Below are 53345 nucleotides of genomic sequence, written 5' to 3' on the forward strand. Positions count from 1 at the left end.
GACGTGTCCTTCTTCCACCCCTTCGAGGACGGCAACGGACGTTCCGCCCTCCTCGCACTCGGGTATGTCCTCGCGCGCGAGGACATCGTCCTGGACGAGGTGACCCCCCTGCGGATCCCCCGCTACGCGGACGACGAGCCAGGCGCCCACTCCCTGGTCCGCCTCGTCCAGACCCTGGCACTCGCGGCGCAACTTCGTCAGCGCGTCCCCGGCTCGCAGCCCTTGGTCGAAACGCAGGCCGGGTGAGTCCGGCGAGCGCCGAGCAGGAAGCAACGCCCGGGAACCCATGGCCGAGTTCGCCTTCTCTACCGGTGTGGACCCGATGCTACGCTTCGCGCGCCGATCGTCCGGTGCGTGTCGCGGGACGCGGAAACGGGTGGATACAGCCGGTGCAGGCCGGTTTCATGAAGGGGGAGTTCAGCCATGGCTGAACCTGACCTGGGCGCGGATTCGGACACGTTGAAGAAGGGCGCCAGGGACGTCGTGGAGGCGCTGCGGCCGACCGAGGGTTTCAGCCTCGAAGGCGTGGCGGGCCGGAGCGGGGTGTTCGGGGAGTCGGCGGCGGCCGCGGCCTTCGCCGCGTTCTGCGGTACGTGGCAGGTGGGCGCGCAGATCCTCAGCGGTCGTACGGCGAACATCGCGGCGGGCATCACCTCGTCGTCGAGCACGTTCAAGAACACGGACGGAGACGTCCACAACACCGTGAACTCCGTCAAGACCGACTAAGGCGAGCGGTGACAGCTTCACTCGGATCGACAAAGGATCCCAAGGCGCTCATTCCCGGTGACGTCCAGGCGTTGACGGAACTCGCCGAGACCATGACGAAATGGTCGGGGAAGTTCGACGACGTCGGCTCCAACCTGAAGGACGTACGGGTCCCCGGCTGGAACGGCGAGGCCAGCGACGCGTTCTGGAAGAGCCTCTCCGGCGAGAAGGGCAACTGGTACATCGCCTCCGACCACATGGCGGGCGCGGCGAAGTCCATCAACGCCTATGTCGGCGTCCTGCGTTGGGCGCAGGGTCAGGCCGCCGACGCGATCGAGAAGTGGGACGCCGGCGACCACGCGGCGGCGGAGCAGGTGCTCGGCACTGCGCGCGCCCAGACGCAGCAGGCGGCCGGCACCCTGTCGACCGAACTCGGCCAACTGGCCGGCGGCGCTCCCGACAGCCCGAACTGGCTGCATGAAGCGGCGGCCCTCGCCAAGGATCTCGGCATCGGCCAGAGCACCACCTCGCCCGCCGAGGAGCTGTGGCAGTACGGCAACAACCCCGCCGACCAGCACAAGCGGAACTGGGGCCACCAGGACCCGAACGCCGTCCCCGACGACCCCGCGGCCAAAAAGGTCAGCTGGTCGGTGAAGATCGCCGAGGTCACCGGTGGCGCCGAGGTCTGGTCCAAGGACGCCAAGGGCGAGGTCACGGTGGGCGGGGTCAAGCTGTCCGGGGAGGCCGGCGTCAAGCTGCTGGGCCTGGACGGTTCCGCCGTAGCCGGCATCACGGACGGCAACCTGGAGCTGAAGGCGACGGGCAGCGCGTACCTCGCCAAGGCCGAGGCCAAGGGCGGCGTCGAGTACGGCATCCTCGGCGCCCAGGCGTCGGGCGCCGCGTTCGTCGGCGCGAACGCCGAGGCCAGGCTCAGGGCCGGCAAGGACGGGCTGCACGGCGGCGCGGAGGCGTTCGCGGGTGCCAAGGCCGAGGGGTCGGTGTCCGCGTCCGTGGGCGGTGTCGGTGCCGGTGTGACCGGCGAAGCCTGGGCGGGGGCGGGTGCCGCGGCCGGCATCGACGTCGGCAAGGGGGAGGACGGCAAGTACCACATCGGCGGTGAGCTGGGCGTCGGTCTGGGCGTCGGCGCCAAGGTGGGGTACCAGATCACCGTCGACCCGGCCGAGGTGCTCGACACGGTCGGCGACGCGGCGGACGCGGTCGGCGACGCCGCGGACTACACGTGGGACCACACGGTCGGCAGCTGGTTCTAGGCTGGCTTCGAGTCCAGCCGGCCCTTGTTCGCGTTCATGAAGGAATCGGATTCACCATGGCTACCACGTTGCCGGTCAAGATCTCGTTCTCGCTGCCGGACGGCTGGCAGCCGGCGCCGCCGGACGAGGTGGGGGCACCCTCGGTCGCCTTCGTGGCGCTCCACCCCGCGTCCGTCGACGGCGGCTTCACGGCGAACATCACCATCGCCGGCCGGATGCGCAACGACGGCGCGACCATCCGCCAGATCGCGGACGAGTCGGTACGGCGGCTCGGGCAGGCGGGAGAGGTCCGGGTCCTCAAGAAGCAGGACGTGGGTACGCCGGACCTGCCGGGCCTGACGGACGCTCCCGGAGTGGTGCAGAACCTGCGCCTGTCCACCACCCTCCGCGGCGCCCCGCTGGAGCTGGCGCAGAGCCAGGTCTATCTGGGCCTGGAGGACACGAAGAACCCCGCCGAGCGGGCCGTGATCGAGCTGGTGCTCACCGCGAAGCCGGGACAACTCCCCGAAGTTCTGGAGGACTTCAAGGAGTTCGTCCGCTCGGTACGGGCCGATGAGAACTAGGCGGACCAGACCCGCGCGGGGATCCGGTCGAGCACGTCGCACAGATAGGTCAGGTGCTCGTCCATCCCCTGCGGGCTGAGCCGGCCCTTGTACCAGGTGATCAGCTCGTCGCCGTGCAGCCGGACCGGTGCGGCCTGCGGGTTCGCGGCCAGGAAGGGGACGACCCCGTCGGTCAGCGCGGCGCGGGCGAACGGCTCGTCGTCCGTGAGCACGGTGAACGCGTCGTCGAACTCCGCCGCCCCGAGCCGCACCGTACGCCCGCGCCGCGCGACCGCGTCCAGCGCCTCGGGCCGCCGCACGACCAGGTCGGGTCCGGTGCCCGGCGTGGTGACCGCGAACACGGTCCAGTAGACGGGCTTGTTGGCTCCCGGACCGATGTCGTTGACCCCGATGGTCCCGGTCGTGTACTCGAAGCAGCAGAAGCTCCGCCCCCGCTGCTCACCGGTGATGTAGTGCCGCGCGAGCAGCCTGCTCCCGCTGACCGGCAGCGGAGCCATCCCGCAGAGCCGGTCGATCACTCCGTACGTGGCCTCCTGGTACCCCCACCCCCTGCCCTGGGCCACCCGGACCGCCTGGGCCCTTCCCTCGGCGCCCTCCACCTGGCTCCTGCGACTGCGCACGAACGCGGTGGTCACGACAGCGAAGATCCCGCCCACGAGCAGGATCACGAGCACGGGCATCAGTACGTCCATGGGACGCGATTGTGTCGGATGTCCGGTGCGGGGCGCAGCGGGGGTGCGGGAAGGGTTGGGCGGGGATTGCCATATCGCGCTATGGTGAATGTATGGCTAGCAAGAAGGTGACGATCACCCTCGATGAATCCCTGGTCGAAGCCCTGGCCGGCGCCGCGGAGGAGGAGGGCATCCCTCTCTCCCGGCTTGTCGCCAGTGCCGCGGAGCGAGAGCTGAGGCTGAGGGCCGGTCGCGCGGTGATCCAGGAGTGGCAGGCGGAGAACGGCGCCTTCACCCCGGAGGAACTCGCCGCCGCGCGTGCCGAGATGGCCGCGGCGGATGCCGAGCACCTCGGCGGCGCGGGAGCCTCGGCCGCGTGAACATCCCCTACCTGTACGACGCCGGTGCTCTGATCGCCATCGACAACGGCGACCGGCGCATGTGGGCCCGCCACAGCCTGGCCCTCGAAGACGGCCGGGACATTCACGTCCCCTCCATCGTCGTCAGCCAGGCGTGGCGTGACTCCCGGCGTCTGGTGCGCCTCGGCAAGTTCCTCGCGGGATGCCAGGTCGTCCCCGTGGGCCTCGAAACCGCCAAGGCCGCGGGCATCCTCTGCGGCAAGGCCGGCACGGCGGACGTCGTCGACGCCACGGTCGTCGTCATGGCAGCCGGTCTCGGCGCCGTCGTCTGGACCTCCGACCCGGACGACATCCGCGCGCTCGCCGACGCCCAGGACACCAAGCCCGCCCTCGTCGTCCGTACGGTCTGAAACGCCGAGGGAGCCCACCGCAACCCACCCGGTGAGCCCCCTCGTACATGACCTACTTCAGGTTCGCGAACCCGTAGTTGAGCAGCTTCGTCGCGTCCTGGGCGCGGACCGTCGCGTTGGTGGACGCGAGGACCGTACCGACCATGGTCTTGCCCCCGCGGGTCGCCGCGAAGACGAGGCAGTACTTGGCCTCGGGACCGGAGCCGGTCTTGACGCCGATCGTGCCGCTGTAGCTGGACAGGAGGGTGTTGGTGTTGGTCCAGGCGGCCATCTTCCGGCTGGTGCCGGTCTTGGTGATGGTCGTGGCCGTGTAGGACTTCGTCTTCACGATCGCCCGGAAGTTCGCGTCCTTGAGCGCGTTCTTCGCGAGGGTCGTGAGGTCCTGGGCGGTCGACGCGTTCTTGCCGTTGCCGATGCCGTCGAACGAGTCGAAGGTCGTGTTCTTCATGCCGAACGACTTCGCCTTGGCGTTCATCTTCGAGATGAAGTTCTTGACGCGCGCGTCACGGGTGGATCCCGTGCCGTACTTGTCGGCGAGCGCGTACGCGGCGTCGCAGCCGGACGGCAGCATCAGCCCGTACAGCAGCTGACGGACCGTGACCTTGTCGCCGACGATCAGCCGCGCCGAGGACGCGTTGTTCTTGACGATGTAGTCGCTGTACGCCATCTGGATCGTGACCTTGTCGTTCAGGTTCAGCTTCGGCTGAGACAGAACGACCGCGGCGGTCATGATCTTCGTGGTGGAACCGGTGGAGAGCTTCGTGGTGGCGGCCTTGCCGTACGCCTTCCCGCTCGCGTTGTTCATCACGTAGCCGGCCTTGGCCGCGATCGACGGCGCGACGGCGGCCTGCGCGGGAGCCGCGGCGAGGGCGCCCGTCGCGAGCATCGCGACGGCCGTCGCGGTGACGGCGGCGGCTCTGCGGACAGGCTTGCCCTTGAGTGCGGTTATCAACTGAAATACCCCGATTGCGTTGAAATGCCCCTGAGTGCGGCCTGGTTGAGAGGAGGGGAAAGTAAGGGGCCGCACGTCTGTGACACGTACCTAGCACAGAAAGTTGTGCGTCTGGTTCCGGGAATTTTGAATCTCTTGAGGAAACTGGGGCCGACGGGGCGGGTCGCCGTCCGCATGGTGAAACGTTCCCCCCTTGCGTACGTGTTGTATCTATCCTGTCGGCATGCCGTCAGCCCCGCCCGTCCCCGTCACCAAACAACCCGCCGCCGACCGCGTCTACGCCCACGTCAAGCAGGGCGTCCTGGACCGCCGCTTCGAAGGCGGCACCCTCCTCACCGAAGGCGAACTCGCCGACGCCGTAGGGGTTTCGCGGACCCCGGTCAGGGAAGCGCTGCTGCGCCTGGAGGTCGAGGGCCTGATCAGGCTGTATCCCAAGAAGGGCGCGCTGGTCCTGCCGGTGTCGGCACAGGAGATCGCCGACGTCGTCGAGACACGGCTGCTGATCGAGGAGCACGCCGTCCGCAAGGCCGTCCCCGCGCGCGCGGGCCTGGTCGAGCGGCTCGCGGAGCTGCTGGAGCGGCAGAAGGAGGAGGCGGGGCGCGGCGACCTGGCCGCGGCGGCCGTCACCGACCGCTGCTTCCACGCCGAGATCGTCCGCAGCGGCGGCAACGAGATTCTTACCCGGCTCTACGACCAACTCCGCGACCGGCAGCTGCGGATGGGCGTCGCGATCATGCATTCGCACCCCGACCGGATCGCCAAGTCGCTCGTCGAGCACGAGCAGATCCTCGACGCGCTGCGGTCCGGCGACGCCGAGGCGGCCGTATCGATCGTCCGCCGGCACGTCGACTGGTTCGCGCATCTCGCCCGGGGCGATGTCCGGTGAAGAACTCCACTCTCCCGGGTGACCCGCCCGGCGGGCGCCGCGCTGTCGTCATGTGGTCCATCGGAGTGTCGGTCTACTTCGTCGCCGTCATCTTCCGTACGTCGCTGGGGGTCGCGGGACTCGACGCCGCCGACCGCTTCCACGTCGGCGCCTCCGCGCTGTCGACGTTCTCGATCCTCCAGCTCCTCGTGTACGCCGGGATGCAGATACCCGTCGGCCTGCTCGTCGACCGGCTCGGCACCAAGCGGGTCCTGACCATCGGCGTCGTGCTGTTCACGGCTGGACAGCTCGGGTTCGCGCTCTCCCCGTCGTACGGCACCGCCCTCGCGTCGCGCGCGCTGCTCGGCTGCGGGGACGCCATGACGTTCATCTCCGTCCTGCGGCTCGGCAGCCGCTGGTTCCCCGCGCGGCGCGGGCCCATGGTCGCGCAGCTCGCGGGGCTCGCCGGGGTCGCCGGGAACCTGGTCTCCACGCTGGTCATCGCCCGGCTCCTGCACGGCGTCGGCTGGACCGCCGCGTTCGCGGGCAGCGCCGGGCTCGGGATCGTCGTACTCGTCCTGCTGGTGCTGTTCCTGAGGGACCATCCGGACGGGTACGAGCCCGATCCGATGCCGCATCAGGGCGCCGCGTACGTCCGCCGCCAGATCGCCACCGCCTGGCGCGAGCCGGGGACGCGTATGGGGCTGTGGGTGCACTTCACGACCCAGTTCCCGGCGATGGTGTTCCTGCTGCTGTGGGGGATGCCGTTCCTGGTCCAGGGACAGGGGCTGACGCGCGGTGAGGCGGGCGGTCTGCTGACGGTCGTCGTGCTGTCCAACATGGTCTTCGGGGTGGTGTACGGCCAGCTCATCGCCCGGCACCACGAGGCGCGGCTTCCGCTCGCGCTGGGCACGGTCCTCGCCACGGCCGTGGCGTGGGCGCTCGCGATCGGCTACCCCGGCGACCACGCGCCGACCTGGGTGCTCGTGACGCTCTGCGTCGTCCTCGGCGCCTGCGGACCCGCCTCGATGATCGGCTTCGACTTCGCGCGCCCGGCGAACCCGCCCGAGCGTCAGGGCACCGCCTCCGGGATCACCAACATCGGCGGCTTCACGGCGTCGATGTTCACTTTGTTCGCGATCGGCGTCCTGCTGGACGCGACCGACGACAGCTACGGGATCGCGTTCTCGGTCGTTTTCGTACTTCAGGCGATCGGGATCAGTCAGATCCTGCGGCTGCGGAAGAAGGCGGCGCGCAGGGAGCGGGAGCGGCTGGTGGCGTCCCGGGTGGAGACGGTGCACGTGCCCGCGTAGAGGGACGGGTACGAGGGGCCGCCGCGAGCGGCGGTGTACGAGGCCGGCGCGGGCGTTCATATGACCGCCCGCCTTGGCCTCCGTACCCGCTACGGCGTGACTGTGAAGTTCCTGAGGATCGCCGCCGTCAGCTCCGGGTCGCCCTCCGCCTTGACCCGGTCGGCGACGGCGTCCAGGGCGACGCGGCCGCAGGCCAGGCGGACGTACGTCTCCCAGTCGAGGACGAAGGAGGCGGCGGGGCCCAGCGCGGGGACCGTCTCCAGGGTGCCGCGGCCCTGCATGTCGACGCGGATCGTGCGCAGGAACTCGACCGGGCCGGTCACGTCGAAGACGATCGCCGAGCTGCGGGGGGCGTTCGACTTCTCCGCGACGATCGCGGGCAGCGCGTCCAGCAGGACGTCCCGGGCGATGTGCGCGCCGGGGGAGTCGAGGTTGCCGGGGCGGCCGAGGGCGGTGCGGAGGTCCTGTTCGTGGGCCCAGACGTTGAACGCGTGGGAGCGCATCGACTCTTCGAGGGTCAGCTCCGTGCCCAGGGGGCCGCGGACCTTCGCCGAGGGGGCGCGGTTCTCGTTCCGCAGCTGCCGGTTGCGGCGGATGATCGTGTACTCCAGCTCCGCCGTCATCTCCGGGGAGGTGTGGTGGCGGCGGACGTCGACCTGGACCTCCATGTACCGCTGGAGGTCGGTCGTCAGGTGGAAGAGGTCGCGGGGCAGGGAGTGGATCGGGCGCGGGTCGCCGTACATCTCGCAGTCCAGGCCGATGACGTGTGAGACGACGTCCCTCACCGACCAGCCGGGGCACGGCGTACGGAGGTTCCAGTCCGCCTCCACCAGGGGCTGCACCAGCTCGGTTATCGCTTCTATGGAGTGCGTCCAGGCGTCGGCGTAGGGCTGGAGGGTGGGATGCAGACTCACGGAACGGGACCCCTCGGCGGTCGGTACACGGGCGGCGGTCGGTGGCGGCGTTGCCAACGGGAGGTTGTCGGCTGCTGTCGGTGGCGTCTTAGCACGCTAAGTTACGCTGCTGTGGACGGCCCCGGCAGTGCTTTCGTGTGACGATCGTAGGCCGATGTGGACTACTCGAATGCCAGGACGGTGTACTGTGCGCGCTTCGTTGATCCAAGTTGCCGTGGACGAGGGCGAATCGGTCGAAGACCGGCGGGGACGGGTCGCCTCTCTCGTACGTGCGTGCAGTGACTCCGATCTCGTCGTCCTGCCCGAGCTGTGGACCACCGGGGCGTTCGCGTACGAGCTGTTCGGCGCCGAGTCCGAGGAGCTGCGGGGCGTGACGTACGACGTGATGGCGAAGGCCGCCGCCGACGCGGGGGTCTGGCTGCACGCCGGGTCGATTCCCGAGCGGGGTTCTGATGGAGCCCTCTACAACACCTCCCTCTTTTTCTCACCGAGCGGTGACCTTGCCGCGACCTACCGGAAGATCCATCGGTTCGGCTTCGACAAGGGCGAGGCCGTGTTGATGGGGGCCGGGCGGGACCTGGTCACTGTCTCCCTGCCCGACACCGTCGTCGGTGTCGCCACCTGTTACGACCTCCGTTTCCCCGAGCTGTTCCGCGGTCTCGTCGATCTGGGCGCCGAGACCCTCGTGCTGTCGGCGGGCTGGCCGGAGCGCCGCCGGTCCCACTGGACGCTGCTGGCTCAGGCGCGGGCTGTCGAGAACCAGGCGTTCGTCCTTGCGTGTGGAACGGCCGGGACGCATGCCGGAGTTCCCCAGGCGGGTCACTCGATCGTGGTGGATCCATGGGGAGCTGTGCTGGGGGAGGCCGGGCACGGCGAGGAGGTCCTCACCGTGGAGTTCGAGCCGGGGCAGGTGGGGGAGACGCGGGAGGTGTTTCCGGCGCTGAAGGACCGGGTGCTGGGGGTGGCTACGCCGGAGCGGTGAGGGTGCGGCGGGGTGCTGCCGGGGTGCCGCTGGTTTCGCGTGCGGGGCGGTCGTTTTCGGGGGTCAGTCGTCCTCGCGCTCCTTCTCCGCCAGGTGGATCACGCACACCGTCACCGCGATCAGCAGCGCCGGGTCCGCGTCCTCGCGGACGACGTCCACGCCGTACGTCTCGCGCACGCGCAGCCAGCGGCGAGAGATGACGGCGAGCAGCTCGCCGTCGTACTCCACGGCGAACTCGCGGTCCATGATCTTGCCGCTGACGTCGAGGTCGGTGCCGTCGACGAGGGACACGCGGTAGTGGTTGCGCAGCAGGGAGAGGCGCTTGCGGCGGATCGTCGCCAGGGTCTCGCCCTCGCGCTCGATCACCATCGTGTCGCGCAGGGCGAACATCTTCTGGTGGATGTCGATCAGGACGCGCCCGCGCGTGTCCTTCAGCTCGAAGGTGTCGCGCAGGCGCATCGCCTTGCCGTCGACCAGGAACACCTTCTGGCCTCGGTCGTCCTCGATCCAGTAGTCCTCGCCGAAGCCGAGGAGCCGGTCGCGTACCAGGAATCTCATGCCGGTACGGCTTCCCCGCCACCGGGCCCGAAACGCCGCCTGTACGCCGACGGGCTGAGTCCGGTCGCGTGCCGTACGCGTGCGCGGAGGTTCGCCGCCGTACCGAGGCCCGCGCGCGCGGCGACGACGTCCAGCCGCTCCTCGCCGCGCTCGATCAGCCGGCACGCGAGCGCGACCCGTTCGCCGGTCAGCCAGGCGAGCGGCGTCGTGCCGAGCTGGGCGCGGAAACGGCGGTGGAGGGTCGCGGGGGAGACGCAGGCGCGGGCGGCGAGGCCGGCGACCGTCAGGGGGGTGTCCAGGCGCTCCTGGGCCCATTCCAGGAGCGGGGCGAGGGACTCGTCGGGGACGCGGGGGAGGGGGCGTTCGACGAACTGGCGCTGTCCGCCGTCGCGGTTCGCGGCGAAGACGAGACGCCGGGACACCGCGTTGGCGATCTCGACGCCGTGGTCCCTGCGGACGACGTGCAGGCCGAGGTCGAGTGCGGAGGCGCTGCCGGAGGCGGTGAGGATGTCGCCGTCGTCGACGAACAGGACGTCCGGTTCGAGCAGTACGCGCGGGTGACGTGCGCGGAACGACTCCTGCCACATCCAGTGGCACGCGGCGCGGCGGCCGTCCAGGAGGCCCGCCTCGGCGATCGTGAACGCGCCCGAGCAGAAGCCCATCAGCCGGGCCCCTCGCGCGTGCGCGTGCCGGATCACGTCGAGCACCGTACGCGTGCGCGGGACGAGGACGTCGGGGCGGTTCGGGACGATCAGGGTGTCGGCGTCCTCGGCGGCCTCCAGGCCGGCGACTCCGGTGAGCGTGAAGAAGCCGTCGCGCATACGCGTGCGCGGGTCGGCGGCGCAGAGGGCGAAGTCGTACAGCTCGCGGCCGAGTTCGGGGCGGCGCAGGCCGAAGATCTCGATCGCGCAGCTCATCTCGAAGGGGTTGGAGTTGTCGTCGACGATCAGGACGACGCGGTGTGGCCGGCCGACCGGCTGCTTCGGCTGCTTCGGCTGCGAGGATCCTTGCGGCATGTGCGATTCCTAGCACTCGTGCGGGGCGGCCGGCCACGGCGAGCATGATCGGCATGAGCACTCAGCCGATCTCCCTCGCCGCCGCCCTCGCCTCCTTCGACGAGCGGTGGAGCCCGCGCATCGTCACGTCGGTCAACGACTACGACGTCCGCGTGACCCACGTCGAGGGCGAGCACCTCTGGCACGCGCACGACCGCACCGACGAGTTCTTCCTGGTGATCGAGGGGGAGTTGCACATCGCTCTGCGGGAGCCCTCCGGCGAGCGGACGGTCGTCCTGGAGAAGGGTTCCGTCTTCACCGTCCCGCGCGGGGTGGAGCACAAGCCGTACGCGCCCGTCCCGACCGACATCCTGCTCCTCGAACCGACGGGCACCTCGACCGTCGGCGACCGGCACGACGAGGTCCCGGACCACGTGGACGCGACCACGGGACACGCGCTGTCGTGACTGTCAGTGCCCGGTGGCACCCTTGAGGGCATGAGCGACACCACTCCGCGCCGCGTGCGCGTCCGGGCCCCCGAGCTGGTCGGCAAGGGCGGCTGGCTGAACACGGGCGACCGTCAGTACACCCTCGCCGACCTGCGCGGACGCATCGTCGTCCTGGACTTCTGGACGTTCTGCTGCATCAACTGCCTGCACGTCCTGGACGAGCTGCGCGAGCTGGAGGAGAAGCACGCGGACACGGTCGTGGTGATCGGCGTGCACTCCCCGAAGTTCGTCCACGAGGCGGAGCACCAGGCGGTCGTGGACGCGGTGGAGCGCTACGGCGTGGAGCACCCGGTCCTGGACGACCCGGAGCTGGCGACGTGGAAGCAGTACGCGGTGCGCGCGTGGCCGACGCTGGTGGTGATCGACCCGGAGGGGTACGTCGTCGCGCAGCACGCGGGCGAGGGGCATGTGCACGCGATCGAGCGCCTGGTGACCGAGCTGGAGGCCGAGCACGGCGCGAAGGGCACGCTGCGGCGCGGGGACGGCCCGTACGTCGCGCCCGAGTCCGAGCCGACGGCCCTACGCTTCCCCGGCAAGGCGCTCGTCCTGCCGTCCGGCACGTTCCTGGTCAGCGACACGACCCGGCACCAGCTCGTGGAGCTGGCGGAGGACGGCGAGAGCGTCGTACGCCGGATCGGCACCGGCGCGCGCGGGTTCGCGGACGGGACCGCCGAGGCGGCGTTCAACGAGCCGCAGGGGCTCGCGCTGCTGGACGACGGGGCGGTGGTCGTCGCCGACACCGTCAACCACGCGCTGCGGCGCGTCGACCTCGCGAGCGGCGAGGTCACGACCCTGGCCGGGACCGGGCGGCAGTGGTGGCAGGGGGCGCCGGCCTCGGGGCCCGCGCGCGAGATCGACCTCTCCTCGCCGTGGGACGTCGCGCTGTTCGAAGGCCGGGTGTGGATCGCCATGGCGGGCGTGCACCAGCTGTGGGCGTACGACCCTGCCGAGGGGACCGTCGCCGTCGCGGCAGGGACGACCAACGAGGGGCTCGTGGACGGGCCGGGCGCTCAGGCGTGGTTCGCGCAGCCGTCGGGGCTCGCGGCGACGGCTGACCGGCTGTGGCTGGCCGATTCCGAGACCTCGGCCCTGAGGTGGGTCGATACGGACGGAAACGTGTCCACGGCGGTCGGGACCGGTCTCTTCGACTTCGGGCACCGGGACGGGGCCGCCGGACAGGCGCTGCTCCAGCACCCGCTGGGGGTGACCGCGCTGCCCGACGGGTCGGTGGCGGTCAGCGACACGTACAACCACGCGCTGCGCCGCTACGACCCGGCGACCGGTGAGGTGACGACCCTCGCGACGGACCTGCGCGAGCCGTCCGACGCCGTGCTCGTCGGGGACGACCTGGTCGTCGTCGAGTCGGCCCGGCACCGGCTGACCCGGCTGCGGCTGCCGGAGGAGGCGGTGCGCGTCGAGGCGGTCGCCCACCGCACGCGGCGCGCGGCCACGGAGGTGGCGCCCGGGAAGCTCCAGCTCGACGTCGTGTTCCAGGCGCCGTCGGGGCAGAAGCTGGACACGCGGTACGGGCCCTCGACGCGGCTGCTGGTGTCGTCGACCCCGCCGGAGCTGCTGCTCGCGGGGGAGGGGGCGGAGACGGAGCTGTCGCGGGTGCTGGAGTTGAATCCGGCGGTGGTGGAGGGGGTGTTGCACGTCTCGGCGATGGCCGCGTCGTGTGATGACGATCCGTCGATCGAGTACCCGGCGTGTCATGTGCACCAGCAGGACTGGGGGGTGCCGGTCCGCCTCGTCGAGGGCGGGGCGGACCGGCTGCCGCTGGTGCTCGCGGGGATGGATCAGGAGTAGCTCTGCGGAGGTAGCTCTCAGGTACCCCCTACCTCCCCTACTCCACGGTGAGGTGCGGGAACGGCACCACGAACATCCCGCCGGACTCGACGTACTGCGTCAGCCCGGCGGTGATGTCGTCCCGGAAGTTCCACGCGAACAGCACGCAGTAGTCGGTGCTCTCCCGGGTGAGGGCGTCCGGCGGCAGGACCGGGATGCCCGAGCCGGGGATGTGGAAGCCCTGCTTGCGGGGGTTGTCGTCGACGATCCGCTCGATCGCGTCGTCGATCCCCGCCTGCGTCATCAGCGTCACCGCCCGCGCCGACGCCCCGTACCCCGACAGCCGCTTCCCGCGCGCCCGCAGGCCCTCGACGACGTCGTACAGCGCGGTGTTGACGCGCTGGGTGCGTGCCGCGAACGACCGGGTGAGGGTGCCGTCGAGCAGGCCCGCCTCCCGTTCGCGGGCGAGGAGTTCACCGACGGCGGGGGCGACGTCGATGGCGCGGACGGCGGACGCGGGCCGCAGCCAGCAGCGGATCGAGCCGCCCTGGGTGGCGATCTCCTCGACGTCGACGACCGCCAAGTCGTGCAGTTCCGCGGCCTGTTGGAGCGCGTGGAGCGAGAAGTACGACATGTGCTCGTGGTAGATGAACTCGTACGTCCCCGTCACCGCCATCGGCAGCAGGTGCGCGGCCTCCACGACCGCGTGCGAGGCGGGCGCGAGCAGGCGCCGGATGCCGCGCAGGACGCTGCTCAGGTCGCCGACGTGCGCCAGGACGTTGTTCGCCAACACCAGTTCGGCGGGGCCCTGTTCGGCGAGGATCTTCTCCGCGACCGACTCGTCGAAGTGCGTCGCGTGGGTCGGGACTCCGGACTCCTCCGCGGTCCGGGCCAGGTCGACGGCCGGGTCGACGCCGAGCACCCGGACGCCGGGGGCGGCGAACTGTCGTAACAGGGTGCCGTCGTTGGAGCCGATCTCCACAACCGACGTGGGGCGGTGGCGCGTTGTGAGCATGCCGGCGAGGGCCGCGTAGTGGCGGACCAGGCCGGGGGCCGCGCCGGTCGCGTACTTGTAGTCGCGGAAGAGCAGGTCGCGGTCGACGAGGTCCGCCAACTGGACGTGAGTGCAGGCGGTGCAGCGGACCAGGCGCAGCGGGAAGCGGTGCGCGCGGCGGGCGTCGGCGGCGGTGTCCGCGAGGGCGTTCGCGGGGGGTGTGGGGCGCAGGTCGAGGACGTCCTCCAGGGCGCCCGACGTACACAGCAGGCAGCGGTTCATCCCTGCCTCCGGCGCTGCTGGGGCTCGCCCGTGACGAGGGGGCCGATGTCCTTCAAGTACGGGGCGACTTCCGGGCGTTCCTCCAGCGGGTCGACGCGGACGACCGCGTCCTCGTACTTGTGGCCGGCGCGGTCGACGTCGGAGAGGGTGACGAAGACGGTGTGTTCGGGGAAGACGGTGGTGTGCGGGACGCCCTTGGGGCTGACGACGGACTGCCCGGGGCCCACCTCGGCGACACAGATGCCGAGTTGGGGATCGTCCTCGATGTAGATCATGCGGCCGGAGACCACGTACATGAGGTGGCTCTCGTCGTGGTGGTAGTGGTTGCCGCGCACGGCGCCGCGCTCGGACTCGATGACCATCGTGCCGGCGGTCGCGAAGGGCGGCAGCGCGGTGATCGAGCCGCGCGGGTCGGTGTGGACGGCGTCCGGGGGCAGGAGTGGCGGCTCGTTCGGGGAAGCCATGGGGGGTCCTTTCTGACGGCTCGTCAGAGTGTGGCGGTGGTGGGGGAGTTCCAGTGGAAGTCGGCGTCCAGGTCGCCCGCCGAGCGCTTGGCGAGCAGCCACTCGCGGCGGTCGGTGCCGGCCCAGCCGTCGCCGGTCTCGCTGAGCGGGGCGCGCAGCCGCAGCCGGTAGGCGTCGAGGACCTCGCGCAGGCCGTCCGCCGCGGTGCAGGTCGACTTGAACTCCCCGTACGCCGCCTGGAACTTGTCGAAGCAGACGGCGTAACTGCGGCTGTCCGGCGCGGGTTCCTTGGTGACCGTCACATCGGGCAGGAGTTCGCGGGTCATCTCGACGACGTCGACGATGCGGTGGTTCTGGTCGGCGAAGCCCACGTTGAAGACCTCGCCGCCCGACTCCCTTGATTCCAGGACGAGTCGGATCGCCTGCGCGGCGTCCGCGACGTGCAGGAGGGGCCGCCACAGCAGGCCCTCCCCGTTCATCCGGATACGGCCCCAGCGCACGGCCGTCAGCGCGATGCGGTTGACCATGAGGTCGCTCCGAAAGGACGGCGAGTCGCCGAACAGGGTCGCGAAGCGCAGCGCGACCGGGGCGAACGACTCGTCGGCCAGCCGCAGCACCTCATGCTCGGCCGTCACCTTGCTGGTGGCGTACGCGGTCTCCGGCGCGACCGCGTCCCGCTCGGTCAACTCGCCCTCGCGGGCCGCCCCGTACACGCTGCACGAGGAGGCCAGGACGTACGACCTGATGCCGAGCGACTTCGCCAGCTCGGCGAGTCTGACCGGGGCGTGGGCGTTGATCTGATGGGTGGCGGAGGCGGACAGGTCGCCGCACGCGTCGTTGCACATCGCGGCGAGGTTGACCACCGCGTCGCAGCCGCGCAGGTCGTCGCGGGTGACGCGGCGGACGTCCTTGCGGGGCTGGCGTGGAGCCGGATCGAAGTAGCCCGTGTCGAGACCGACGACCTCGTGCCCGTCGTGCAGCAGCGATCGCTCCAGGACGGAACCGAGATATCCGCGGTTGCCCGCCAGAAGAATTCTCACAGTTCACACCTCGTGTGGATGCGGGGATGGTTCGCTGAACGGTGGTGCGGGTCGGCCGGCCGCCCGGTCGAGCGCGGCCAGCAGGGCGGTGACGGACCGGTCCCGTTGCCAGGCAAGGGAGTTGTCGCCGGGTTCCGTCACCTCGTCGAGAAACGTGCGGAGTTGGCGCAGGAGGGGTTCCTCGTGGGCCTCGAAGAGCAGGCGGCGCCGGGGGTCGAACAGGCGCCGGTCCCGCCAGACGGCGACCAGGTCGGGGCCGTCGTACAGGCGGATGTCCTTGCGGCGCAGGCCGGTTGCGGCGACGAGGGCGTGGGCTCGGCCGGTGCGCAGGGGGAGGGGGGTCTCGATGCGGGTGGGGGTGCTGAGGGGGGTCGGGGGTGGTGTGTCGGGTTCGGGGGTGGCGTCGGGGTGGGGGCCGGTTCGAGGTTCGGGTCTGGGGCCGGTTTCGGGTTCCGGGAGTCCGCCCAGCAGGTCCGCGATGCTGAAGACGTGCGGGTAGTACTCCCAGACCAGGTCCGCCCGGGTCGTGCCGGGGGCGGGTCTCGTCCAGGTGAGGTGCCAGTTCGGGTCCTTCAACGCACTGGCCATCAGGGCGAGTTGGTGCAGGGCCTGGTCGTGGCAGTGGGTGTAGCCGGTGTGCAGGGTGAGTCCCCGGCGGCGGGCCTCGGCCTGGGTGCGGGCCAGGTCCGCCGGGTCGGTGACCGCGGGTTTCTCCACCAGGACGGGCAGCCCCCGGCGCAGGCACTCCAGGGTGATCCCGGCGTGCGAGGCGCGCGGGGTGACGACGGCCACCGCGTCCAACTCCCCCTCCAGCGCCTCCTGGAGGGACGTCGTGTGCCGGACCTCGGGATGGTCGACGGCCAGCCGGCGGGCGTCGTCGCCGCGGTGCCGGGTGTGGCACACGACGACGTCCGCCCCCAGCAGCGCGGCGGCCCGCAGATACCGCCGGCCCCACGCACCGGCCCCGATGAGAGCCAGCCTCCGTCTCGGCCGCATGCCTACGGGACACGCCAGGAGACGTCGGCTATCTCCAGCACCGCCGTGCCCTCGGTGTAGAGCATGAACGGCACGTCCACATGGCGCAGATCCATCCCCGTGGCCGCCAACTCGGCGAGCGGCACCGCGAGTTCGGACCACTGCTCCGGCTCCAGCTCCCGCAGCCTCGGCGCGAGGTCGACGCCCGGCTGGGCCGGGTAGTCGTCGTGGCACGCCAAGTACAGGGGACCGGAGGGCTGTTGGAGGACCCGGACGGCGAAGCGCACCTCGCCGTCGAGGTAGCCGCGCAGGTCGGCCGGGGTGCCGGTCGGCGACTCCGCGTACACGAAGGCCGGGTAGCCGGTGTAGCGCAGCCGCAGTCCGACGCCGTCGGTCGGCCCCGGCACCGGATCACTGTGCACGATCAGGCACTTCATCGGCCCGGTCAGCGGCACGGCCTCCCGCGACCAGGTGTTGTGCCCGCCGACCTTCAGGTCGTACGGCGTCCCCTCCGCGTCCAAGACGCGCAGTGGGCCGTCGACTTGGGGTGCCGGTGGGGGCGGTTCCGGGGTGTCCAGGGGGAGTTGCTCCGTCGAGGGGGTCTGGCCGTCGTACATGCTCAGGCCGTGGCCGACCGGGAAGAGCGGGGTGTGGCGGCCCGTGGGCGCGGTCTCCTCCGGCGGGACGCGGTAGTCGGGCAGGTGCGGGGGGATCCGGTTCACGGCGGCCGAGTCGCGGGTGCGCGGCCAGGACACCGGCAGCCGGCCCTGGAAGTCGGGGCCGCCCTCGAAGAGGACGTCGGTGACGCCCTCGGCGTAGGGGCCGGGCAGCCAGGCGGTGACGAAGGCGTCGGAGAGGTTGATCTCCTCCGTGCAGTACAGGGGACGGCCGGTGAGGAAGACGGTCACCGTCGGGACGCCGGCCGCCCTCAACCGCCGCAGCAGCGCCAGGTCTTCGGCGTACGACAGCTTCAGGTCGGCGTAGCCCAGGGAGCGCCAGGGCTTCAGCGTGCCGCGCATCTCGGCGTACGCGTCCTCGCCCATCACGACCAACGCCACGTCGTACCCGGCGGGATCGTCGAGGTCCTGCGTCAACCGGCCCTCTGGCGCGAGGGAGTTGCGTACCGCGTCCGTCAGGGTCGTGCCGTCGGGGAAGTCGGCGCGGGTCACATCGTCGCCCTGCCAGCTGAACGTCCAGCCGCCGCACTGCTTGCTCAGGGAGTCCGCCGCGGAGCCGGTCACCAGGACGCGCGCCGTGCGCTTCAGAGGGAGGACTCCGGGTGAACTCTTCAGCAGGACGAGGGACTTGGCGGCGGCCTCGCGGGAGAGCGCGCGGTGCTCGGGGTGGCCGAGGAGGCCGGCCCCGGCCCGGTCGCGGGGGCGCGGCCGGTCCCACAGGCCCAGGCGCAGCTTCATCCGCAGGACGCGCGACACGGCGTCGTCGATGCGGGACATCGGGATCACCCCGTCCCGGACGTACCGCACGGTCGAGCGGTGCACGCCCTGCCATGCCTCGCGGCCCGCGACCATCAGGACGTCCATGCCCGCGTTGATCGCGTAACCGGCGTCACCCGCCGAGCAGTTGGCGACCTCCGCGTGCGCGTCCCAGTCGCTGAGCAGCACCCCGTCGAAGCCGAGCGCGTCCTTCAGGATGTCCGTCAGCAGGAACCGGCTGCCGTGCACCTTGTCGTTGTACGGCTCCGAGATCCCCGGCGAATGGTCGTAGTTGGCCGGGTTCGACCAGCTGCTGAACGAGACCATCACGCACTGCGCGCCCGCCTCGATGCCGGCGATGAACCCCTGCGCGTGGATGTCGCGCAGCACCTCCTCCGAGCAGCGCGCGGTGCCCCGGTCGCCGCCGTTCTCGGTGCCGCCGTCGGCGATCCAGTGCTTGAGGCTGGAGATGACCCTGCCGCCCGCGCGCAGGGCGGTGACATCGCCCTGGAGGCCCTCCACCATGGCCCTGCCGTACGCGTGCACCAGGGCCGGGTCCTCGCCGTAGCCCTCGTAGTAGCGGCCCCAGCGGCGGTCGCGCGGGGTCGTCACGGTCGGCGCGAACGTCCAGTCCATGCCGGTCGCGGCGACCTCGCGGGCCGTCGCCTCGCCGATGCGGCGCATCAACTCCGGTTCGCCCGCGGCCCCGAGGCCGATGTTGTGCGGGAAGACCGTCGCGCCGAACACGTTGTTGTGGCCGTGCACGGCGTCGGTCGCCCACAGGAACGGGATCCTGAACGGCCGTCCCTGCCAGCCCTCTTCGGCCGCCTCCCAGAAGCGGTCCACGGTGTCCACCCAGTCCTGGACCGAGGCGTGCCGCTTGCCGCCCGGCCAGATCCCGGCGCCGTTGAGCGCCGAGCCGATGTGGAAGTCCCGGACATCCTCCGGGGTCAGCTCGGCCAACTCCGGCTGGATCATCTGGCCGACCTTCTCCTCCAGCGTCAACTGGGCGAGAATCCCGGCGACTTGCCGCTCGATCTCCGGGTCCCTCGGGAACGCGGAGGTGAGGCGGGGCCAGGCGGACAGGGGCCGCAGGGAGGGCAGGCGCGTGCTGTCGGCGTGTGTCGTCATCGGTGGTCCTTCTGTGCGGCGGTGACCCAGAATTCCTCGGTGCGGGCCGCGAACACCCGCTCCTGGAACGGCGGCGGCACGACGGCCCGGGTCTGGCCGGGCGCGAACAGCTCGACCTGCGTGCGGTGTTCACGGAACGCGGCGTGCTTCCGCTCGACGTACGGCGTGATGTCGAAGGACACCAACTGCTCCGCGGTGTCGGTCTGGCCCGCCGCCGGGTTGCGGTTGACGAAGCCGAACTCGTCCTCGGTGCGCTCGTCCCACACCACGTACCGGAACACCTCGGGTTCCAGGCCGAGTTCGGCGAGACAGGAGACGACCGTCTCACCGGTGAGGCGGTGGTCGGCGTTGAGCTCCCGCACCTCGTGCGGGAGATAGACCTGCGCGACGTCCCGGTTCGTCCGCAGGACCTCCAGGACGTCCCGCCTGAACTCCGGCAGATGCTCGGCCAGTTGGGTGTCCGGGTAGTCCAGGAAGCGGGCCGCCTCCGCGCCGATGCCCATCGCCTTCGCCGCGCCCCGCGCCTCCTCCCGGCGGATCACCCGCAGTTCGGCCGGGGTCGGCTCGGTGTGGATGTCGAGGACCGCCGCGTGCGACATCGCGCCGTCCGTCGCGAACACCACGCCCACGCGGGCGCCTTCGGCGGCCAGGCGCGCGATGGTGCCGCCGCAGGCGATCACCTCGTCGTCCGGGTGCGGGGAGAAGACCAGTACGCGGGCACCCTCGCGGCGGGCCTCCCGGTCGGCGGCCGTCCACATGCCCAGCAAGGGCATCATCGCTCCCCTCCGGCCGCCGCCGCGCGCTCGGCGTCCATCTGGTCGATGGGCCGCACGATCGACCCCAGGTGCTCGGTCGGCTCACCCTCCGCGAGACCCCGCGAGCGCAGGACGTCCTCGATCTCGTGGAAGTGGGTGTTCACCACCAGATGGGCCACCGGAGTGTCGTACTTGGCCGCGAAATAGCGGTAGTTGACCGCCGCCGAACGCATGTTGGACTCGTAGTCCTTCGGGTGCGGGACGTGCAGCGCGGCCGCGTCCCGGCGCAGTACGAAGCGGCAGCCCGCCGTCCGCAGCCGGTAGCTGACGTCGACATCCTCCGCGCCCCACTGCCGGTACGCCTCGTCGTAGCCGCCGACCTCCCTCAACAGGGCCGTGTCCACCGAGGAGTTGCAGGTCCACCACATCAGCCAGGGCGCCGTCAGCGCGTCCAGGTCCTCGCCGTAGCGCTCGTAGTAGTCCTCACGGATGTCCAACCAGCGCTTCTCCGCGGCGAATTCGGCGAACGACACGTCCGGGTCGGCGAAGTTCAGGGACTTGACGATCTCGTCGCCGTCCTCGTTGCCCTCGTTGAAGCAGAAGACGTAGCCGACCACGGCCGTGGGCTCGTCCGAGGCGGCGTGCGCGTCCAAGTGGGCTTTCAGGGCGCCGGACTGGAGGATCACGCCGGAGTCCACGAACACGGTCACCTTGCCGCGCGCCTTCGCCAGACCCAGGTTGCGGGCCTTCGCGGCGCGGTAGCCCTCGTCCTCCTGGAAGGCGTAGTGGATGTCCAGGCGGTCCCGGTACGAGGCGACCACCTCGGCCGTGTCGTCCGAGGAGCCGTCGTCCGCCACGACCACCTCGAACGCGTCGTCCAGGCGTTGGCGGACCAGCGAGTCGAGGGTGTGGGTGAGCAGGCCGGCGCGGTTGTAGGTCGGGACGACGACCGTGCAGGCGGGCGACGTGGTGGTCACTCGGGGCTCCCTTCGGCGGGGCGGGCGGGGGGTGTTGAGTCGGTGGAGGCTTGCGGAGCAGGGGAGTTGGCGGGGTGTGTGTCGGCGGGGGCTTGCTGGGTGGCGGGGCGCGCGTCGGTGAGGGCCTGTCCGGTGGCGGGCTGTGCGCCGGTGAGGGCCTGCTTCGTGAGCGCCGGGTCGGTGTCCTGGACCCGCAGCGGCAGCACCAACACCCCCGCGATGGCGGTGAGTCCGGCGCACACCCAGAAGACCTGCGTGTAACCCGTCCACGTCGCGACCGTGCCGACCGCGAGGCCGCCCAGGAACATCCCCGCCTTGAAAGCGCTGGAGTACAGCGCCGACGCGGTGCCGAAACGGCCCGGCAGACTGTCCTGGAGCATCACGACCGGGATGTTCAACGCCACTGCCGCCCAAGCCGCGTTGAGCGGCTGGAGCGCCAGCAGCGCCGCCCGGCTGGTGTCGGCGACCGGCAGCAGCGCGAAGAACGCCGTCGCGCAGACCGTCGCCGTGATCAGGAAACGGCGCTTGCCGAAGCGGTCCGCCCAGACGCCGACCATCACCATCAGCGGGATCTCCAGGGCCGCGCTCACACCGAGGAGCAGGCCCGCGAACTGGCCGCTCATACCGAGGTCGTCGGTGATGTAGAGGGGCAGGTTGATCTGGTACATCGCGTTCGCGCCGAGCAGCAGGACCACCGAGCCCAGCACCAGCAGCGTGCGCGGGCCGACCCCGGCGAACATGCCGCGCAGGCCCGGGAGTTGGTCCTCGCCCGGCGTCGCCGCTTGTGCCGTGCGCGGGTACGGCAGGCCCCAGCGGCACAGCACCGCCGCGACCAGCGAGAGGCAGGCCGTCGCCGCGTACAGCACCGCGAACGACCACTGGGCGACGATCCAGAACGCCAGCGGCGGGCCGATCACCCACGCCAGCGAGGTCACCGAGCGCAGGAAGCCGTTGAAGAACGGCGCGTCCACGCCCCGGTCGTCCGCCAACTCCCTTGTGTAGGCGAAGAGTTGCCCGAAGCAGGCGCCGCCCAGGCCGAACAGGACCATCCCGGTGACCAGCAGCAGCGTGTAGTCCCGCAGGAACGTGTAGCACAGCGCGCCGGACGCGTTCAGCAGCGCGGTGAGCACGAGGATCGCGCGCCGGTCCTTGAGCCGGTCGGAAACCGCCCCGACGACGACGTCCGTGCCGATCTCCGCGATAGACCGCGCGGCGAAGAACAGCCCGACCATCAGCGGCGTCGCGGCGACCGCCTCGGTCAGGAACAGGCTCGTGGTGGGCACGAGAAACGCCCCCGCGATCCCGACCGCACCGGTCGCCGCGATCAGATTCCGCACGGCGGGATCCGCGACGAGCCGCCACCTACCGCCCTTCGCGGGCGCACCCTCGGTGGTACCGGCGCTCACGCGGGACTCCCGGCGGAGGCTTCGTCGAGGGGGGCGGTGATGGTGGGGGTATCAGGGGAGCCGGGGGCACCAGGGGCGTCGGCCGCCCCCCTCGCACCGGCAGGTGTGCCGCCGCCCGCACCCCCTGCCCCCAACTCCCGCTGCCGGTAAGGCAACCACGCCTCCAGCGCCCTCCCCTCCGGTACCCGGGCCGCCGCCTCGAAGTCCCCCGCCTCGATCTCCCCCTCCGACAGCAGCCGCTCCCGCGTCGCCACCGGCAACGACGCGAGGATCCGGTGGCGTACGGCGTCGAGGTCGAAGCGGTCGTCGTGGGCGGCCGGTATCGGACTCGGCGTGCCGGGGCGGAGGTTGGCCGGGTCGACCTGGCTGGAGACCAGGGTCCAGTAGTCGCGGAAGCGCACCGCCGGGTCGGGCAGCGCGCCGCTGAGGAGGCCGAGGCGGATGGTCTCCAGCCAGCAGTCCAGGTACCGCCGGTCCGCGAGCGTGCCCATGTGCTCGGCGCACCAGGCGGCCCGCTCCTCAGGGCCGGGTATCGCCGTCTTGCCGCCGAGGACGCTCAGCACCCAGCCGCCGATCGCCTCGAAGTACGGGCAGGCCGTGCCGAACGCCTCCGTGTCCACAGGGGTGTTGACGACGGCGAGCGTCGGGTCGTGCCGCCAGAAGTGGTGCTCGTACAGGTCCTCGCGCCGCAGCGCCGGGAGGAAGCTGTAGTCGGGGGCCTCGTAACCGAGACACAGCACGACGGCGTCGTACCGCTGGAGGGTGTCGTCCGCGAGGACCACGCCGCCGTCCTCGGTGAAGCGCCCGAACGCCGCGACCGGCGTAACTCCTCCGTCGTACACCGCCGGGACGATCTTCTCGTTGACGTGGACGGCGCCGTGATACCCGTCCCCCGGAAGTAGCCCCGTCGCCGCGTACCGGCCCATGTACTCCGGCATCCACTCCGTCAGCCAGGAGAGGTACCGGTCGTACGGCACCTCCTCCACGGCGACCCGCCCCGCGTACGAGAACAGGGCGTCGTTGTAGACTCCGCCGATGTCCCGGGGCAGGAACAGCTGCCGGCGCCGTACGGACCAGTCCACCCGGGCCGCGTACGGCGCGAGGTCGGCCGCGATGTCCGCGCCGCTGACCCCGCCCCCGACCACCAGGACCCGCTGACCGGCGAAGGTCTCGGGCCCCCGGTACTCGGGCGAGGTGAGGACGCGGACACCGCTCCCCGGCGCGGGGAGGCCGCCGTCCGGGAGCCGGGGCCGCCACAGCTCGCCGTTGGCGACGAGGACGGCGTCGAACAGCTCGGCGTGCTCGGGGTTGGGCGGGGGAGGCGGCTCGGGAAGCTGCCGGGCACCCACCGGGTCGGCGAGGGCGCCGGAGGCCACGGCGGCATCCGGCTCGGTGATGGCGCCGGACGCCGCCGAGACCCCGGAGTCGGCGAGGCCGCCGGAGGAGTCGCCGGACCCCCCGATGCCCTCACCCCCACCCCCCGCCCCACGGGACCAGACAGGCCCGCTCGAAGCGCGCGTGCCGACCCGCCAGCGGCCCCCCTCCTTCACCACCGACACGACCTCCCGCCCGAACCGCACCACGTCGAGCAGCCCGAACGCGGCGGCGTACCCGTGCAGATACGTCTGCACCTCGCCCTGCGTCGGGAAGTCCGCGGCGAACCGGGGCGGGTGGTCGGAGAACGGCATGCTCATGCGGGAGCTCTGCATCCGGACCCCGGCGTACGCTCCGCCGGACGCCGGGTTCCAGATGCCGCCGAGATCCTGGTGCTTCTCGTAGCAGACCACGTCGTGCCCGTCCGCGAGAGCCTGCTTGACGCAGGTCAGGCCCGCGGGACCGGCTCCGATCACGGCTAGACGCATGTAGGGGACTCCTGGCCTCGATGGTTCGGTGGGGGGCGGTGTGCTGAGCGCGAGGACGAAGGGCCGGCCGCATACCCGGGAGCTACCCCGGAGGTACGACCGGCGCCGGGCGGGGAGCCGGCGCCGGCCGCCGCCCGGCCGCCCTCAGATGAAGGGATCGAAGTCGTCGATCAGCCCGTCCGGTCCGAGCGCCCCGGGCCCCTCGGGGTCGGGCCGCCTCCCGATCAGGGCGATCTCCTGGTTCGACCGGTGCCGTGCGCAGACGAACTGGCAGTCCTCGCTGGGGTCGATCACCGACGTATCGGCGGCGGCCCACAGCTCGGCGAACCCGGACTGCTGGATGTCCCCGATCCGCCCCTTGGGGTTACCCCGGTGGTAGGGGCAGACGAATACCCCGGTAGGGGTCACCGTCGTCCGCAGCTCGGTGATCGCGCAGTGGTGGTAGTCCTTGGGCTGGACCGGGTCCGTACCACGCCGTACGGCCTGCCAGTTGGAGGAGTGCAGGACGTGGAAGGAGTCGCTCTCCAGCTCCCGCAGCCGCGCGATCTGCTCCTCGACCGCCGCGATGTCCTCGGTCCGCTGGTTGACCGTGTAGTGGTCCTCGTCCAGCATCGCCTTGACCTCGAAGTAGTCGCAGCCGATCTCCCGGGCGAGCAGGCCCGCCTGGTGGACCTCGTCGTAGTTGGACTCGGTGACCTTCCCGTCCTCGTCGAAGCGCTGCATCAGGAGGAACGAGTAGCCGAGCCGCCCCCGCTTCCGCTCGGCCAACATCCGCATGTTCTCGATGACTTGGGGGAACACGCTGCGCTTGCCCCGGCTCGGCCGGAACATCTGGTAGGTGTCGGCGCTGCCGGCGTCGACCGAGACCCGCACCCAGGACAGACACTCCGCGAGCCGGTCGAGATGCCGGTTGATCTGGGTGCCGTTGGTGACGAGCCCGAGCTTGATGCCCGCCTCGTGCAGTACTTCGACGATCTGTCCGATGGCCCGGTGCAGCAGCGGTTCCCCGCCACCGATGAGGATCACCGCCCGGACATCGGATTCGGCCAGTTCGTGGGCGAGCTTCAGGATGCGGTCCTGGCCGATCTGGCCGTGGTGCAGCACTTGAGAGCTGATGCACTCAGGACAGGCGAGATCGCACACGGTCGTCGGGTCGAGATCGACCACGAGGGGTGACGAGAGCCGTCTCCCGAGGGCGACCTGTCGGGCCGCCGGATGGATGGAACGCTGGTAGAGCTTGTCGGCCAGGTCGAGATTGCGCTCCACATATGGGGTTCCCAGGGCGTTTTGGGGCAGAACGGAGTTGCGATCAGGCATGCGTGCGGTCACTTTCCGGTCTTGGGCATGAAGGACGGATCGGACGGCGCGGGGATCGTTTGTGGGCGTTCGTGATTGACCGTGATGAGAATCGGGCGACTGCGAGGCGTCTTGGGAGCGCTCCCAAGACCTTCCCGGGACCGGTCGTGCCCTGTCAACCGGTTCCCGGGGCTCCACGGCAAGGGGTGTGTGATTGGCCGGAAAACAACGGCGCTTGACAGGTATCGGGGATTGAGCAAGCCTGCTTGGGAGCGCTCCCACAAGAGGGGGCGTACGTCGTGTGCGGTACGACGCGAGGGTGATGGACGCCTTAAGCGGAAGGCGTCGTACGCCGTATGTCGTACCGCCGCAGGGAGGCGGAACGGATGACCGCTACGAGCACGGAGCCCGTGGGGAGCGAGGCTGTGCGAGGGCTGCCGGCCGACTTCGTCTGGGGGGCGGCCACGGCCGCGTACCAGATCGAGGGGGCCGTCGCGGAGGACGGGCGCTCCCCGTCCGTCTGGGACACCTTCAGTCACACGCCGGGCAAGGTGGCCGGGGGCGACACCGGGGACGTGGCCTGCGACCACTACCACCGGATGCCCGAGGACGTCGGGCTGCTGGGTGAACTCGGCCTGGACGCCTACCGGTTCTCGGTGGCCTGGCCGCGCGTCCAGCCCGGCGGCACGGGCCCGGTCAACGCGCGTGGAATCGGCTTCTACGACCGGCTGGTGGACGAACTGCTCGCCAAGGGCATCACCCCCTGGGCGACCCTCTACCACTGGGACCTGCCGCAGGCGCTGGAGGACGCGGGCGGCTGGCCGGAGCGCGACACCGCCCACCGGTTCGCGGAGTACGCGGGGATCGTGGCCGGTGCGCTGGGCGACCGGGTGAAGCACTGGATCACCCTCAACGAGCCTTTCTGCTCAGCCATGTTGGGCTACTACTTCGGCAACCACGCCCCGGGCAGGCGGAGTTTCCCCGACTTCACCAAGGCGGCCCACCACCTGCTCCTCGGCCACGGACTGGCCGTCCAGCAACTGCGGGAAGCCGTGCCGGACGCGCAAGTCGGCATCACCCTCAACCCGTTGGTGGCCCACCCGGCCTCCGACGCGCCCGAGGACGTCGAGGCGGCGCGGCGCGCGGACGCGATCGGCGCGCGGATCTACCTCGACCCGGTGCTGCTGGGCCGCTACCCGGCCGACCTGCTCACCGACCTGGCGAAACAGGACGCCCAACTTCCGGTTCAGGAAGGCGACTTGAGGACGATCGCGCAGCCGCTGGACTTCCTGGGTGTGAACTACTACTTCCGGGACGTGGTCCGTGCGACCGATGAGCCGCACGGCTACGAGGGTGTTCCGCAGACCCACCGGCCCTCGACCGCGATGCCCTGGGAGATCTATCCGGAAGGCATGACGGCCCTCCTCACCCGGCTCAGCCGGGAGTACCCCGCACTGCCGCTCTACATCACCGAGAACGGCGCCGCCTTTGACGACAGCGACTCCCCTGTCGACGGGACGGGTCGGATTCAGGACACCGACCGCACCGCCTACCTCGCCGACCACCTCGCCGCGATCGGGCTCGCGCGGGCGGCCGGGGCGGACGTACGGGGGTATTTCTGCTGGTCGCTGATGGACAACTTCGAGTGGGCCTACGGGTACGAGAAGCGGTTCGGTCTGGTGCACGTGGACTACGAGACACAGCGGCGCACCCCGAAGGCGAGCGCGCTGTGGTTCCGTGACGCGGCGCGCGCCTGCCGGGAGCAGTGAGCGGGGGAGTACGTGAGGGGTAGCTCCCGGGTATGTCGTACCCCGGAGCTACCCCTCAGGCGGTACCTCTCAGGCTGTACCCCTCAGGTACTGCCCCCCAGGTACTACCTCTCAGGTACTCAGCCCTCCAGGAACGCGGCCAGCGCGTTCGCGAGGAGGAACGGGTCGTCGGCGCCGCACAGTTCCCGCGCGCTGTGCATGGAGAGGATCGCCGCCCCGATGTCGACGGTCTGGATCCCGTGCCGCGCGGCGGTGATCGGGCCGATCGTCGTCCCGCACGGCATCGAGTTGTTGGACACGAACGACTGGAACGGCACCCCGGCCCTCTCGCAGGCCGCGGCGAACACCGCGCGGCCCGAACCGTCCGTGGCGTAGCGGTTGTTGACGTTCACCTTGAGGATCGGGCCGCCGTTGATCCGGGGCTGGTGCGTCGGGTCGTGCCGCTCCGCGTAGTTGGGGTGCACGGCGTGCCCGGTGTCGGAGGACAGGCAGACGGTCCCGGCGAAGGCGCGGGCGCGGTCCTCGTACGACCCGCCGCGCGCGAACACCGAGCGCTCCAGGACGCCGCCGAGCAGCGGGCCGTCCGCGCCGGTGTCGGACTGCGAGCCGCTCTCCTCGTGGTCGAACGCCACGGCCACCGGGATGTACGGGAGTTCGTCGCCGAGGTGGGTCGCGACGGCGCCCAGCGCGGCGGTCGCCGCGTGCACCGACAGGAGGTTGTCCATCCGGGGCCCGGCGAGGAGTTCCTCGTCGCGGCCGAGGTAGGCCGGCGGCTCGATGGAGTGCGTCATCAGGTCCCAGCCGGTGACCTCGCCCGGCGCGAGGCCCGTCTCCTCCTCCAGGAACGCGATCAAGTCGCCTTCGCGCGCGTCCCCGAGGCCCCACACCGGCTGCAAGTGCCGCTGCTTGTCCAGCTTCAGGCCGTCGGCGATGACCGACCGGTCGAGGTGGATGGCGAGTTGGGGGACGCGCAGCAGGGGGCGGCTGACGTCGACGAGGCGGGTCGAGCCGTCGCGCAGGGTGAGGCGGCCGGCGATGCCGAGGTCGCGGTCGAGCCAGGAGTTGAGCAGCGGGCCGCCGTAGATCTCGACGGCGATCTGGCGCCAGCCGTGCGCGCCGGTGTCCGGGAGGGGCTTGACGCGGAGGTTCGGGGAGTCGGTGTGGGCGCCGACGATCCGGAACGGCGTGTGCGGCCGGGCGCCCTCGGGGACGTACCAGGCGACGATCGCGCCGCCGCGCAGCACGTACTTGCCGCCGGTCGTCGCGTCCCACGCGTCCGTCTCGGCGAGCTGTCGGAACCCGGCCTTCTCCAACCGGTCCGCTGCGGTCGCCACGGCGTGGTACGGCGTCGGGCTGGCCGTGAGGAATGACTTGAGATCGTCGGTGTGGCCGCGATCGAAGCGGGTGGGTCGGGTCATGGGGTCACTCTAGCCAGGGGCGGGGCAGATGGTCGGTGCCGGTATTACCGGGGCGTACCTCGGAGGTACTGCGGGCTGACGCCGGAGGGGCGACCGGGGCCGGTGCGCGGCCACGCCCTCATCGCGGGGCGCGGGTGCGGGCGCGGGTGCCTCCTCCCCCCTGGGGTCTGTCCGGCCTGGGGTCTGTCCGGCGGATCAGGCCGCATGAGAGCGGGGGATCAGGCCGCATGAGAGCGGCGGACCCGCTCACCGGCGCGGCGCACCGCGGCGGAGCACCCCGCCCTGCTCGTGTCACCCCCGCCCTGCCCCCGTCGGCCCCGCCCCGGCGGTCGCGTCCGGCCCGGAGTTCCTGGCCGGCGGCGTCCTTCTTGCCGAGGCCGGTCCACGGCCGGGACGGGGGGCCGGCCGTGGACCGGGGGCCGACCGGGATCGGGGGCCGACCGGGACCGGGCGACAGCGTCGCGCGTAAGCCGACCAGCTCCTTCTCAGCCGTCTCGGCCGGCCCCGGGCGGACCGCGTCAGCACGTCGACGTCCGTCTCCCGGTCGGCGGTCAGGCGCCCGGATGCAGTCCGAGCGAGCCCGGCGTCGGGTCTCCCTTGACCTCTCCGAAGTAGAGAGCGAACGTCTGCTTCCAGCGCTCGACCGCGGCGCGGTCGGCCATGAAGCGGGGGAACCCGTCGAGGTTCCCGTTCGGGTACTGCCAGACCGGCTTCAGGCCCGTGGGCGGAGTGACGTCCGTGCGGACCGACCAGCCGTTGGTGGCGGCCTGCTGTTCTCCGGTGGACAACCGCCAGTTGAGGTACAGCTTGGCGGCAGTGGGGTTCTTGGCCTGCTTCAGGATCGCGGCCCGCTGCCCCCAGGACATGAACGGCGTCGCCCCGTCGGGGAGCACCCACTTGACGGGCCCGGTGGCCAGGGGCGCGCCGGAGCCACCGATGCCGATGGCCTTCTGCCCATTGGTGACGGCGTCCCTGGGGCTGAAGCTGCCGCGGGCGAACTGCGGCTCCTGGGCGGCCAGTCGGGCCAGCCAGTCCCATCCGTACTTCTGCACGTAGAGCGTGTAGAGGTAGAGGGCCGCGTCGTCGTCGTGCGGATAGGAGGAGGCGATCCGCCCCTTCCACCGGGCGTCGACGAGGTCGAGCGGGCTCGCGGGCACGTCCGAACCGACCGCCGCCGGACCGTACATGTAGCTGAAGGCGGCCACCTGTACGGCGACCCAGGCGCCGTGCGGGTCCTTGAAGGGGGCGTACACCTTCGAGAACCCGGCCGGCTTGTAAGCGAGCAGACGCCCTTGCTCCTTCCAGCGCACGAAGTCCTGGACGGTCTGTAGCTGTACGACATCGGGTACGACCGTGTCGGTGGCGAACTGGTTGTCCACCCGGACGTCGTGGTACTTGCTGTAGTCGATGACGACCGTCAGGTCGATGCCGGGAAAGCGGTTCTTGAAACCGGCGCGCACGCCGTCCGCCTGCGTCGTGATGTCGCCGCCCGCGTAGATCACGAGCTTTCCGCTCTCCGCGAGGGCGGCCTGGTAGAGCTCGTCGAGCGACCGGGTCTCCTCGGCCCCGGCCCCGGCGCCGGCGGTGTGCGGGGACGCGGCGGCAGAGGCGGAGGCCGGAGAGGCGCCGAACACTCCGGCGCCCAGAGCGGCACCGGCACCTGTCGCCAGGATGCGTCGCCTGCTGGGGAATATGGACATGCCGATGAAACCTTCCTGGTATGGGGCGGGGGAGAGGGCTCGCACCGAGGGCGGTACTCATTCACATGCGGGCGGACCCGGTTGCGCGTCGTCCGGACGGACGTCAGAACGTCGTCGTCCGGACGGACGTCAGAACATGGTGTTGTCGTTGGCGCTCTTCTCCGGTACTTCCTGGATCACGTCCCAGTGCTCGACGATCTTTCCGTCGGCGACGCGCCAGAAGTCCGCGACGGCCATGCCGCGGTCGCCGGGCTTCAGGTGGAGATTGCTGTGGGTGACGACGAGGTCCCCTTCGGCGATGGCCCGCTTGATGTCCAGCCGCAGATCGGGGAACTGCCCGCGCAGCCAGTGGACGTACCCGACGAAGGCTTGCGGGCCGTCCTGCGCCTCCGGGTTGTGCTGGGTGTAGCTGTCGCCGAGATGGGCGGCAGATGCCTCTTCCGGCTGGTGGTCGTTGAACGCCTGCTCGTAGAACGAGATGACGAGTGCCTTGTTGTCTGCGGCGGACATGGGTTCCCTTGTCTTGAGGCGGGTCTGTCAGTCGGTCATCGCGGTGCGCACGAGGACGACGACGTTCTCGCCGTCGACGACGTACGTGTCGTCGTGGGCCGTCCAGCTCTCCCACTCCGCGCCGAGCCGTTCCATGACGGCGGCGGTGACGCCCTCGGGGGTGCGGTAGGTGCCGGCCAGGGGGAAGCCCGCCATCTCGGTCCACTCGACGTCGGGGGCGAGGGTGGCGCGGAGGGCTTCGAGGTCGCCGGCGGCGGAGGCGAGGTACTGGCGGCGTACGACGTCCGCGGGTGCTTCGTACGTCATGGTGGTCAGCCCCACTTCATCTCGCCCTTGGCGACCTTCGCGCCGATCTGCGCGGCGATCAGCATGCCGTGGTCGGGGTAGCGGGCGACGAGGGCGGCGGTGAGGGCGGCGCCGTCGGGGGCCTTGGCGAGTTCCTCCTCGAAGGCGGCCAGGTAGTCGCGGGTCGCGGTGATCGCGGAGGCGTCGGCGGGGGTGCCGGGGAGGCGATGGCCGGGGACGACCAGTTCGGGGTCGAGGGCGGACATGCCGTCGAGCACCTTGATCCAGGCGGCGCGGTCGCCGGGGGTCGGGGTGTCGGCGACCCAGACGTGCTCGCGCTGGAAGAGGAGGACGCCGCCGAGGATCGCCCGGTGCTCGGCCTGCCAGAGGTAGTGGCGGTCGGGGAGGTCCGCGGAACCGCCCTTCAGCTCGAAGCGGTGGCCCTCCAGGGCGAGGTCGCCGGTCAGCGGCTCGATGTCCACGAGTCGCGTCGGCAGGTTCGCGCCCAGAGCCGCCCACGCCTTGAGCTTGCCCTCGTAGGAGTCCTGGATGTGCTCGATGACCAGCGGTGTCGCGACGAACCCGGCGTCGGGGAAGGCGTCCGCGAGGACTTCCGCGCCGAAGTAGAAGTCGGGGTCGGCGTGGCTGACGAAGACGGTCGTCAGGGTCTTGCCGGAGTCGAGAACGGCGGCGGCGAGGCGGTGGCCGTCCGCGCGGGTGAAGGCGGCGTCGACGAGCAGCGCCTCGCTCTCGCCGGTGACGAGCGTCGCCGTCTTGTTCTTGCTGCCGGCCGGGAAGTCCAGGTCGAGGACGGTGAAGGTGAGGGTGCTCATGTGCGTTTCCTCGGTGTGGGGTGATGGCCGGGGGTGACGGCAAGGGCGGCACGGCAAGGGCGACACGGCGAAGTATCTGCCAACGCAGACAATATAGCTGCTGGATCAGATATTGCAACGGCAGTTTCTTTCGCTTGTGTCCTTCTGTCACCCTTGGGGAGTGAACGAGCAACTGCTGAACGACGACGACGTGACACTCTTCGGTCTCTTCGTGGAGGCGTACAGCCGGATAAAGCCCCTGGTGAACCGCGATCTCGAGATACCGCATACCTGGTTCGAAGTGCTGCTGAGACTGGGCCGCACCCCCGGTCACCAGCTCCGCATGACGGACCTGGCGGAGGCCGTGTCCTTCAGCTCGGGGGGCTTCACCCGGCTCGCCGACCGCATGGAGAAGGAAGGGCTCATCCGCCGCGCCCCCGATCCCGCCGACCGGCGAGCCGCACTCGCCGTACTGACCGACAAGGGCGGTCAGGCGCTCGACCACGCACTGACCGCCCACATCTCCCACCTGCGCAACCATGTCGCCGGACCACTCTCGGCCGAGGACCGCCGCCACTTCGAGCGCATCCTGCGCACGCTCCGCGACGCGAACATGTGATGCCCCGCCCTGCCCCGGATCACCGTCACGGGCTGCGGGCTCCACATGACGGCTCCGGGGGTATCGCCAGGAGTGCGGCGGTCCGCTGCCGCGGACCGTGGGGGTGAAGCGGTCGGACCGTTGCTGGGTGCGGGCAGGCCGTTTCGCGCCGGGCGTCCGGGTGCTTCGGGCATCCCGGTCGCGGGCGTCCAGCCGGCGACCGATCCTGACGAGCACGCCACGGCGGCCATGGCGGCCATGGCGGCCACGGCACCCGCCCCGAGACCGGCTCGGGCGGTGTTCGCCCCGTGTGTGTGTCGACGGACCGGTACGGGCCTGGCGTGCGGGGCCCGGCCTCTGGCAGCTGAACGTACGAATGGGCCCCGCCCACCCTGGACGGGACCCACTCACACGCAGCTCGACCGGCCTCAGCGTGAAGCCTGTCGGCGGAACCGGCGATCTCTCAGAACGCCGCCTCGTCCAGCTCCATCAGGTCCAGCTCCACCCCGGCGGCGACCTTGCGGGCCAGGGTGACACCCGGCAGGACGTTCGCGGCGAAGAACTTCGCGGCGGCGATCTTGCCGGTGTAGAAGGGCACGTCCTTGGCGGAGGCCGTCTCCAGCTTCTCGGCCGCGACCGCCGCGCCCTTGAGCAGCAGGTACCCGACGATCACGTCACCGGAGGCGAGCAGCAGCCGGGTGGTGTTGAGGCCGACCTTGTAGATGTTCTTGACGTCCTGCTCGGTGGCCGCGAGGTCGGTGAGCATCAGGCCGACGATGGCCTCCAGCTCGACCGCCGCCTTCGCCAAGTGCTCCCGCGCGCCCGCGAGTTCCTCGCCGCCCGTGCCGAGCGCGAGGAACTTCTTGATGTCCTCGGCGAGGCCGTTCAGCGCGGCGCCCTGGTTGCGGACGATCTTGCGGAAGAAGAAGTCCTGGCCCTGGATCGCGGTCGTACCCTCGTAGAGGGTGTCGATCTTCGCGTCGCGGATGTACTGCTCGATCGGGTACTCCTGGAGGAACCCGGAGCCGCCGAAGGTCTGGAGCGACTGCGCGAGCTGCTCGTAGCCCTTCTCCGAGCCGTACCCCTTGACGATCGGCAGGAGCAGGTCGTTGAGCGCGTGCTCGGTCTTCGCGTCCTCGCCGTTCGCCTCCTTGAGCGCGATCGCGTCCTGGACGGAGGCGGTGTAGAGGACCAGGGCCCTCATACCCTCGGCGTACGCCTTCTGCGTGATGAGCGAGCGTCGTACGTCGGGGTGGTGCGTGATGGTGACCTTCGGCGCGGCCTTGTCGCCGAACGCGGCGAGGTCGGTGCCCTGGACGCGCTCCTTGGCGTACTCCAGGGCGTTGAGGTAGCCGGTGGAGAGGGTGGAGATCGCCTTCGTGCCGACCATCATGCGGGCGAACTCGATGATGCGGAACATCTGGCGGATGCCGTCGTGCTTGTCGCCGATCAGCCAGCCCTTGGCGGGGTGGCGGTCGCCGAAGGTCATCTCGCAGGTGTTGGACGCCTTGAGGCCCATCTTGTGCTCGACGTTCGTGGCGTACACGCCGTTGCGCTCGCCCAGCTCGCCGGTCTCGGCGTCGAAGTGATACTTGGGGACCAGGAACAGGGACAGTCCCTTGGTACCGGGTCCGGCACCCTCGGGGCGCGCGAGGACGTAGTGGAGGATGTTCTCCTCCATGTCGTGCTCACCCGAGGTGATGAACCGCTTCACACCCTCGATGTGCCAGGAGCCGTCCTCCTGCTGTACCGCCTTGGTACGACCCGCGCCGACGTCCGAGCCGGCGTCCGGCTCGGTGAGGACCATCGTCGAACCCCAGGTCTTCTCGACCGCGATCCGCGCCCACTTCTTCTGCTCCTCGGTGCCCTCCTCGAAGAGGATGCGCGCGAACGCGGGACCGGAGGTGTACATCCACACGGCCGGGTTCGCCCCGAGGATCAGCTCCGCGAACCCCCAGATCAGGGACGGCGGCGCGGTCGTCCCGCCGATCTCCTCCGGCAGGCCGAGCCGCCAGTACTCGGAGTCCATGAACGCCTTGTACGACTTCTTGAACGACGGCGTGACCGGCGCGGTGTTGGTCTCCGGGTCGAAGACCGGCGGGTTGCGGTCGGCGTCCGCGAAGGACTCTGCCAGCTCGTTCTCCGACAGCCGCGTCATCTCCGACAGGATGCTCTTCGCGGTGTCCACGTCCAGCTCCTCGAACGGGCCGGTGCCGTACAGCTTGTCGCGGCCGAGGACTTCGAAGAGGTTGAACTCGATGTCGCGGAGGTTCGACTTGTAGTGCCCCATGGTGATGACTCCGTCGAGAGAACGGCGAGGCACTGTGTTCCTCGCGCAGTGATTTCACGTACCAGCTAGTAGCTACGATGATGCTACCCGCCGGTAATAAGCCGCAACCCCGATCCGGTCAACTGTGACTGGTCACACCGCGACGGTCAGCGTGGCCGTGTACCCCTTCGCCGGGCTCCCCTGCACCGCCGCCATCTGCTGCTCGTACCCGTCCCGGAAGACCATGTCGCTCTCCAGGGTGAGCCGGGCCAGGTTCGGGATACTCCTGTCGTACCCCTCCGTCGCGTACACCGTGTCGCAGACGTCCTTCGGGAAGGCGAGCTGCGAGGTGTTCGTGATCGCGGTGGCCGCGGTCGCGTCCGCGAGGGAGCCGTACACCTCGAAGTGGATGTGCGGCCAGCGCCCCGGGTAGCACCCCGGAAAGATGCTGGTGAAGGTGACCTGCCCCTTCTCGTCCGTCTCCTGCACCCCTCTCAGGTAGTTCTCGTCCGTCACTCCCTCGGTGTACAGGGAGTAGTCCCCGGCACGGTCGGCCTGCCACAGATAGACGGCGGCCCCCTTCTTCGGGGTACTACACCCCGAGTCGGAGTCGACGACGGTCAAGGTGACCCTGAGAGGTACGCCATCAGCGGTACCCCCCGCCGAGTTCCCGAAGCTCTTCGTGATGTCGCTGCGCACGACCCCGCTCTCCTTGAGCACGTTCACCCCGTTCGACCCGTCCCCCGGATAGGGCCCGGCGGTCTCCTCGGGGATCACGGCACACTCGGCGGAGTCGGCGGTACCACTGCTCGACGCCGGCGTCCCCGACGAAGCCGCCGCCGGGGTGTCCTCCCCCTCCGCACTGCACCCCACCAGAGGGACCAGCCCCACCCCCGCCATCAGCCGGATCATCCGCCGCCGGGCGAGCACGGGCAGGTCGTACGACAGCCCCCGATCGTGCTCGTGCGCGCCCTCGTCGGCGTGATGGTGGTCGTCGTCGCGTCGCTGCATGGCCGTCCCTCTGCTGGTGTGCTGTCTGCTCAGTCAGACGCTATGAGCGAGAGCACCGCCGGACCAGGCCAGAGGGCTGTCGAGGGGCTATCAAGTCACTGTCGTTTTTCTGGCAGGGGTGGTGGGGCGTGCCGAAAACAACGAGAAGCCCCACCGGTCACCCGGTGGGGCTTCTTCCTGCGGCGTATCCGTTGCTCGGAGATCCCGCAGCGTCACGCGGCGAACATCCCGTCCTTGACGCCCGCCGTGAAGGACGCGAAGGCGAGAGCGGAGACATCCAGCGCGGAAGCGTCCAGGTTCTTGGAGTCACGAACCAGGACCGCACCGCGCGAAGCGATGACGTCCGCGACCTCCAGGCAGTTGCCTCCGTTGCTGCTGTAGGAAGACTTGAACCAGTGAGGGGAGGCGGGTTCGGTGCTCACGGGGTGCCCTTTCGCAACTGTCCGATCATGGCTACCGACTCCGTCTGGGACAGAGCCTCAGCCTGTAGTTGATGGTAGGCCGTGAGTTTCGCCTGAACCAAGCCCGATTCCCGCTCCATCCGTCCTTGCAACGAAGACTCGGCGTAGGCGAGACCGGAGCGGTCGGGCAAGGTCAGCAGGTTGATCGGCAAGTCGAACGACCTCCGCTCCCCGAGGCTGTAAGGAGCCACTTGCAGGACTGTCGAAGGCAGTTCGGCGAACGCCAGGAGCCGGTCGAACTGCGTCGCCATGACCGCGCTCCCGCCGACCGGCCGCAGCAGGGAGCTTTCGTCCATGACCACGTAGAACATCGGCGCGGGAGTACGGTCCACGAGAGCTTGTCGCCGTGCGAGCAGAGACAGCCTCTCTTCTGCCTGGAACTCGGTGATGGCCCCCCGGCGTACGTCGCCGTCCGCCATGGCAGCGGCGTACTCCGGGGTTTGGAGCAGACCCGGGACGATGCCCAGAGTGAACAGCCGGATCTCAACAGCACGCGCCTCGTACCCCAAGTACTCCGGGAACCCGTCCAACAGCGAACTTTCCCGCGCGGCCCGCACCATGCGCTGGAGCCGGTCACCGGTACCGAGCGCCTTGTCAGAGGGCGGTACGTGACTTGATGTCTGTATTGCCCTGTCGGTTGGGGTAGGCAGGCGGCTCGGGGGGCCGCCGGGCGGCTATGGCCGCGGCTGGGCGAACAATCCCTGCTCGGTCTCGACCAGGATGCCGCGCTCGGTCAGCCGCTTGAGTTTCAGGCGGGTGTTGTTGATGTTGTTGGGCGCGATCTCCATGCCCATCGCCTCGCAGATTTGCCGTGCTCGCAGCGGGGTGTCGGCCGCGGCGAACTGACGGATATCGGCGAAGGACTCCCTTACGGAAGGCGGACCTGGTGGATGGGCCGCCGCCGGAAAACCGTCACAGGCGTCAGCTGTGGCCGAAGGCCGCCGCGGTGGCCACGCACGAGAGCGATGTGCTCGCCGAGGTCACCGAACGCAGGCTGCTGACCAGGAACCTGGGGACCGTCAACGCCCCGACGGACCCGACGGTCCTCGAGCCGGTGATCGCCGGTGTGACCACGGGCTCAAGGGGGCGGGCGCAGTGTCGCCGGTCGGCGCCTGTCCATGGGTGAGTGGGGCTGCCGCATGGACAGGCGTGACCGTGGGCCTCAAGCCGCTTCGAGGAAGGGGTAGTCGGTGTAGCCCTCGGCGCCCGGCCCGTAGAACAGTTCCGGCCGCGGCTCGTTCTCCGTGTGGCCACCCTGCCAGCGCTCGACCAGGTCGGGGTTGGCGATGAGGGCCCGGCCCACGACCACGGCGTCGGCGTGGCCGGCCTCGATCTGCTGGAGCGCCCGCTCGCGGGTGGTCTGCCCCCCGCCGAGGGGGCCGTTGTTGACGATCAGCTTGCCGTCGAAGCGCCGCCGCAGCTCCTGTACCAGGTCGCCGCCCGGCTCGGTGTGCAGTACGGAGAGGTAGGCCAGGCCCAGCGGGCGCAGTTGGTCGAGCAGGGTGCCGTAGGTGGCCAGGACGTCGTCCCGGTCGGTCTCGAAGACGTCCCCGAAGTCGATCTCCGGCGAGATCCGCAGCCCGACCCGCTCGGCACCGACGGCCTGGGCGATGGCCGTTGCGACCTCGACGACGAAGCGGGCGCGGTTGTGCGGCGAGCCGCCGTATTCATCGGTGCGCTGGTTGGCCGCCGGGGAGAGGAACTGGTGGAGCAGGTAGCCGTTGGCGCCGTGGATTTCCACGCCGTCCGCTCCCGCCTCGATGGCCCGGCGGGCCGCGGTGACGAAGTCCTCCAGGGCTGCACGGATCTCTGCGGTGGTCATCGCTTCCGGTACGGGGAGGGGCTGCTCGCCCTTCTCGGTGAACGTCTCGCCGGTCCTGGCGATCGCGCTGGGGGCGAGGATGCGGCGGCCGCCGTTGATGTCGGGGTGGGTTTGGCGGCCGGCGTGCATGATCTGCAGGACGATGCGGCCGCCCTCGGCGTGCACCGCCTCGAACACCCGCTGCCAGCCGGCCGCCTGCTCGTCGGTGGCGATGCCCGGCCCACCGACAAACCCCTGCGACGCGTGGTCGGGGTAGGTGCCCTCGGTGATGATCATTCCGACGCTCGCCCGCTGCCGGTAGTACTCGACCATCAGATCCCCGGGTATGCCGGAGGAACCGGCCCGGACCCGGGTCAGCGGTGCCATGACGATGCGGTTGGCGAGCTCGATCTTCCCGAGAGAGACGGGGGAGAAAAGTGACGGAACGGATGAAACTTCTGAAGCGTTGACAGTCATGGGTTTCTTTCTGCAATAGGGAGGGAAACGGGATGAAGGTCTGCGACGCAGGGGGTCTGCGCTGTCCCGGCAAAGGCGCGAATGCGGTCCTCGGGCAGGCGCGGGCCCGCTGACAGTGACGCGGTTCCAGGACCGCGATCGGGGTGTGGGTGGTGTGGGCGACGAACGCGGTGAGAGCCGCATGCCGTCAGCGTCGGTGTCGGTGTTGACGCCGGTTCAAGCGCAACTGCCCGCCGGAGTACGGGCGTTCGCTCCTTGCGCACGATCAGCAGCCAGCCAGGCGACGAAGTCAGGGGTGCCGCCGCCCGCCGGGACGCGCCAGTCCAGTGGGCGGGTGACGCCGGTGTTGAAGGTCGCACGAAGGCGGCCGACCACCTCCGCGGCCGTTTCGCTCCGGTACGTCCTCGGCTCGGTCGCCTGTGTTGTGGTCATGGGGTGTGCTCCGTTCTTGATGCACGCCGCGCCGTCAAAGGCGTTGGGGGCATGCCGTGGTACCGGTGATGGGCAACCCGGTGGATGACGGATGAAAGGTCGATCCGTGCCTTCACTGTAACCCATGTACGCGTTGATGCGAACATAGGGCAGGGGTTATTCTTTCCCCATGGCCAGTCGCACCTCGTCCCCCCTCGTTCACCCCGACACGGACGACCTCGACCTCTTCAAGATCATGAGCGCGCTGACCGACGAGACCCGGCTCACCATCGTCGTCACCCTCTCCGTCTCCCCTGGCCTGGCCTGCAGCGGCTTCACCCAGGACGTCACCGCGTCCGTACTCACCCGCCACTTCCGCGTCCTGCGCGAGGCCGGCCTCATCCGGCAGCACGACGTCGGCACCCGCCGCTTCAACACGCTGCGCAAGGAAGATCTGGACCAGCGGTTCCCCGGACTGCTCGACCTCGTCCTCAAGGAGAGCGTCGGCCTCGTGGAGCCCTACGTGAACGCCGAGAGCGCCTGACGCTCCGGCATCGCTCCGCGGCCGCGACGAACCGGACCCACCGCAGCCAGGCGTCCAGCTTGCGGCCGACTTCGATCACGTCGAACAACACCTCATGCGCCGAGCGGCAGTAACCGGTGCCCCAGCAAGGCGATACGGCACCGGCCCCGACGTACCCGCTTACACGGAGGCGGCTTCCGCGCGGTGAGCGCCGACCTGCGCCACGCCGGCACGCTCCTCGGAGTGTTCAGCGACACACGCCTGGTCACACGGGGCATCCTCACCGAACCCGAGCCCGGCCTGTTCGCTCAGCCCTGCCCCTGACCGTCCACTCGCCCCGCCGACCAGGGCTCCTAACCCAGGCCCAACCCCGAAACGGACATCAGCTCACATCCGGCACTCTCAGAGGGCATGAGACCTGATGCCCGATTCTTCGTTTCGTGCGGGACAAGCGGGCAGGTCGTGGCGACATCGGTCGGCTACGGCCGAGGCTGGGTGAACAAGCCTGGCTCGGTCTCGGCCAGGATCCCGCGGCCGGCCAGCCGCTTGAGCTTGAGGCGGACGTTGTTGATGTTGTTGGGCGCGACCGCCAGGTCCATCGCCTCGCACACCTGCCGCGCACGCAGCGGATGGTCGGCGGCGGTGAACACCGCCATGATCTGCTGGTAGGCCGGATGGTCCGGCAGTTTCGGTGTCGGCGGCGCGGGCGGTTGCGGGTCGGGCAGCCCCAGCAGTGTCTTGCGGGTGATCCGGACTTCTTCGGCGGCCCGGCCGAGTTCGTCGAGCTGTGTGGTCAGCTGCGTGATCTGTTCCCGCGTCGTCTCGGCCTGCGCGGTGATCTCGCGTTCCCGCTCCTCCAACCGTGCCAGCACGGCGCCGAGGGTCAGCTCCCCGCCGGTCATGCGGTGCGCCAGGCGGGCACGGTCGCCGCGGTCAGCCGGCGCAGTATCACCGCGGTCATCGCCCAGTACACCCGCGACTCCGAACTGCGGGGCAGGTGCTCGTAGTCGCGCACCAGCCTGCGGTGCAGCATCAAGATCCCATAGGTGCGCTCCACGATCCACCGTCTGGGGATCGGCACGAACCCGGTCTGAGCCGGGTTGCGCTCAACGATCTCCACCTCGATGCCCACCGTCTGCCCGTGCGCGACGACGGCGTTCTTGAAGCCCTGGTCGACCAGCGCCTTGTGAACGGTGTCGGTGTCGGCGGCGACCTTGTCCAGCAGCGCGATACCAGCGGCGTTGTCGTGCACGGACGCGGCGAGCACCACGACCGCGATCACCAGGCCCAACACGTCAACGGCCAGGCCGCGCTTGCGGCCCGGTACTTTTTTGCCGCATCACGCCCCGTCGACTGTGCGGGCACCCCGGCCGCCGCGTGCACGCTCTGGGTGTCGAGCACCACCAGGCTCGGGTCCGCCTTCCGCCGCGCCTTCTCCCGCACCTGCCACCGCAGCAGGTCATGAATGGTCTGGTCGGTGCCGTCGTCACGCCACTTGGTGAAGTAGTACATCACCGCACCGCGCGGCGGCAGGTCGTGCGGAAGCAGGTCCCACTGGCATCCGGTGCGGCCCTGGTAAAGGAGCGCGTTGACGATCTCCCGCATCTCGTACCGGCCCTGATGGCCGCTGACCGAACGGTGTGCGGCCTTCCACGCGGCGATCACCGGCTCGACCAGCGCCCACTGCTCGTCGGACAGGTCAGTCTTGTAAGGCTTGCGCTCGCTCACGGTGTTCAGCCCAGCACGCCCGAGCCCGCCCACCGGCCCGGCTGCCGCAGTCCCACACGTTCAGGTGACGACAAATCAGCCATCAACTCGCATACCGCCCTCTCAGAGCTGTACGCGAAGCGGGGAGTTGCGGACCGTCGGCCAGTTTCCACCGCGGAGATATGCGTCCCGGAACAGCCCATACGCGTCGCCAACTCGTCCTGCGTCCACCCCTTCTCGTCCCGCAGTCTGCGTAGTTCGGCTCCGAACGCCGCGCTCTGTGATTCTTCGGGGTCCAGCTCTTTCCGGTTCAACGGCTTCCGCCCAACTCCCTGAACGCCTATCGCAAGTTGAAGACTTTCTGACTGTAGGCCACGCTGAGCCGCCCCGGTAGCGAAACCGCTACAGAGAGGAGCGGCCGTGTCCGACGAGACCATGTCCGAGACGCAGAACCCCCCACCCGTTCCGGCTGTCGGCACGATCATGATCGACGAGCACGACCGCATCGGAGAGTTTCGCGGCGAGGTTCACGGTCAGTGGTGGTTGCGGCCCCTCAAGGGCGGAACCGAGTGGACGGTGCAGCCCGGTGGTGCTGAGCCGGCGCCCCCGAGCTGGGGGCTCCGGGCGAAAGTCGCCCTCGCGAACGAACGGACCACGCGGCGAGGTGAACTGACGTGACGTCTCAACTTCCGTCCCCTGGCGGGTATTTGTGCGTGGTGCGTGCCGAGGGCCGGGTACAGGGCACTGGACGCGAGGCGGCGTACGTCTTCGATGCCTTCCAGACGATCTCGCCGGTTCTCGCGCTGCGGTGGCTCCACCATCAGGCCCTGCACCAGGCTCGTCGTGTGGGCTCCGAGGAGTACGCGATGGGCTGGGCTCCGCCCAGGGCGTTTCACGCGTGTGTGTCCGACTGCGACCCCGCTGGCGAACTCCGGGCGTGGGCCGCGTACTTCGTACCGCACCGCGAAGCGCAACGGCATCTACGGGAAGGGAACCCGCTCACGGCCGTTGTGAACGACACGGACGCGCAGTGCCGGTTTCTGTTGTCCGCGCTGCCGATACACGCGCCGGCGAGCGGTCTCCGTCCCGAGCCCCCGCCCTGGTCGCCCGAGTCGTGCCGACGGCGATACGACTCCTCCCCTTCCGGCCAGGGCGGGCCGAAACACCGAAGGGGACGCGGTGCCCCGTCGTACGCCTGAGCAAGTCCGCGCTATGGAAGCGGAGTTCATCGAGCAGCGCGAATCGGTGATCGAGCGCTACCGGCGTGGGGAGTCCGCCGCCTCGCTGTCCCGCAAGTTCCGGGTGAGCCCGGCGTGGGTCGCCGGGCAGATGGAGGCAGGGGGCGGGACCAACCCCGGTCGGCTTTCTGCATGGCGGCTGACGGCCGGCCGGGGCCACACACCAAGTACACAAGGAGCACGAGCCCATGGGCAAGATGATCACGCTGGAAGTGGTCCCCCGGTGCCTCCCCCCGGACGTCCCGGACGAGGGCGACGGTTCGGCCCCCACCGATCACGAGTGACGGCGGGAGTCGACGGCATGGCTCACCCGGACGTCAGCATGTCCTCTCCGCCCCGCCGCAGGATCGGCGCCGTCGTCGTGGTCCTGGACCAGGAGGACCGCGTGCTGCTGGTCCAGCCCACCTACAAGTCGGGGAAGTGGCAGCTCCCTGGTGGGGGTGCTCAGGCGGGGGAGGCGCCGACGGCGGGACGGCGACCCCGGAGGAAGCGGACGCCGTGGCCGTCCCCGTCAGCGCTGCCCGCGAGTTGTCGGCGCTCAAGTGGGTGCCTTTGGAGGACTTCGACGTACACGTCGAGACCTACCAGGAACGCCGTATCCGGGAAGCCGTGACCGCGCTCAGGAACGGCCACCGCATCCCGCTCCTCACGCGCGGCGAGACAGCCGGACGGGTCCCACCGCCACAGACCAAGGCAAGGGAAGGGGAACCATGACGAAACTCGTCGAACCGCCCGCCGTACCCGCGCTGCCCGGTATCCGGTTCCTGGAACTGGAGATCACCGGGAAGTGTCAACTGACGTGCACGCACTGCCTGTCGGAGTCCGCCCCGCAGGCCACGCACGGCACGATGACCCCCGAGGACTGGCGCACCGTCATTACCGATGCTGCCGCGCTCGGCATCGGTTCGATCCAGCTCATCGGAGGGGAGCCGACCGTCCACCCGAACTGGCGTGAGTTCACCGAACTCGGGCTCTCCCTCGGGCTGCACGTCGAGATCTACAGCAACCTGTTCCATGTCGCCCCGGACTGGTGGGAGTTGTACGAGCGGGACGGCGTGACCCTGGCGACGAGCTACTACAGCGACGACCCCGCCGAACACGACAAGGTCACCGGACGCCAGGGCAGTTACGCGCGCACCCGAAGCAACATCCGGGAAGCTGTCACCCGGGGCATCGCGCTCAGGGCGGGAATCGTGGACATCCTGCCGGGCCAGCGCGTCACCGAAGCCCGCGCCGAGCTGGAGTCCATCGGCGTGACGACCGTCAAGACGGACCGGGTCCGCGCTGTGGGCCGTGCCGCGCTGCCCGGCACCGCACCGGCGCTGGACGAACTGTGCGGCGGATGCACCTGGGGCCGCGCCGCCGTTCTCCCGAACGGGGACCTCAGCGGGTGCGTACTCGCACGCGGCTTCCCGGCGGGCAATGTACGGGAAACCCGGCTCGCCGACCTGCTGGGCGGGAAGGCTTGGGTCGAGTTGGCGTCACGCATCCCCTCACCCCGCGCCGCATGCACGCCGAACGACTCGAACGACTGCGACCCGGCGAGCACCCCGTCATGCGACCCACAGTGACCCGCACACCCGCTGAAAGGAACCCGATGGACGACTGGCAAGAGCACGCGTCCCGTCTCGCGTCTCACGTCACCGACCCGGATTCCCGCTGGCTCGGTCCCGTGGCTCGTACCCCTCGCCATGAACTCGTGCCCCGCTGGTGGGAGCAGGACAGGGCCGGGGAGTGGCAGCTCCGGGACGGAGCGTCCGATCCCGGGGCATGGATGCGCGCCGCGTATGCGGACCGCTCGCTGATCACCCGGGTCGGCTCGCTCCACGCGGACGACGCGGGCTCCGGCGACCGGCCGCGCGGGTGGCCCACGTCGTCCGCCACGCTGCCGACCCTGGTGGTACGGATGTTGCGGCACGGACGGCTCGGCGACGGGCTGTCCCTGCTCGACCTCGGTACGGGCGCCGGCGGGGTCGCCGCCTACGCCTGTCACCGGCTCGGGGACCACTGCGTGACCAGCCTGGACATCGACCCCTACCTGGTCGGTACGGCAGGGACACGGCTCGCCGCCATGGGCCACCATCCGAAGATGGTCACGGCGGACGCCACGCAGTGGGTACCGGGCACGTACGACCGGATCGTGGCCACGGTCGCGCTCTCCCCCGGTCCCGGACTCCGGGCTGTGGTGGGGGCGTTGGAGCCCGGCGGGCGCCTGGTGACGACCCTCGCACGGACCTGTCTGCTCGTCACCGGCTGGAAAGAACGGTCCGGGGACGTCGTGGGACGCGTGGAGCGGGACATGGCGGGGTTCATGCTGACCCGCTCCGGCAGCGACTACCCGCCCGCACACGCCGACCTGTTCGCCCTCGCCCACGAGGCGGACGGCGAGCACCGCAGCAGCGGCCGTTACCCCGTGCTGGACATCGAGAACGCGTGGGAACTCCGTTCCATGCTCGAAGTCACGACACCTGGTGTGGAAATCGACTACCGGTCCGACGGAGACAGCCGTACGGCCTGCCTGATCCACCCGGACGGTTCCTGGGCACGCGCCTTCGCTGAACGAATCGACGATCCACCGGAAGTCCACCAGGGCGGCCCGCAGCGCCTGTGGGACGCCCTGGAACGCATCCGCTACCGCCTCAACGCCGAGGGTTCGTTGCCGCTGCTCGGCGCGAACGTCCGGATCACTCCCGACGGGGTGTGTCATCTGTCGCGCGGACGGTGGCACACGTCCATCGGCGGGTAGCAGCCCCGGCACGGCGGACGCGGTGACCGTCCGACAGCTCACCGTGCCGGACCCCGCCCCGCCGGTATGCCCCATGGTGTACCGGCGGGGCTCCCTTTCCCTCCGACACGGACGAACGAGGATCACGGCCGACCATGCCGCTGCAATGCACCGCTTTCACCGAGGTCCCCCAAGTCGACGGCGCCGCCGCTCTCCTGGCGATACCCGAGATCGAAGACGACTGGTGGGAGGTCCTGCCCGAAGTCGCTCTGTGCGAGTTGGGCGAGCACGACGAGACCACGGAACACGCCGTGGTGCTCTGGTACAACCTCGACCTGGCCCGTCCACGCCTGTGGATGGTGCGCTGGACAGACGTCGGCCGGTTCGCCATCCACCGGTTCGAGACGGCGGCGCAGTGCCTTGCCAGGACTCCCGGCGTCGAGGAGTGCCTGTTCTTCGCCGGTCACCCCTTGGGCCATTCCTGGGAGGTGAAAGACCCCGTGATGGCCACGCTCGAAGAGTTACCCACCTCGCTGCGGAGACGGATCCTCGGACCCAAGGACGAGGACTAGTCGGCCTGGCTCTCGCCCTCGCCGGACGGCTCAGCGGGCCGGGCCACGAACGACCCCTTGCCCCAACGGGTTTCGATGAGTCCCCGGTCCCTCAGGATGCGTACGGCCCGCTTCGGACGAGCCCGGCTCACCCGGTGCTTTCCCCTTGATCTCTTCGGCGAGCGCGTCGAGCACGTCCATGTAGGGGGCGCGCGGCACGTACGGCTTCGCGGGGCGGGGAGGCATGTGCCGAGCGTAGACAACAGGCCAAAGCATGGGCGACTCAGACAGGCAAATAAATGCTGACCGACGTATGAGCGATGCTATCGCCCGCGCTCTCGCCTGGGTGCTTGCCGCCCTCGCCCCTCGCCGACCCGGCCGCCACAGCGCCGACTTCCTCGCGGCACAACCGCAGCTCACCGAGCCCGCCCCCGTCTCCCTCGTCTCCCCCTGGTCCCGCCCCTGGACCGGCCCCACCAAGGAGGAAGCCGCCGCACTCTTCCGCCAGCAGGAGACGGCCACCCTAGAACTCCACCTCCAACGCGAACGCCGCCGCGCCGCAGCCCTGGCCACGATGGGCATCGACCACCCCTACACCTACGACGGCGCCCACCCGCCGGCGGCGAGCGCATGAACCGCGACGCCCTGACCGGTGACCCTCCGGCCGCCCACTGCTGCCGCTGCGACCGCTGGACCCTCGCCCCCGTCGTCTGCCGCGAGATCGAGCGGATGAGCGGCCCCGGCGTCCGCTCTACGCCTGCCCCGACTGCATCCTCGTGGTCGGTGTGAGGCCCGCCTCCCGCGAGCGGTGAACCCGGAGTGAGGTCCCGCCCTAGAGATGCACAGGTGGGACCTCGCTGCCACCCCCTGGCAACCGCCTCACCGACCGCCCCAAAACCCGCCCGCGCCCCACCCCCCATCTGACTCTCGATAGGCTGGGAACCATGTACGGATACGGCCAGCCCATGGGTGACGGTGCCGCCCAGCAGCAGTACGCGCCGCCGCAGCAGCCCGGCGGTGTCGGTGGGTACGGTCAGCAGCCGCCCCTCTATCCGGAGCCGTCGCCTCCGTCACTGTCCGACGCGGTGCGGGCGTTCACGACGGGGCAGATGGCCGCCGAGGACTTCCAGCAGATCTTCGCGACGTCGAAGGTGTACTGCCCGCGCGGGGACACCCCGGGGTTCCTCGCGCTGCACAACACCCAGCAGCCGGTCATCCCCATGTTCAGCTCGCTGAAGGAGCTGCGCCGGTACGCCGGCAAGGAGTCCAAGTACTTCGTCATCACCGGCGCCGAGGTCATCGACCTGCTCCCCACGGGGTACGGCTTCGTCCTCGACATGGAGGGCGAGCACCGGATGGTGTTCGACGCGAAGGCGGTCGAGCAGATGGTGGAGTTCGCGATGCGCCGGATGTACGGCTGAGGGTGGCCCCGTAGAGGTACGGGTCTCTGATACCCGTACCTCTCAGGTACTCCTCGGCTGCTTCTCAGGTCGCCGATGTCCGACGTCCGCCCCGGCGCCCGGTACCACCGGTAGCACCGCCACTCGGGGCACCGCCCGACCCGGGCCCGCCCCCGGTCCGCCTGCCCGTACCCCGGGCGGCCCTGCCGGAACCGGCACCCGTACCCGTGGTACCTGAGGCAGTCGTGCCCCCGGACCGTCGCCCGGTCCCCCGCCCACCGGACGCCGGAGCACCCGAGGACGACGGGCTCGCCGACCCCGTACCGCTCCTGCCCCGGCGCTCGCCGCCCCGGTTCTCGCCCTTGCCCGGAGCCCCGGCCGAGGCCCCGCCCCCACCACCGCCCCCGCGTCGACGCCGGGACGATCCACCGGACCCGGACCCCGTACCCGTACCCCGCTGCGGAGCCACCGGCTGCGGCACCTCGATGGTCACCGCGACCCCCGACGGCTCCCGCGCCCCCGTGATCGTCGACAGCTCGGCGTCCGTCGAGGCGATCCGGGACGTCCGCGGCCGGATCCCCGCGTCCGACATCAGCCGCGTGACCTCCCGCTTCTGCTCCGGCAGGACCAGCGTGACGACGGTCCCGGAGCCGCCCGCGCGGGCGGTGCGGCCACCCCGGTGGAGGTAGTCCTTGTGGTCGGTCGGCGGATCGACGTTGACGACGAGGTCGAGGTCGTCGACGTGTATGCCGCGGGCCGCCACGTTCGTCGCGACCAGCGCTGTGACCTGGCCGTTCTTGAACTGGTCGAGGGTGCGGTTGCGCTGCGGCTGCGAGCGCCCGCCGTGCAGCGCGGCGGCCCGCACGCCCACCGCGAGGAGCCGCTTGGCGAGCCGGTCGGCGGAGCGCTTCGTGTCGAGGAAGAGGATGACGCGCCCGTCACGCGCGGCGATCCGCGTGGTGACGGCCTTCTTGTCGGTCTCGTCCGCGAGGTGCAGGACGTGGTGCTCCATCGTCGTCACCGCGCCCGCCGACGGGTCCACGGAGTGCGTCACCGGGTCGGTCAGGAAGCGCTGGACCAGCCGGTCGATGTTCTGGTCGAGGGTCGCCGAGAACAGCATCCGCTGCCCGTCCGGCCGCACCTTCTGGATCAGCCGGGTGATCTGCGGCAGGAACCCCATGTCGGTCATCTGGTCGGCCTCGTCGAGGACCGTGATGCGTACGTCGTCCAGGACGCAGTCCCCGCGCTCGACGAGGTCGTTGAGGCGCCCGGGGCTCGCGACGACCACCTCGACGCCGCGCCGCAGCGTGTCGGCCTGGCGGGTGATGGACAGACCCCCTACCACGGTGGTCATACGGAGGTTGACGGCCGTCGCGTACGGCGACAGCGCGTCGGTGACCTGCTGCGCCAGCTCCCTCGTAGGTACTAGTACCAGCGCGAGGGGCGCCTTCGGCTGCGCGCGCAGTCCCGCCGTACGCGCGAGGACCGCGAGGCCGAACGCGAGGGTCTTGCCGGAGCCGGTGCGGCCGCGGCCGAGGAGGTCACGGCCGGCGAGGGAGTTGGGGAGCGTGGCGGCCTGGATCGGGAAGGGCGTGGTGACGCCCTGTGCGGTCAGGGTCTTCAGCAGCGCGGCCGGCATGTCCAGGTCCGCGAAGTCCGCGACGGGAGGCAGCGCGGGCGTCGTGCTCTCCGGCAGCCGGAACTCCCTCGGCGCGGCGGGGGACTGCTGGGGCGACGAGGCGCGGCGGTTCGACTTCTGGGGCCTGCGGGACATGCGGGGGTCCACCTTTTCCTGGAAACAGCGCAAACCGGGGCCCGCACCAACGCTGGTGCGAACCCCGGCGAGCGAAAGACGTCCGGCGATCAGGCGGGGACGATGTTCTCCGCCTGCGGGCCCTTCTGGCCCTGCGTGACGTCGAAGGACACGCGCTGGCCCTCCTGGAGCTCACGGAAGCCCTGGGACTGGATGTTCGAGTAGTGGGCGAAGACGTCGGGGCCGCCGCCGTCCTGCTCGATGAAGCCGAAGCCCTTTTCCGAGTTGAACCACTTGACGGTTCCGAGTGCCATGACGATCTCCTTCAGGTAGAGCAGAGGCCCCATCCGGAGATGCCGGAAAACGAATAATGCGCCCGATGGAAGCAATCCCGTCGGGCGCACATAGGTTCATGGGTACCGCAACTGCAACACAGGAACCGTAACACAGCCTGCGCGCGATACACGATCGTTTTTTGTCCGGCGGACACACCCTCGGGGGCTCGGGAATGCCTGCCGCACGGCTACTGTTCCGAGGAGTGGCAAGAAGTTCACCGTTCAACTAAAATCGGCGTACGACGCCGTGTCGTACGACGTCCGAGGAGGAACCGACATGCCCGCAGTGACCGTCGAGAACCCGTTGACGCTCCCCCGTGTCACCGCGCCGGCCGACGCCGTCGCGCGCCCCGTACTCGCCGTCACGACCGCGCCGAGCGGTTACGAGGGCGAGGGATTCCCGGTGCGCCGGGCGTTCGCGGGCATCGATTACCGGCATCTCGACCCGTTCATCATGATGGACCAGATGGGTGAGGTGGAGTACGGGGCCGGCGAACCGAAAGGCACCCCCTGGCACCCGCACCGCGGCTTCGAGACCGTCACCTACATCATCGACGGGATCTTCGACCACCAGGACAGCCACGGTGGTGGCGGGACCATCACCAACGGTGACACGCAGTGGATGACGGCCGGTTCGGGGCTCCTGCACATCGAGGCGCCGCCGGAGTCCCTCGTCCTGTCCGGCGGCCTCTTCCACGGCGTCCAGCTCTGGGTCAACCTCCCCGCGCGGGACAAGATGATGGCTCCCAGGTATCAGGACATCCGCGGCGGCAACGTCCAACTCCTGACCACCCCCGACGGCGGCGCGCTGCTCCGCGTCATCGCGGGTGAGCTGGACGGCCACGAGGGCCCCGGCGTCACCCACACGCCGATCACGATGATCCACGCGACGGTGGCGCCGGGTGCGGAGGTCACGCTGCCGTGGCGGGAGGACTTCAACGGCCTCGCGTACGTCCTCGCGGGCCGCGGCTCCGTCGGTGCCGAACGCCGTCCGATCCACCTCGGCCAGACCGCCGTCTTCGGCACCGGCTCCTCACTGACCGTCCGGGCGGACGAGCGGCAGGACGCTCATACCCCGGACCTGGAGGTAGTACTTCTGGGGGGCCGGCCGATCCGCGAGCCCATGGCCCACTACGGCCCCTTCGTCATGAACAACAAGGCCGAACTCCAGCAGGCGTTCGAGGACTTCCAGAAGGGGCGGCTGGGGTCGATCCCGGCGGTCCACGGTATGACGGACGGCGGGTTGTAGGACGCTCGGCCGCCCCGCACGCAGTAGCGGTCAGCCCCCGTCGCCTCTCTCAGAGGCGACGGGGGCTGACTGTTGGCAGGGGCTACGCGGTAGCGCCGCGAGTGAAGTCGACGAAGGTTGCGAACGCGCGGGCGCTGAACGCGAGGTGTTGGCGCTCCGGGGCCTTGCTGTCGCGGACAGGAACGACACCCGACACCTGCGCCACCGAAGGGGACCACTCGACACAGTTGCCCCCTCCATCACCGCTGTAGCTCGACGCGACCCATCGCGCTGCGGAAGGGTCAGGGGTGGTGCTCATTGGGAAGATCCTCCAAGACTGACCGGATGAAGTCCGCCGACTGGCCGGGGGACAACGCTGACGCGCTGAGCAGATCATAGGCCCGGAACTTGGCCGCCACATTTCCCGCTTCCTCCAACAATGTCCCGGTAGTGATGGCCTCTTCATAGGCCACAAGTGCGCCATTGCGGAGAGTCCAAAGTGAGAGGGAACCTCCAGCAAGAGCGTGGCCGCCGTAGCTGAAGGGCAGTACCTGAAGGCAGGTTGAAGGCGTCAGGCAGATGTCTGCGAGCTTGGTCAGTTGGTCCCTCATGACGACCGGTCCGCCGTACCCCCGGCGCAGTACGCCTTCATCCAAGACGGCCGAGTAGTCGGGTTGAGGGTCCCCCAGCAAAGTCGCCACCCGGGACATGCGGCCGGTGACGAGATCTTCTATCTCCTGGGCTGAAGCCTTGGGGTTGTGCGTACGGAACTGCGCACGGGCATAGTCCTCGGTCTGGAGCATCCCAGGGACGATCTGAGGCGTGTACTCCTTGATCACTGTGGCTTGAGCCTCAAGGCTCATACGCCGTTGGTACTTGTCTGGGTGAACCTCCTTCGCCGCCACCACGAACAAGTTCGTGAAGGTCTCGGTGTTGAACTCCCTGTCCAACAACGGCGGTAACCCGGGAGGGATGGGGGATTCCGCGTGCTCGATGCGTGACAGATGCGCCTTCGAGATGTTCACGATCAGTGACAGGGCATCCAGGCTCATGCCGACCTGTTCCCTGTGCTCGCGCATCTTGGCGCCGAACAGGTGTCGGGCTGACCGGTCCGGCGTCAGGGGCTTGGGCTGGGCGGCCATCCACCCTCCATGTTCCAACCTGCGTTACGGGACATGCACTTGTAGCGATGGTAGGCGGCTGCCTGCAAATCTGAGGTCACGCAGAGCAAACCGCCTTGCGTCCTTGACAGCCGTAGCTGATCGGCAGAGGGGCACGGTCGCGAACCATGAACAGACTCCCGACGCCGACCCTCATAGCCGCTGTGGCTGAGCTGGAAGCGCTCGTCGACTCACGGTTGTTCTGGCGGCTGGGGCAGGACAGATACCGGGGCTCGGAAAGGGCTGGAATGGCTCTCCCGTCTGATCTCGAACCTGTCCCCGTCGAGGGTTGCGCCGTCTGTGAAGCCGCTGACCGGTTTCGGAGCAGAGAGCGCGCCTTGGCCGGGTCGCTGGGTGTCCAGTTCGCGAACAGGACGATCACTGAGCACCCGCACACCATGCGAGGGGAGGCAGCGTCATGACTGTCCCTCAAGAGTCGGGGACGCCCCCATCGGCAAGGGACGAACCGAAGGGAGACAGCGAGATGAACGCTCCCGAACACCCCCGGCTCGTGCCGGAAGTGGGGGCGCTTCTGATGGATGTGACGCGGGATCGAGTGGGGGAGTTCAGGGGTGTGTGGGCCGGTCGGTGGGCGCTGCGGCCGGTGAGGGGTGGGGTCGAGTGGGAGGTCGAGCCCGGGGACGTGCGGCCGGTGACGGCGGAACAGCGGCTGCGGGCCGAGGTGGGGAAGGCGAACGCGCGGAGTCGAGGTGAGATCGCGTGAAGCATCAACTCCCCTCTCCTGTCGGCTACGTGTGTGTAGTACGCGCTGAGGGGCGTGTGCGCCAGACGGACGACACGGCGCCCTTCGTCTTCGACACTTCCCAGGCGATCTCCCCGGTCCTGGCGATGCGCTGGCTGCGCCATCAGGCCCTTCGTCTTGCCGACCGTGTGAACCCCGACCCGTCGTGGGTCGGCTGGGCTCCTCCTGGGGCGTTCCGCTCGTACCTGTCCGGCGGTGACCCTGCCGGTGAACTCCGTTTGTGGGCTGCTTACTTCACGCCGCACGGTGATGCGCAAGAGCTTCTCAAAGCGGGGACGCCGCTCACGGCGGTGGTGGAAGACGCCGATGCGGGGTGCCGGTACGTGCTGTTCGCGCAAGCGATCAACGCACCGACGGAAAGCCTTCCTCCTGAGCCCCCTCCCGATCAGGGCGGGCCGAACCATCGCGGGAAACATCGCCGCGCCTGGTCGTTCGTCTGACGCTCATTCGCCACGAGCACCCGCCTGCCGCGCTTTTTGGCCGGCGAGTGCGACCGGCACTCGACAACGGCGGGACTCATGAGCGGCCCTCACCATCGGCCGCACTGAAGACTCCGCCCCCTGCCCCATGAACTCTCGCTCTGGGGCAGGGGGCGGGACCAACCCCGGTCGGCTTTCTGCATGGCGGCTGACGGCCGGCCGGGGCCACACACCAAGTACACAAGGAGCACGAGCCCATGGGCAAGATGATCACGCTGGAAGCGGTCCCCCTGTGCCTCCCCCCGGACGTCCCGGACGAGGGTGACGGCTCGGCCCCCACCGACCACGAGTGACGGCGGGAGTCGACGGCATGGCTCACCCGGACGTCAGCATGTCCTCTCCGCCCCGCCGCAGGATCGGCGCCGTCGTCGTGGTCCTGGACCAGGAGGACCGCGTGCTGCTGGTCCAGCCCACCTACAAGTCGGGCAAGTGGCAGCTCCCTGGTGGGGGTGCTCAGGCGGGGGAGGCTCCGACGGATGCGGCGGCGCGTGAAC

57 protein-coding genes and 4 pseudogenes (2 of these 61 only partly in view) are annotated in these 53345 nt (G+C 70.0%); 27 read left to right on the forward strand and 34 right to left on the reverse strand.

Annotated elements, in window-relative coordinates; translation table 11 throughout:
* The 4 genes from ACLZOT_RS19990 to ACLZOT_RS20005 form a co-directional block, all read left to right on the forward strand.
* Nucleotides 1-246 carry the final stretch of a Fic family protein gene (locus ACLZOT_RS19990; RefSeq protein WP_416970324.1) on the forward strand. 390 nt of this gene lie to the left of the window's left edge, so only the last 246 of its 636 coding nucleotides appear in the window; its start codon lies off the left edge, out of view; it ends in the stop codon at nt 244-246.
* A 177-nt stretch (nt 247-423) separates the two neighbouring features.
* Complete coding sequence (locus ACLZOT_RS19995; RefSeq protein ID WP_416970325.1) at nt 424-726, forward strand: hypothetical protein; 303 nt, start codon at nt 424-426, stop codon at nt 724-726.
* Nucleotides 727-734: 8 nt separating this feature from the next.
* A complete protein-coding gene (locus ACLZOT_RS20000; RefSeq protein WP_416970326.1) occupies nt 735-1976 on the forward strand; it encodes a putative T7SS-secreted protein in 1242 nt (413 codons plus the stop codon).
* A gap of 56 nt (nt 1977-2032) precedes the next feature.
* Nucleotides 2033-2539, forward strand: coding sequence for a hypothetical protein (locus ACLZOT_RS20005; protein ID WP_416970327.1), 507 nt, complete (start codon nt 2033-2035; stop codon nt 2537-2539).
* On the opposite strand, the gene ACLZOT_RS20010 is transcribed toward ACLZOT_RS20005, so the two are convergent.
* Nucleotides 2536-3231 carry a hypothetical protein gene (locus ACLZOT_RS20010; protein WP_416970328.1) on the reverse strand — a complete coding sequence of 232 codons (696 nt, stop codon included), beginning with the start codon at nt 3229-3231 and terminating at the stop codon, nt 2536-2538. The two genes, ACLZOT_RS20005 and ACLZOT_RS20010, sit on opposite strands and share 4 nt — an antisense overlap.
* 92 nt (nt 3232-3323) lie before the next feature.
* On the opposite strand from ACLZOT_RS20010, the gene ACLZOT_RS20015 reads away from it, so the two are divergent.
* Both ACLZOT_RS20015 and ACLZOT_RS20020 read left to right on the forward strand, forming a co-directional pair.
* Nucleotides 3324-3590: a hypothetical protein gene (locus tag ACLZOT_RS20015; RefSeq protein WP_416970329.1), complete on the forward strand. Its 267-nt coding sequence runs from the start codon at nt 3324-3326 to the stop codon at nt 3588-3590.
* A complete protein-coding gene (locus ACLZOT_RS20020; protein WP_416970330.1) occupies nt 3587-3979 on the forward strand; it encodes a twitching motility protein PilT in 393 nt (130 codons plus the stop codon). The genes ACLZOT_RS20015 and ACLZOT_RS20020 overlap by 4 nt, the downstream gene beginning before the upstream one ends.
* A gap of 52 nt (nt 3980-4031) precedes the next feature.
* Here ACLZOT_RS20020 and ACLZOT_RS20025 read toward each other — a convergent pair whose 3' ends face one another.
* Entirely contained in the window at nt 4032-4931 is a 900-nt protein-coding gene (locus tag ACLZOT_RS20025) for a D-alanyl-D-alanine carboxypeptidase family protein (RefSeq protein ID WP_416970331.1), read from the reverse strand.
* Nucleotides 4932-5154: 223 nt separating this feature from the next.
* On the opposite strand from ACLZOT_RS20025, the gene ACLZOT_RS20030 reads away from it, so the two are divergent.
* Together ACLZOT_RS20030 and ACLZOT_RS20035 are read left to right on the forward strand one after the other, a co-directional pair.
* A complete protein-coding gene (locus ACLZOT_RS20030; RefSeq protein ID WP_416970332.1) occupies nt 5155-5817 on the forward strand; it encodes a GntR family transcriptional regulator in 663 nt (220 codons plus the stop codon).
* A 50-nt stretch (nt 5818-5867) separates the two neighbouring features.
* The gene (locus ACLZOT_RS20035) at nt 5868-7109 is read left to right on the forward strand and encodes an MFS transporter (RefSeq protein WP_416970333.1); all 1242 of its coding nucleotides are present in this window, start codon (nt 5868-5870) and stop codon (nt 7107-7109) included.
* Between the two features lie 89 nt (nt 7110-7198).
* Here the strand turns inward: ACLZOT_RS20035 and ACLZOT_RS20040 are convergent, their stop codons facing one another.
* Complete coding sequence (locus ACLZOT_RS20040; RefSeq protein WP_416970334.1) at nt 7199-8023, reverse strand: maleylpyruvate isomerase family mycothiol-dependent enzyme; 825 nt, start codon at nt 8021-8023, stop codon at nt 7199-7201.
* A gap of 187 nt (nt 8024-8210) precedes the next feature.
* Between ACLZOT_RS20040 and ACLZOT_RS20045 the strand changes: the two genes are divergently transcribed.
* Nucleotides 8211-9005, forward strand: coding sequence for a carbon-nitrogen family hydrolase (locus ACLZOT_RS20045; RefSeq protein ID WP_416970335.1), 795 nt, complete (start codon nt 8211-8213; stop codon nt 9003-9005).
* 63 nt (nt 9006-9068) lie between these two features.
* On the opposite strand, the gene ACLZOT_RS20050 is transcribed toward ACLZOT_RS20045, so the two are convergent.
* Both ACLZOT_RS20050 and ACLZOT_RS20055 read right to left on the reverse strand, forming a co-directional pair.
* Entirely contained in the window at nt 9069-9563 is a 495-nt protein-coding gene (locus ACLZOT_RS20050) for an LURP-one-related/scramblase family protein (RefSeq protein WP_416970336.1), read from the reverse strand.
* Nucleotides 9560-10579 (reverse strand): GlxA family transcriptional regulator, encoded by a 1020-nt coding sequence (locus ACLZOT_RS20055; RefSeq protein ID WP_416970337.1) that lies wholly within the window; start codon nt 10577-10579, stop codon nt 9560-9562. Before ACLZOT_RS20055 ends, ACLZOT_RS20050 begins: the two co-directional genes overlap by 4 nt.
* 53 nt (nt 10580-10632) lie before the next feature.
* Here ACLZOT_RS20055 and ACLZOT_RS20060 point away from each other — a divergent pair, with 53 nt between their 5' ends.
* Complete coding sequence (locus ACLZOT_RS20060) at nt 10633-11025, forward strand: cupin domain-containing protein (RefSeq protein ID WP_416970338.1); 393 nt, start codon at nt 10633-10635, stop codon at nt 11023-11025.
* A gap of 30 nt (nt 11026-11055) precedes the next feature.
* On the forward strand, nt 11056-12873 hold the full coding sequence (locus ACLZOT_RS20065) for a thioredoxin-like domain-containing protein (protein WP_416970339.1): 1818 nt from the start codon (nt 11056-11058) through the stop codon (nt 12871-12873).
* Between the two features lie 37 nt (nt 12874-12910).
* Here ACLZOT_RS20065 and ACLZOT_RS20070 read toward each other — a convergent pair whose 3' ends face one another.
* The 10 genes from ACLZOT_RS20070 to ACLZOT_RS20115 form a co-directional block, all read right to left on the reverse strand.
* Nucleotides 12911-14128, reverse strand: coding sequence for a class I SAM-dependent methyltransferase (locus tag ACLZOT_RS20070; protein WP_416970340.1), 1218 nt, complete (start codon nt 14126-14128; stop codon nt 12911-12913).
* Nucleotides 14125-14592: a cupin domain-containing protein gene (locus ACLZOT_RS20075; protein WP_416970341.1), complete on the reverse strand. Its 468-nt coding sequence runs from the start codon at nt 14590-14592 to the stop codon at nt 14125-14127. The genes ACLZOT_RS20070 and ACLZOT_RS20075 overlap by 4 nt, the downstream gene beginning before the upstream one ends.
* A 23-nt stretch (nt 14593-14615) precedes the next feature.
* Nucleotides 14616-15632 (reverse strand): NAD-dependent epimerase/dehydratase family protein, encoded by a 1017-nt coding sequence (locus tag ACLZOT_RS20080; protein ID WP_416970342.1) that lies wholly within the window; start codon nt 15630-15632, stop codon nt 14616-14618.
* A gap of 3 nt (nt 15633-15635) precedes the next feature.
* The gene (locus ACLZOT_RS20085; RefSeq protein WP_416970343.1) at nt 15636-16628 is read right to left on the reverse strand and encodes a Gfo/Idh/MocA family protein; all 993 of its coding nucleotides are present in this window, start codon (nt 16626-16628) and stop codon (nt 15636-15638) included.
* A gap of 2 nt (nt 16629-16630) precedes the next feature.
* The gene (locus ACLZOT_RS20090) at nt 16631-19171 is read right to left on the reverse strand and encodes a glycoside hydrolase family 3 N-terminal domain-containing protein (RefSeq protein ID WP_416970344.1); all 2541 of its coding nucleotides are present in this window, start codon (nt 19169-19171) and stop codon (nt 16631-16633) included.
* Nucleotides 19168-19947: a PIG-L deacetylase family protein gene (locus ACLZOT_RS20095; RefSeq protein ID WP_416970345.1), complete on the reverse strand. Its 780-nt coding sequence runs from the start codon at nt 19945-19947 to the stop codon at nt 19168-19170. Before ACLZOT_RS20095 ends, ACLZOT_RS20090 begins: the two co-directional genes overlap by 4 nt.
* Nucleotides 19944-20903, reverse strand: coding sequence for a glycosyltransferase (locus tag ACLZOT_RS20100; RefSeq protein WP_416970346.1), 960 nt, complete (start codon nt 20901-20903; stop codon nt 19944-19946). Before ACLZOT_RS20100 ends, ACLZOT_RS20095 begins: the two co-directional genes overlap by 4 nt.
* Entirely contained in the window at nt 20900-22309 is a 1410-nt protein-coding gene (locus tag ACLZOT_RS20105; protein ID WP_416970347.1) for a sugar efflux transporter, read from the reverse strand. Before ACLZOT_RS20105 ends, ACLZOT_RS20100 begins: the two co-directional genes overlap by 4 nt.
* Nucleotides 22306-24171, reverse strand: a complete 1866-nt coding sequence (locus ACLZOT_RS20110) for an NAD(P)-binding protein (RefSeq protein ID WP_416970348.1) — start codon at nt 24169-24171, stop codon at nt 22306-22308. The genes ACLZOT_RS20105 and ACLZOT_RS20110 overlap by 4 nt, the downstream gene beginning before the upstream one ends.
* A gap of 144 nt (nt 24172-24315) precedes the next feature.
* Nucleotides 24316-25437 carry a radical SAM protein gene (locus tag ACLZOT_RS20115; protein ID WP_416970349.1) on the reverse strand — a complete coding sequence of 374 codons (1122 nt, stop codon included), beginning with the start codon at nt 25435-25437 and terminating at the stop codon, nt 24316-24318.
* A gap of 416 nt (nt 25438-25853) precedes the next feature.
* On the opposite strand from ACLZOT_RS20115, the gene ACLZOT_RS20120 reads away from it, so the two are divergent.
* Nucleotides 25854-27236, forward strand: coding sequence for a GH1 family beta-glucosidase (locus tag ACLZOT_RS20120; protein WP_416970350.1), 1383 nt, complete (start codon nt 25854-25856; stop codon nt 27234-27236).
* Between the two features lie 119 nt (nt 27237-27355).
* Here the strand turns inward: ACLZOT_RS20120 and ACLZOT_RS20125 are convergent, their stop codons facing one another.
* The 5 genes and pseudogenes from ACLZOT_RS20125 to ACLZOT_RS20145 form a co-directional block, all read right to left on the reverse strand.
* Nucleotides 27356-28654: a M18 family aminopeptidase gene (locus ACLZOT_RS20125; protein WP_416970351.1), complete on the reverse strand. Its 1299-nt coding sequence runs from the start codon at nt 28652-28654 to the stop codon at nt 27356-27358.
* A gap of 551 nt (nt 28655-29205) precedes the next feature.
* Nucleotides 29206-30354 (reverse strand): ABC transporter substrate-binding protein, encoded by a 1149-nt coding sequence (locus ACLZOT_RS20130; RefSeq protein ID WP_416970352.1) that lies wholly within the window; start codon nt 30352-30354, stop codon nt 29206-29208.
* Between the two features lie 129 nt (nt 30355-30483).
* Nucleotides 30484-30864, reverse strand: a complete 381-nt coding sequence (locus tag ACLZOT_RS20135; RefSeq protein ID WP_416970353.1) for a nuclear transport factor 2 family protein — start codon at nt 30862-30864, stop codon at nt 30484-30486.
* Between the two features lie 45 nt (nt 30865-30909).
* Nucleotides 30910-31170: pseudogene (locus ACLZOT_RS20140) on the reverse strand (nuclear transport factor 2 family protein); the annotation flags it as partial.
* 5 nt (nt 31171-31175) lie between these two features.
* On the reverse strand, nt 31176-31982 hold the full coding sequence (locus tag ACLZOT_RS20145; RefSeq protein ID WP_416970354.1) for an MBL fold metallo-hydrolase: 807 nt from the start codon (nt 31980-31982) through the stop codon (nt 31176-31178).
* Between the two features lie 160 nt (nt 31983-32142).
* On the opposite strand from ACLZOT_RS20145, the gene ACLZOT_RS20150 reads away from it, so the two are divergent.
* On the forward strand, nt 32143-32580 hold the full coding sequence (locus tag ACLZOT_RS20150; protein ID WP_416970355.1) for a MarR family winged helix-turn-helix transcriptional regulator: 438 nt from the start codon (nt 32143-32145) through the stop codon (nt 32578-32580).
* 442 nt (nt 32581-33022) lie between these two features.
* On the opposite strand, the gene ACLZOT_RS20155 is transcribed toward ACLZOT_RS20150, so the two are convergent.
* The 6 genes from ACLZOT_RS20155 to ACLZOT_RS20180 form a co-directional block, all read right to left on the reverse strand.
* Complete coding sequence (locus ACLZOT_RS20155) at nt 33023-34849, reverse strand: acyl-CoA dehydrogenase (protein ID WP_416970406.1); 1827 nt, start codon at nt 34847-34849, stop codon at nt 33023-33025.
* A 132-nt stretch (nt 34850-34981) separates the two neighbouring features.
* Nucleotides 34982-35839: an intradiol ring-cleavage dioxygenase gene (locus ACLZOT_RS20160; protein ID WP_416970356.1), complete on the reverse strand. Its 858-nt coding sequence runs from the start codon at nt 35837-35839 to the stop codon at nt 34982-34984.
* 212 nt (nt 35840-36051) lie between these two features.
* The gene (locus ACLZOT_RS20165) at nt 36052-36261 is read right to left on the reverse strand and encodes a DUF397 domain-containing protein (protein ID WP_416970357.1); all 210 of its coding nucleotides are present in this window, start codon (nt 36259-36261) and stop codon (nt 36052-36054) included.
* Nucleotides 36258-36830, reverse strand: a complete 573-nt coding sequence (locus ACLZOT_RS20170; RefSeq protein WP_416970358.1) for a DUF5753 domain-containing protein — start codon at nt 36828-36830, stop codon at nt 36258-36260. The genes ACLZOT_RS20165 and ACLZOT_RS20170 overlap by 4 nt, the downstream gene beginning before the upstream one ends.
* A 632-nt stretch (nt 36831-37462) precedes the next feature.
* A complete protein-coding gene (locus ACLZOT_RS20175; RefSeq protein WP_416970359.1) occupies nt 37463-38578 on the reverse strand; it encodes an alkene reductase in 1116 nt (371 codons plus the stop codon).
* 216 nt (nt 38579-38794) lie between these two features.
* Entirely contained in the window at nt 38795-39010 is a 216-nt protein-coding gene (locus tag ACLZOT_RS20180; protein ID WP_141581047.1) for a hypothetical protein, read from the reverse strand.
* Nucleotides 39011-39179: 169 nt separating this feature from the next.
* Between ACLZOT_RS20180 and ACLZOT_RS20185 the strand changes: the two genes are divergently transcribed.
* The gene (locus ACLZOT_RS20185) at nt 39180-39533 is read left to right on the forward strand and encodes an ArsR/SmtB family transcription factor (RefSeq protein ID WP_055720437.1); all 354 of its coding nucleotides are present in this window, start codon (nt 39180-39182) and stop codon (nt 39531-39533) included.
* 458 nt (nt 39534-39991) lie between these two features.
* Here ACLZOT_RS20185 and ACLZOT_RS20190 read toward each other — a convergent pair whose 3' ends face one another.
* The 3 genes and pseudogenes from ACLZOT_RS20190 to ACLZOT_RS20200 form a co-directional block, all read right to left on the reverse strand.
* Nucleotides 39992-40414, reverse strand: a complete 423-nt coding sequence (locus ACLZOT_RS20190) for a hypothetical protein (RefSeq protein WP_009342681.1) — start codon at nt 40412-40414, stop codon at nt 39992-39994.
* Nucleotides 40411-41240: pseudogene (locus ACLZOT_RS20195) on the reverse strand (IS5 family transposase). The gene ACLZOT_RS20190 and the pseudogene ACLZOT_RS20195 overlap by 4 nt, the downstream one beginning before the upstream one ends.
* A 92-nt stretch (nt 41241-41332) precedes the next feature.
* Nucleotides 41333-41533 (reverse strand): annotated as a pseudogene (locus ACLZOT_RS20200) (helix-turn-helix domain-containing protein); the annotation flags it as partial.
* Between the two features lie 106 nt (nt 41534-41639).
* Here ACLZOT_RS20200 and ACLZOT_RS20205 point away from each other — a divergent pair.
* The 6 genes and pseudogenes from ACLZOT_RS20205 to ACLZOT_RS20230 all read left to right on the forward strand — a co-directional run bounded on the left by ACLZOT_RS20205 (nt 41640) and on the right by ACLZOT_RS20230 (nt 45754).
* Nucleotides 41640-41897 carry a hypothetical protein gene (locus ACLZOT_RS20205; protein ID WP_416970360.1) on the forward strand — a complete coding sequence of 86 codons (258 nt, stop codon included), beginning with the start codon at nt 41640-41642 and terminating at the stop codon, nt 41895-41897.
* A gap of 882 nt (nt 41898-42779) precedes the next feature.
* A pseudogene (locus ACLZOT_RS20210) lies at nt 42780-42917 on the forward strand (NUDIX domain-containing protein); the annotation flags it as partial.
* A gap of 38 nt (nt 42918-42955) precedes the next feature.
* Nucleotides 42956-43171, forward strand: a complete 216-nt coding sequence (locus ACLZOT_RS20215; protein ID WP_416970410.1) for a hypothetical protein — start codon at nt 42956-42958, stop codon at nt 43169-43171.
* Entirely contained in the window at nt 43168-44028 is an 861-nt protein-coding gene (locus ACLZOT_RS20220) for a radical SAM protein (protein ID WP_416970361.1), read from the forward strand. Before ACLZOT_RS20215 ends, ACLZOT_RS20220 begins: the two co-directional genes overlap by 4 nt.
* 26 nt (nt 44029-44054) lie before the next feature.
* The gene (locus ACLZOT_RS20225; RefSeq protein ID WP_416970362.1) at nt 44055-45203 is read left to right on the forward strand and encodes a methyltransferase domain-containing protein; all 1149 of its coding nucleotides are present in this window, start codon (nt 44055-44057) and stop codon (nt 45201-45203) included.
* A gap of 134 nt (nt 45204-45337) precedes the next feature.
* The gene (locus tag ACLZOT_RS20230) at nt 45338-45754 is read left to right on the forward strand and encodes a hypothetical protein (RefSeq protein WP_416970363.1); all 417 of its coding nucleotides are present in this window, start codon (nt 45338-45340) and stop codon (nt 45752-45754) included.
* Here the strand turns inward: ACLZOT_RS20230 and ACLZOT_RS20235 are convergent.
* Entirely contained in the window at nt 45751-45885 is a 135-nt protein-coding gene (locus ACLZOT_RS20235) for a hypothetical protein (RefSeq protein ID WP_416970364.1), read from the reverse strand. The genes ACLZOT_RS20230 and ACLZOT_RS20235 overlap by 4 nt on opposite strands.
* Before the next feature lie 161 nt (nt 45886-46046).
* Here ACLZOT_RS20235 and ACLZOT_RS20240 point away from each other — a divergent pair, with 161 nt between their 5' ends.
* The 3 genes from ACLZOT_RS20240 to ACLZOT_RS20250 all read left to right on the forward strand — a co-directional run bounded on the left by ACLZOT_RS20240 (nt 46047) and on the right by ACLZOT_RS20250 (nt 47154).
* On the forward strand, nt 46047-46367 hold the full coding sequence (locus ACLZOT_RS20240) for a hypothetical protein (RefSeq protein ID WP_416970365.1): 321 nt from the start codon (nt 46047-46049) through the stop codon (nt 46365-46367).
* Complete coding sequence (locus ACLZOT_RS20245; protein WP_416970366.1) at nt 46364-46522, forward strand: hypothetical protein; 159 nt, start codon at nt 46364-46366, stop codon at nt 46520-46522. Before ACLZOT_RS20240 ends, ACLZOT_RS20245 begins: the two co-directional genes overlap by 4 nt.
* A gap of 155 nt (nt 46523-46677) precedes the next feature.
* Nucleotides 46678-47154, forward strand: a complete 477-nt coding sequence (locus ACLZOT_RS20250) for an SseB family protein (protein ID WP_319729779.1) — start codon at nt 46678-46680, stop codon at nt 47152-47154.
* 64 nt (nt 47155-47218) lie between these two features.
* Here ACLZOT_RS20250 and ACLZOT_RS20255 read toward each other — a convergent pair whose 3' ends face one another.
* Nucleotides 47219-48907 carry a DEAD/DEAH box helicase gene (locus ACLZOT_RS20255; protein WP_416970367.1) on the reverse strand — a complete coding sequence of 563 codons (1689 nt, stop codon included), beginning with the start codon at nt 48905-48907 and terminating at the stop codon, nt 47219-47221.
* 89 nt (nt 48908-48996) lie between these two features.
* Nucleotides 48997-49200, reverse strand: coding sequence for a cold-shock protein (locus tag ACLZOT_RS20260; RefSeq protein ID WP_355879057.1), 204 nt, complete (start codon nt 49198-49200; stop codon nt 48997-48999).
* 298 nt (nt 49201-49498) lie between these two features.
* Here ACLZOT_RS20260 and ACLZOT_RS20265 point away from each other — a divergent pair, with 298 nt between their 5' ends.
* A complete protein-coding gene (locus tag ACLZOT_RS20265; RefSeq protein ID WP_416970368.1) occupies nt 49499-50470 on the forward strand; it encodes a pirin family protein in 972 nt (323 codons plus the stop codon).
* Between the two features lie 82 nt (nt 50471-50552).
* Here ACLZOT_RS20265 and ACLZOT_RS20270 read toward each other — a convergent pair whose 3' ends face one another.
* Together ACLZOT_RS20270 and ACLZOT_RS20275 are read right to left on the reverse strand one after the other, a co-directional pair.
* Nucleotides 50553-50870, reverse strand: a complete 318-nt coding sequence (locus tag ACLZOT_RS20270; protein WP_416970369.1) for a DUF397 domain-containing protein — start codon at nt 50868-50870, stop codon at nt 50553-50555.
* Nucleotides 50752-51591 (reverse strand): helix-turn-helix domain-containing protein, encoded by an 840-nt coding sequence (locus ACLZOT_RS20275; RefSeq protein WP_416970370.1) that lies wholly within the window; start codon nt 51589-51591, stop codon nt 50752-50754. Before ACLZOT_RS20275 ends, ACLZOT_RS20270 begins: the two co-directional genes overlap by 119 nt.
* Before the next feature lie 502 nt (nt 51592-52093).
* Here ACLZOT_RS20275 and ACLZOT_RS20280 point away from each other — a divergent pair.
* From ACLZOT_RS20280 to ACLZOT_RS20290, 3 genes are all read left to right on the forward strand, one after another.
* Complete coding sequence (locus ACLZOT_RS20280) at nt 52094-52333, forward strand: hypothetical protein (protein ID WP_416970371.1); 240 nt, start codon at nt 52094-52096, stop codon at nt 52331-52333.
* Complete coding sequence (locus ACLZOT_RS20285) at nt 52330-52812, forward strand: hypothetical protein (RefSeq protein ID WP_416970372.1); 483 nt, start codon at nt 52330-52332, stop codon at nt 52810-52812. Before ACLZOT_RS20280 ends, ACLZOT_RS20285 begins: the two co-directional genes overlap by 4 nt.
* Before the next feature lie 349 nt (nt 52813-53161).
* Nucleotides 53162-53345 carry the 5' portion of an NUDIX domain-containing protein gene (locus ACLZOT_RS20290; protein WP_416970373.1) on the forward strand. It continues 311 nt past the right edge of the window, so the window shows 184 of its 495 coding nt (coding positions 1-184); it begins with the start codon at nt 53162-53164; its stop codon lies beyond the right edge, outside the window.

The organism is Streptomyces sp. 4F14 (assembly GCF_048159485.1).
In the GTDB taxonomy this organism is placed as follows: domain Bacteria; phylum Actinomycetota; class Actinomycetes; order Streptomycetales; family Streptomycetaceae; genus Streptomyces.

Bases quoted from the DNA above. Each gene is read 5' to 3' on its own strand.
- ACLZOT_RS19995 (WP_416970325.1), top strand. From the start codon at position 424: ATGGCTGAACCTGACCTGGGCGCGGATTCGGACACGTTGAAGAAGGGC.
- ACLZOT_RS20005 (WP_416970327.1), top strand. From the start codon at position 2,033: ATGGCTACCACGTTGCCGGTCAAGATCTCGTTCTCGCTGCCGGACGGC.
- ACLZOT_RS20010 (WP_416970328.1), bottom strand. From the start codon at position 3,231: ATGGACGTACTGATGCCCGTGCTCGTGATCCTGCTCGTGGGCGGGATC.
- ACLZOT_RS20015 (WP_416970329.1), top strand. From the start codon at position 3,324: ATGGCTAGCAAGAAGGTGACGATCACCCTCGATGAATCCCTGGTCGAA.
- ACLZOT_RS20030 (WP_416970332.1), top strand. From the start codon at position 5,155: ATGCCGTCAGCCCCGCCCGTCCCCGTCACCAAACAACCCGCCGCCGAC.
- ACLZOT_RS20035 (WP_416970333.1), top strand. From the start codon at position 5,868: ATGTGGTCCATCGGAGTGTCGGTCTACTTCGTCGCCGTCATCTTCCGT.
- ACLZOT_RS20050 (WP_416970336.1), bottom strand. From the start codon at position 9,563: ATGAGATTCCTGGTACGCGACCGGCTCCTCGGCTTCGGCGAGGACTAC.
- ACLZOT_RS20055 (WP_416970337.1), bottom strand. From the start codon at position 10,579: ATGCCGCAAGGATCCTCGCAGCCGAAGCAGCCGAAGCAGCCGGTCGGC.
- ACLZOT_RS20060 (WP_416970338.1), top strand. From the start codon at position 10,633: ATGAGCACTCAGCCGATCTCCCTCGCCGCCGCCCTCGCCTCCTTCGAC.
- ACLZOT_RS20065 (WP_416970339.1), top strand. From the start codon at position 11,056: ATGAGCGACACCACTCCGCGCCGCGTGCGCGTCCGGGCCCCCGAGCTG.
- ACLZOT_RS20070 (WP_416970340.1), bottom strand. From the start codon at position 14,128: ATGAACCGCTGCCTGCTGTGTACGTCGGGCGCCCTGGAGGACGTCCTC.
- ACLZOT_RS20075 (WP_416970341.1), bottom strand. From the start codon at position 14,592: ATGGCTTCCCCGAACGAGCCGCCACTCCTGCCCCCGGACGCCGTCCAC.
- ACLZOT_RS20085 (WP_416970343.1), bottom strand. From the start codon at position 16,628: ATGCGGCCGAGACGGAGGCTGGCTCTCATCGGGGCCGGTGCGTGGGGC.
- ACLZOT_RS20090 (WP_416970344.1), bottom strand. From the start codon at position 19,171: ATGACGACACACGCCGACAGCACGCGCCTGCCCTCCCTGCGGCCCCTG.
- ACLZOT_RS20095 (WP_416970345.1), bottom strand. From the start codon at position 19,947: ATGATGCCCTTGCTGGGCATGTGGACGGCCGCCGACCGGGAGGCCCGC.
- ACLZOT_RS20110 (WP_416970348.1), bottom strand. From the start codon at position 24,171: ATGCGTCTAGCCGTGATCGGAGCCGGTCCCGCGGGCCTGACCTGCGTC.
- ACLZOT_RS20120 (WP_416970350.1), top strand. From the start codon at position 25,854: ATGACCGCTACGAGCACGGAGCCCGTGGGGAGCGAGGCTGTGCGAGGG.
- ACLZOT_RS20125 (WP_416970351.1), bottom strand. From the start codon at position 28,654: ATGACCCGACCCACCCGCTTCGATCGCGGCCACACCGACGATCTCAAG.
- ACLZOT_RS20130 (WP_416970352.1), bottom strand. From the start codon at position 30,354: ATGTCCATATTCCCCAGCAGGCGACGCATCCTGGCGACAGGTGCCGGT.
- ACLZOT_RS20135 (WP_416970353.1), bottom strand. From the start codon at position 30,864: ATGTCCGCCGCAGACAACAAGGCACTCGTCATCTCGTTCTACGAGCAG.
- ACLZOT_RS20145 (WP_416970354.1), bottom strand. From the start codon at position 31,982: ATGAGCACCCTCACCTTCACCGTCCTCGACCTGGACTTCCCGGCCGGC.
- ACLZOT_RS20155 (WP_416970406.1), bottom strand. From the start codon at position 34,849: ATGGGGCACTACAAGTCGAACCTCCGCGACATCGAGTTCAACCTCTTC.
- ACLZOT_RS20160 (WP_416970356.1), bottom strand. From the start codon at position 35,839: ATGCAGCGACGCGACGACGACCACCATCACGCCGACGAGGGCGCGCAC.
- ACLZOT_RS20175 (WP_416970359.1), bottom strand. From the start codon at position 38,578: ATGACTGTCAACGCTTCAGAAGTTTCATCCGTTCCGTCACTTTTCTCC.
- ACLZOT_RS20180 (WP_141581047.1), bottom strand. From the start codon at position 39,010: ATGACCACAACACAGGCGACCGAGCCGAGGACGTACCGGAGCGAAACG.
- ACLZOT_RS20185 (WP_055720437.1), top strand. From the start codon at position 39,180: ATGGCCAGTCGCACCTCGTCCCCCCTCGTTCACCCCGACACGGACGAC.
- ACLZOT_RS20190 (WP_009342681.1), bottom strand. From the start codon at position 40,414: ATGACCGGCGGGGAGCTGACCCTCGGCGCCGTGCTGGCACGGTTGGAG.
- ACLZOT_RS20220 (WP_416970361.1), top strand. From the start codon at position 43,168: ATGACGAAACTCGTCGAACCGCCCGCCGTACCCGCGCTGCCCGGTATC.
- ACLZOT_RS20225 (WP_416970362.1), top strand. From the start codon at position 44,055: ATGGACGACTGGCAAGAGCACGCGTCCCGTCTCGCGTCTCACGTCACC.
- ACLZOT_RS20230 (WP_416970363.1), top strand. From the start codon at position 45,338: ATGCCGCTGCAATGCACCGCTTTCACCGAGGTCCCCCAAGTCGACGGC.
- ACLZOT_RS20240 (WP_416970365.1), top strand. From the start codon at position 46,047: ATGAGCGATGCTATCGCCCGCGCTCTCGCCTGGGTGCTTGCCGCCCTC.
- ACLZOT_RS20245 (WP_416970366.1), top strand. From the start codon at position 46,364: ATGAACCGCGACGCCCTGACCGGTGACCCTCCGGCCGCCCACTGCTGC.
- ACLZOT_RS20250 (WP_319729779.1), top strand. From the start codon at position 46,678: ATGTACGGATACGGCCAGCCCATGGGTGACGGTGCCGCCCAGCAGCAG.
- ACLZOT_RS20255 (WP_416970367.1), bottom strand. From the start codon at position 48,907: ATGTCCCGCAGGCCCCAGAAGTCGAACCGCCGCGCCTCGTCGCCCCAG.
- ACLZOT_RS20260 (WP_355879057.1), bottom strand. From the start codon at position 49,200: ATGGCACTCGGAACCGTCAAGTGGTTCAACTCGGAAAAGGGCTTCGGC.
- ACLZOT_RS20265 (WP_416970368.1), top strand. From the start codon at position 49,499: ATGCCCGCAGTGACCGTCGAGAACCCGTTGACGCTCCCCCGTGTCACC.
- ACLZOT_RS20270 (WP_416970369.1), bottom strand. From the start codon at position 50,870: ATGTGGCGGCCAAGTTCCGGGCCTATGATCTGCTCAGCGCGTCAGCGT.
- ACLZOT_RS20275 (WP_416970370.1), bottom strand. From the start codon at position 51,591: ATGGCCGCCCAGCCCAAGCCCCTGACGCCGGACCGGTCAGCCCGACAC.
- ACLZOT_RS20280 (WP_416970371.1), top strand. From the start codon at position 52,094: ATGAACGCTCCCGAACACCCCCGGCTCGTGCCGGAAGTGGGGGCGCTT.